The organism is Paraburkholderia sp. BL6669N2 (assembly GCF_003387275.1).
Classification (GTDB): Bacteria; Pseudomonadota; Gammaproteobacteria; order Burkholderiales; family Burkholderiaceae; genus Paraburkholderia.
This window is the reverse complement of the sequence record NZ_QUNA01000001.1, coordinates 1,778,987-1,836,251: the sequence shown is the minus strand read 5'-3', so window position 1 is coordinate 1,836,251 and position 57,265 is coordinate 1,778,987. Positions and strand designations below refer to the sequence as shown.

55 protein-coding genes (2 of these 55 cut by a window edge) are annotated in these 57,265 nt (G+C 62.2%); 39 read left to right on the top strand and 16 right to left on the bottom strand.

Annotated features, from left to right (window positions below; translation table 11 throughout):
• Nucleotides 1-596 carry the 5' portion of a Bax inhibitor-1/YccA family protein gene (locus B0G80_RS08460; protein ID WP_106279488.1) on the bottom strand. 103 nt of this gene lie to the left of the window's left edge, so the window shows 596 of its 699 coding nt (coding positions 1-596); the start codon lies at nt 594-596; its stop codon lies off the left edge, out of view.
• Nucleotides 597-888: 292 nt separating this feature from the next.
• On the opposite strand from B0G80_RS08460, the gene ndk reads away from it, so the two are divergent.
• From ndk to B0G80_RS08375, 17 genes are all read left to right on the top strand, one after another.
• Entirely contained in the window at nt 889-1,314 is a 426-nt protein-coding gene (gene ndk, locus B0G80_RS08455; protein WP_012433533.1) for a nucleoside-diphosphate kinase, read from the top strand.
• Between the two features lie 160 nt (nt 1,315-1,474).
• Complete coding sequence (rlmN, locus tag B0G80_RS08450) at nt 1,475-2,626, top strand: 23S rRNA (adenine(2503)-C(2))-methyltransferase RlmN (RefSeq protein WP_116117694.1); 1,152 nt, start codon at nt 1,475-1,477, stop codon at nt 2,624-2,626.
• A 216-nt stretch (nt 2,627-2,842) separates the two neighbouring features.
• Nucleotides 2,843-3,934 (top strand): helix-turn-helix domain-containing protein, encoded by a 1,092-nt coding sequence (locus B0G80_RS08445; protein WP_116117693.1) that lies wholly within the window; start codon nt 2,843-2,845, stop codon nt 3,932-3,934.
• 86 nt (nt 3,935-4,020) lie between these two features.
• Complete coding sequence (gene ispG, locus B0G80_RS08440) at nt 4,021-5,337, top strand: flavodoxin-dependent (E)-4-hydroxy-3-methylbut-2-enyl-diphosphate synthase (protein ID WP_116117692.1); 1,317 nt, start codon at nt 4,021-4,023, stop codon at nt 5,335-5,337.
• Between the two features lie 20 nt (nt 5,338-5,357).
• On the top strand, nt 5,358-6,698 hold the full coding sequence (gene hisS, locus B0G80_RS08435; RefSeq protein ID WP_116117691.1) for a histidine--tRNA ligase: 1,341 nt from the start codon (nt 5,358-5,360) through the stop codon (nt 6,696-6,698).
• A 78-nt stretch (nt 6,699-6,776) separates the two neighbouring features.
• Nucleotides 6,777-7,406: a tetratricopeptide repeat protein gene (locus B0G80_RS08430; protein ID WP_106279496.1), complete on the top strand. Its 630-nt coding sequence runs from the start codon at nt 6,777-6,779 to the stop codon at nt 7,404-7,406.
• Nucleotides 7,407-7,492: 86 nt separating this feature from the next.
• Nucleotides 7,493-8,638 carry an outer membrane protein assembly factor BamB gene (bamB, locus tag B0G80_RS08425; RefSeq protein WP_116117690.1) on the top strand — a complete coding sequence of 382 codons (1,146 nt, stop codon included), beginning with the start codon at nt 7,493-7,495 and terminating at the stop codon, nt 8,636-8,638.
• A 456-nt stretch (nt 8,639-9,094) separates the two neighbouring features.
• Nucleotides 9,095-10,432 carry a ribosome biogenesis GTPase Der gene (gene der, locus B0G80_RS08420; RefSeq protein WP_116117689.1) on the top strand — a complete coding sequence of 446 codons (1,338 nt, stop codon included), beginning with the start codon at nt 9,095-9,097 and terminating at the stop codon, nt 10,430-10,432.
• Nucleotides 10,433-10,585: 153 nt separating this feature from the next.
• Nucleotides 10,586-10,822: an RNA chaperone Hfq gene (gene hfq, locus B0G80_RS08415; RefSeq protein ID WP_006051315.1), complete on the top strand. Its 237-nt coding sequence runs from the start codon at nt 10,586-10,588 to the stop codon at nt 10,820-10,822.
• A gap of 30 nt (nt 10,823-10,852) precedes the next feature.
• The gene (hflX, locus tag B0G80_RS08410; RefSeq protein WP_181919931.1) at nt 10,853-12,067 is read left to right on the top strand and encodes a GTPase HflX; all 1,215 of its coding nucleotides are present in this window, start codon (nt 10,853-10,855) and stop codon (nt 12,065-12,067) included.
• Between the two features lie 49 nt (nt 12,068-12,116).
• Nucleotides 12,117-13,517: an FtsH protease activity modulator HflK gene (gene hflK / locus B0G80_RS08405; RefSeq protein ID WP_116117687.1), complete on the top strand. Its 1,401-nt coding sequence runs from the start codon at nt 12,117-12,119 to the stop codon at nt 13,515-13,517.
• A 12-nt stretch (nt 13,518-13,529) separates the two neighbouring features.
• On the top strand, nt 13,530-14,432 hold the full coding sequence (hflC, locus tag B0G80_RS08400) for a protease modulator HflC (protein ID WP_106279505.1): 903 nt from the start codon (nt 13,530-13,532) through the stop codon (nt 14,430-14,432).
• A 44-nt stretch (nt 14,433-14,476) separates the two neighbouring features.
• Nucleotides 14,477-14,668: a DUF2065 domain-containing protein gene (locus B0G80_RS08395; RefSeq protein ID WP_007181354.1), complete on the top strand. Its 192-nt coding sequence runs from the start codon at nt 14,477-14,479 to the stop codon at nt 14,666-14,668.
• A 210-nt stretch (nt 14,669-14,878) separates the two neighbouring features.
• The gene (locus B0G80_RS08390; RefSeq protein WP_116117686.1) at nt 14,879-16,030 is read left to right on the top strand and encodes an ATP phosphoribosyltransferase regulatory subunit; all 1,152 of its coding nucleotides are present in this window, start codon (nt 14,879-14,881) and stop codon (nt 16,028-16,030) included.
• 215 nt (nt 16,031-16,245) lie between these two features.
• Nucleotides 16,246-17,592 (top strand): adenylosuccinate synthase, encoded by a 1,347-nt coding sequence (locus B0G80_RS08385; protein ID WP_116117685.1) that lies wholly within the window; start codon nt 16,246-16,248, stop codon nt 17,590-17,592.
• 3 nt (nt 17,593-17,595) lie between these two features.
• Nucleotides 17,596-18,186 carry a phosphoribosyltransferase gene (locus B0G80_RS08380; RefSeq protein ID WP_106279509.1) on the top strand — a complete coding sequence of 197 codons (591 nt, stop codon included), beginning with the start codon at nt 17,596-17,598 and terminating at the stop codon, nt 18,184-18,186.
• Between the two features lie 292 nt (nt 18,187-18,478).
• Nucleotides 18,479-20,365 carry a potassium transporter Kup gene (locus B0G80_RS08375; RefSeq protein WP_116117684.1) on the top strand — a complete coding sequence of 629 codons (1,887 nt, stop codon included), beginning with the start codon at nt 18,479-18,481 and terminating at the stop codon, nt 20,363-20,365.
• Nucleotides 20,366-20,547: 182 nt separating this feature from the next.
• Here the strand turns inward: B0G80_RS08375 and B0G80_RS08370 are convergent, their stop codons facing one another.
• Nucleotides 20,548-22,896, bottom strand: a complete 2,349-nt coding sequence (locus tag B0G80_RS08370) for a Tex family protein (RefSeq protein WP_116119575.1) — start codon at nt 22,894-22,896, stop codon at nt 20,548-20,550.
• Between the two features lie 157 nt (nt 22,897-23,053).
• A complete protein-coding gene (locus B0G80_RS45755) occupies nt 23,054-23,341 on the bottom strand; it encodes a hypothetical protein (protein WP_181919930.1) in 288 nt (95 codons plus the stop codon).
• On the opposite strand from B0G80_RS45755, the gene B0G80_RS08365 reads away from it, so the two are divergent.
• The 3 genes from B0G80_RS08365 to B0G80_RS08355 all read left to right on the top strand — a co-directional run bounded on the left by B0G80_RS08365 (nt 23,277) and on the right by B0G80_RS08355 (nt 26,890).
• Complete coding sequence (locus B0G80_RS08365; protein ID WP_116117683.1) at nt 23,277-24,209, top strand: hypothetical protein; 933 nt, start codon at nt 23,277-23,279, stop codon at nt 24,207-24,209. The genes B0G80_RS45755 and B0G80_RS08365 overlap by 65 nt on opposite strands.
• Nucleotides 24,210-24,333: 124 nt before the next feature.
• Nucleotides 24,334-24,552: a DUF465 domain-containing protein gene (locus B0G80_RS08360; RefSeq protein WP_007181361.1), complete on the top strand. Its 219-nt coding sequence runs from the start codon at nt 24,334-24,336 to the stop codon at nt 24,550-24,552.
• 64 nt (nt 24,553-24,616) lie between these two features.
• Nucleotides 24,617-26,890 carry an ATP-dependent DNA helicase gene (locus tag B0G80_RS08355; RefSeq protein WP_116117682.1) on the top strand — a complete coding sequence of 758 codons (2,274 nt, stop codon included), beginning with the start codon at nt 24,617-24,619 and terminating at the stop codon, nt 26,888-26,890.
• A gap of 145 nt (nt 26,891-27,035) precedes the next feature.
• Here the strand turns inward: B0G80_RS08355 and B0G80_RS46370 are convergent, their stop codons facing one another.
• The gene (locus B0G80_RS46370) at nt 27,036-27,311 is read right to left on the bottom strand and encodes a hypothetical protein (protein ID WP_083772052.1); all 276 of its coding nucleotides are present in this window, start codon (nt 27,309-27,311) and stop codon (nt 27,036-27,038) included.
• A gap of 232 nt (nt 27,312-27,543) precedes the next feature.
• Nucleotides 27,544-28,794, bottom strand: coding sequence for a cupin domain-containing protein (locus B0G80_RS08340; RefSeq protein WP_116117681.1), 1,251 nt, complete (start codon nt 28,792-28,794; stop codon nt 27,544-27,546).
• A gap of 32 nt (nt 28,795-28,826) precedes the next feature.
• Here B0G80_RS08340 and B0G80_RS08335 point away from each other — a divergent pair, with 32 nt between their 5' ends.
• Complete coding sequence (locus B0G80_RS08335; protein ID WP_012433513.1) at nt 28,827-29,369, top strand: peptidylprolyl isomerase; 543 nt, start codon at nt 28,827-28,829, stop codon at nt 29,367-29,369.
• Here the strand turns inward: B0G80_RS08335 and B0G80_RS08330 are convergent.
• Nucleotides 29,349-30,707, bottom strand: a complete 1,359-nt coding sequence (locus tag B0G80_RS08330; RefSeq protein WP_116117680.1) for a hypothetical protein — start codon at nt 30,705-30,707, stop codon at nt 29,349-29,351. The two genes, B0G80_RS08335 and B0G80_RS08330, sit on opposite strands and share 21 nt — an antisense overlap.
• Nucleotides 30,694-33,390, bottom strand: a complete 2,697-nt coding sequence (gene mutS, locus B0G80_RS08325; protein WP_116117679.1) for a DNA mismatch repair protein MutS — start codon at nt 33,388-33,390, stop codon at nt 30,694-30,696. The genes B0G80_RS08330 and mutS overlap by 14 nt, the downstream gene beginning before the upstream one ends.
• Before the next feature lie 175 nt (nt 33,391-33,565).
• Here mutS and B0G80_RS08320 point away from each other — a divergent pair, with 175 nt between their 5' ends.
• Nucleotides 33,566-34,840, top strand: a complete 1,275-nt coding sequence (locus tag B0G80_RS08320) for an integrase family protein (RefSeq protein ID WP_116117678.1) — start codon at nt 33,566-33,568, stop codon at nt 34,838-34,840.
• Here B0G80_RS08320 and B0G80_RS08315 read toward each other — a convergent pair.
• The 9 genes from B0G80_RS08315 to B0G80_RS08280 form a co-directional block, all read right to left on the bottom strand.
• Complete coding sequence (locus B0G80_RS08315) at nt 34,794-35,099, bottom strand: AlpA family transcriptional regulator (protein WP_258878956.1); 306 nt, start codon at nt 35,097-35,099, stop codon at nt 34,794-34,796. The two genes, B0G80_RS08320 and B0G80_RS08315, sit on opposite strands and share 47 nt — an antisense overlap.
• Before the next feature lie 68 nt (nt 35,100-35,167).
• Complete coding sequence (locus tag B0G80_RS08310) at nt 35,168-35,581, bottom strand: hypothetical protein (protein WP_116117677.1); 414 nt, start codon at nt 35,579-35,581, stop codon at nt 35,168-35,170.
• Nucleotides 35,578-36,861, bottom strand: a complete 1,284-nt coding sequence (locus B0G80_RS08305; protein ID WP_116117676.1) for a ParB/RepB/Spo0J family partition protein — start codon at nt 36,859-36,861, stop codon at nt 35,578-35,580. The genes B0G80_RS08310 and B0G80_RS08305 overlap by 4 nt, the downstream gene beginning before the upstream one ends.
• Nucleotides 36,854-37,168, bottom strand: a complete 315-nt coding sequence (locus tag B0G80_RS08300; RefSeq protein WP_116117675.1) for a hypothetical protein — start codon at nt 37,166-37,168, stop codon at nt 36,854-36,856. The genes B0G80_RS08305 and B0G80_RS08300 overlap by 8 nt, the downstream gene beginning before the upstream one ends.
• Entirely contained in the window at nt 37,158-37,403 is a 246-nt protein-coding gene (locus B0G80_RS08295; protein WP_116117674.1) for a hypothetical protein, read from the bottom strand. The genes B0G80_RS08300 and B0G80_RS08295 overlap by 11 nt, the downstream gene beginning before the upstream one ends.
• Nucleotides 37,400-37,576 (bottom strand): hypothetical protein, encoded by a 177-nt coding sequence (locus B0G80_RS46760; RefSeq protein ID WP_258878862.1) that lies wholly within the window; start codon nt 37,574-37,576, stop codon nt 37,400-37,402. Before B0G80_RS46760 ends, B0G80_RS08295 begins: the two co-directional genes overlap by 4 nt.
• A 177-nt stretch (nt 37,577-37,753) precedes the next feature.
• A complete protein-coding gene (locus tag B0G80_RS08285; RefSeq protein ID WP_116117672.1) occupies nt 37,754-37,939 on the bottom strand; it encodes a hypothetical protein in 186 nt (61 codons plus the stop codon).
• Between the two features lie 25 nt (nt 37,940-37,964).
• The gene (locus tag B0G80_RS45200) at nt 37,965-38,171 is read right to left on the bottom strand and encodes a hypothetical protein (protein ID WP_147309844.1); all 207 of its coding nucleotides are present in this window, start codon (nt 38,169-38,171) and stop codon (nt 37,965-37,967) included.
• 595 nt (nt 38,172-38,766) lie between these two features.
• Nucleotides 38,767-39,267 carry a helix-turn-helix domain-containing protein gene (locus B0G80_RS08280; protein ID WP_116117671.1) on the bottom strand — a complete coding sequence of 167 codons (501 nt, stop codon included), beginning with the start codon at nt 39,265-39,267 and terminating at the stop codon, nt 38,767-38,769.
• A gap of 457 nt (nt 39,268-39,724) precedes the next feature.
• Between B0G80_RS08280 and B0G80_RS08270 the strand changes: the two genes are divergently transcribed.
• The 17 genes from B0G80_RS08270 to B0G80_RS08190 all read left to right on the top strand — a co-directional run.
• On the top strand, nt 39,725-40,240 hold the full coding sequence (locus B0G80_RS08270) for a phage regulatory CII family protein (protein ID WP_116117669.1): 516 nt from the start codon (nt 39,725-39,727) through the stop codon (nt 40,238-40,240).
• Nucleotides 40,241-40,254: 14 nt separating this feature from the next.
• A complete protein-coding gene (locus B0G80_RS08265) occupies nt 40,255-40,617 on the top strand; it encodes a hypothetical protein (protein ID WP_116117668.1) in 363 nt (120 codons plus the stop codon).
• Between the two features lie 161 nt (nt 40,618-40,778).
• The gene (locus tag B0G80_RS08260; RefSeq protein ID WP_116117667.1) at nt 40,779-43,469 is read left to right on the top strand and encodes a VapE domain-containing protein; all 2,691 of its coding nucleotides are present in this window, start codon (nt 40,779-40,781) and stop codon (nt 43,467-43,469) included.
• A gap of 238 nt (nt 43,470-43,707) precedes the next feature.
• The gene (locus B0G80_RS08255; RefSeq protein ID WP_116117666.1) at nt 43,708-44,490 is read left to right on the top strand and encodes a hypothetical protein; all 783 of its coding nucleotides are present in this window, start codon (nt 43,708-43,710) and stop codon (nt 44,488-44,490) included.
• Nucleotides 44,491-44,709: 219 nt separating this feature from the next.
• The gene (locus B0G80_RS08250; protein ID WP_116117665.1) at nt 44,710-45,465 is read left to right on the top strand and encodes a hypothetical protein; all 756 of its coding nucleotides are present in this window, start codon (nt 44,710-44,712) and stop codon (nt 45,463-45,465) included.
• Between the two features lie 193 nt (nt 45,466-45,658).
• The gene (locus tag B0G80_RS08245) at nt 45,659-46,306 is read left to right on the top strand and encodes a hypothetical protein (RefSeq protein WP_116117664.1); all 648 of its coding nucleotides are present in this window, start codon (nt 45,659-45,661) and stop codon (nt 46,304-46,306) included.
• Nucleotides 46,254-48,350, top strand: coding sequence for a phage terminase large subunit family protein (locus B0G80_RS08240; protein ID WP_116117663.1), 2,097 nt, complete (start codon nt 46,254-46,256; stop codon nt 48,348-48,350). The genes B0G80_RS08245 and B0G80_RS08240 overlap by 53 nt, the downstream gene beginning before the upstream one ends.
• Nucleotides 48,314-48,556, top strand: a complete 243-nt coding sequence (locus B0G80_RS08235) for a phage head-tail joining protein (protein WP_258878861.1) — start codon at nt 48,314-48,316, stop codon at nt 48,554-48,556. The genes B0G80_RS08240 and B0G80_RS08235 overlap by 37 nt, the downstream gene beginning before the upstream one ends.
• Before the next feature lies 1 nt (nt 48,557).
• Complete coding sequence (locus B0G80_RS08230; RefSeq protein ID WP_116117661.1) at nt 48,558-50,027, top strand: phage portal protein; 1,470 nt, start codon at nt 48,558-48,560, stop codon at nt 50,025-50,027.
• A gap of 94 nt (nt 50,028-50,121) precedes the next feature.
• Nucleotides 50,122-52,185: a prohead protease/major capsid protein fusion protein gene (locus B0G80_RS08225; protein ID WP_116117660.1), complete on the top strand. Its 2,064-nt coding sequence runs from the start codon at nt 50,122-50,124 to the stop codon at nt 52,183-52,185.
• A gap of 65 nt (nt 52,186-52,250) precedes the next feature.
• Nucleotides 52,251-52,580 carry a DUF2190 family protein gene (locus tag B0G80_RS08220; RefSeq protein WP_116117659.1) on the top strand — a complete coding sequence of 110 codons (330 nt, stop codon included), beginning with the start codon at nt 52,251-52,253 and terminating at the stop codon, nt 52,578-52,580.
• Nucleotides 52,577-52,888, top strand: coding sequence for a hypothetical protein (locus tag B0G80_RS08215; protein WP_116117658.1), 312 nt, complete (start codon nt 52,577-52,579; stop codon nt 52,886-52,888). Before B0G80_RS08220 ends, B0G80_RS08215 begins: the two co-directional genes overlap by 4 nt.
• The gene (locus B0G80_RS08210; protein WP_116117657.1) at nt 52,885-53,316 is read left to right on the top strand and encodes a hypothetical protein; all 432 of its coding nucleotides are present in this window, start codon (nt 52,885-52,887) and stop codon (nt 53,314-53,316) included. Before B0G80_RS08215 ends, B0G80_RS08210 begins: the two co-directional genes overlap by 4 nt.
• Nucleotides 53,317-53,371: 55 nt before the next feature.
• Complete coding sequence (locus B0G80_RS08205) at nt 53,372-54,301, top strand: hypothetical protein (RefSeq protein WP_116117656.1); 930 nt, start codon at nt 53,372-53,374, stop codon at nt 54,299-54,301.
• 80 nt (nt 54,302-54,381) lie between these two features.
• Entirely contained in the window at nt 54,382-54,711 is a 330-nt protein-coding gene (locus B0G80_RS08200) for a hypothetical protein (protein ID WP_116117655.1), read from the top strand.
• A 98-nt stretch (nt 54,712-54,809) separates the two neighbouring features.
• Nucleotides 54,810-55,100: a DUF1799 domain-containing protein gene (locus tag B0G80_RS45750; protein ID WP_181919928.1), complete on the top strand. Its 291-nt coding sequence runs from the start codon at nt 54,810-54,812 to the stop codon at nt 55,098-55,100.
• 33 nt (nt 55,101-55,133) lie between these two features.
• Nucleotides 55,134-57,265, top strand: partial view of a phage tail length tape measure family protein gene (locus tag B0G80_RS08190; RefSeq protein ID WP_116117653.1) — the 5' portion only. Its footprint extends 706 nt past the window's final position; the window shows 2,132 of its 2,838 coding nt (coding positions 1-2,132); the start codon lies at nt 55,134-55,136; its stop codon lies beyond the right edge, outside the window.

Genomic DNA, 57,265 nt, shown 5'->3' with positions numbered 1-57,265 from the left:
TCACCGCCGTTCACGACGCGCTGCACGTCGAACAGCATGTAGGCCGAGAAGATCACGATGGCCATGACCGACACCGTGAGCATCAGCGCCGGCAGATGCAGGAACACGTTCGCGACCGAGGCGAGCAGCAGCACGATCACGCCCATGAACAGCCATTTGCCGAGACCCGAGAAGTCGCGCTTGCTGACCGTGGCGATGGTTGCCATGGACGCGAAGATCACACCAGTGCCACCGAAGGCGAGCATGATCAGCGACGGGCCGTTCGAAAAACCGAGCACGAAGCTCAGGATGCGCGAGAGCATCAGGCCCATGAAGAACGTGAAGCCGAGCAGCACGAACACGCCGGCCGCGCTGTCTTTGGTCTTCTGAATGGCGAACATGAAGCCGAAGGCGATCGCGAAGAACGCCAGCATGCTCATGGCGGGACTCGTGGCGGCGAACAGCGAGAAACCGGTGGTGAGGCCCACCCACGCGCCCAGCACTGTCGGAATCATGGACAGCGCGAGCAGCCAGTAGGTGTTCCGTAGCACGCGGTTACGCGTTTCGACCGTGCTGACCGCGCCATTGCGGCCAAAGCTATACGGATGTTCGTTCATGGTCTCTCCTTACCTCAGAAGCGTGATGCGTATGGTTGTGAAGCGGGTTGTAGCAAGTGGTGCGGCGCCGGCAGGATTTCCCGCCGCCAGCAGCGCTCTCATCCCTAAGATTGGCGCGCGGGCGGGGAGTTTCAATACCGTGAAAATACCGCACCACCTACGCTACCAGTATTCGGAAACTCCTGCTTGGAGTCTTTCAATTCTGTAAGGGTTCAATCGCAATCATACACGGGAACATGCTACAATAGCGGATTCATTTGAATCTGTAACCTCTTAATTTTTTGGAGTTTTTATGGCGATCGAACGCACCCTGTCGATTATCAAGCCGGACGCAGTGGCCAAGAACGTGATCGGCCAGATCTACAGCCGTTTCGAAAACGCTGGTCTGAAGATCGTGGCTTCGCGCATGGTTCACCTGTCGCGCGCCGACGCGGAGAAGTTCTACGCTGTGCACGCTGCACGTCCGTTCTTCAAGGACCTGGTCGATTTCATGATCTCGGGCCCGGTCGTCGTGCAAGCGCTGGAAGGCGAGAACGCCATCCTGAAGCACCGTGATCTGATGGGTGCAACGGACCCGAAGAAGGCGGAAAAGGGCACGATCCGCGCCGACTTCGCCGACAGCATCGACGCGAACGCAGTGCATGGTTCGGACGCCGCTGAAACCGCTGCCGTTGAAATCGCGTTCTTCTTCCCGCAAGTGAACGTGTACTCGCGCTAAGCAGAACTCCCGTGCGCGATTCGTGCAGCCGACCGGATTTATCGCACGAATCGCCCGGCAAAGTAGTAAGGTAAAAGCAGCAGGAATGGGCGCGAACGGCATTGCGTTCATGCAGCTTGTTGCATGAACGCAGTCTCGCACTGAAATGGCAGGATTCGATATGACGAGCAGTCCCACCGTCAACCTTCTCGACCTCGACGCCCAAGGGCTTGTCGCTTACTGCGACAGCCTGGGCGAGAAGCCGTTTCGCGCCAAACAATTGCAGCGCTGGATTCACCAATACAACGCTGCCGACTTCGACGGCATGACCGATCTCGCGAAGTCCTTGCGCGAAAAGCTCAAGGGGCGCGCCACGATCTCGATGCCGGGCATCGTCAGCGACAATATTTCGACCGACGGCACACGCAAGTGGCTGATCGACGTCGGCAACAGCAACGCGGTTGAAACCGTCTACATTCCCGAAGAAACGCGCGGCACGCTGTGTGTGTCGTCGCAGGCCGGGTGCGCGGTCAACTGCCGTTTCTGTTCGACCGGCAAGCAGGGTTTCTCCCGCAATCTCACCACCGCTGAAATCATCGGCCAGTTGCGCATGGCCGAGTTCGCGCTGCGCGCGTCGCGCGGCGTGGACGGCGGGCGCGCCACGGGTGGCGACGGCAAGGGCGAGCGGGTCGTCACGAACGTCGTGATGATGGGCATGGGCGAGCCGCTGCTCAACTACGACGCGGTCGTGCCGGCCATGCGCCTGATGCTCGACGACAACGCCTACGGCCTGTCGCGCCGCCGTGTCACGCTGTCCACCTCGGGCGTCGTGCCCATGATGGACCGGCTCGGCGCCGATCTGCCGGTCGCGCTCGCGGTCTCCTTGCATGCGCCTAGCGATCCGCTGCGCGACATGCTCGTGCCGCTGAACAAGAAGTACCCGCTGCGCGAACTGATGGCGGCTTGCCAGCGCTATCTGAAGGTCGCGCCGCGCGATTTCATTACGTTTGAATATTGCATGCTCGACGGCGTGAACGACAGCGAAGCGCAAGCGCGCGAATTGCTCGCGGTCACGCGCGACGTGCCGTGCAAATTCAATCTGATTCCGTTCAATCCGTTCCCCGAATCGGGCCTCATCCGCTCGAAACCGGAGCAGATCAAGCGGTTTGCACAAGTATTGATGGACGCGGGCGTCGTCACTACGGTGCGCAAGACACGCGGCGATGATATCGACGCTGCCTGCGGTCAGTTGGCCGGCGCGGTGAAAGACCGCACCCGCCTCGCTGAGCGCACCGGGAAGGCAGCCAGGGTGATCGAGGTTCGCGCCGTGTAATCGCGCGGGAACGGCAGGGCGCCCGCGTTCGGAGAAGCTCCGCGAATGCGCGACAACCTGCTGTGCCGGCGTCGATTGAAAAGAAAGTTTGCAGAAGCGATCGGAAGCGGCGCACAAGGCCGCACATTTTGTTATAAACGGTCTGCGATTCGGACGTGAGGCTTTAGCCCGTCCGGCTCGCACGAGTGAAAAAGAATCGACGCGAAAGGATTTGGGATGAGTGAGCCGCAGCACCCGCAGCCGCAGGACACAGACACGAACGAAAGCCATCCGGCACCGGTCGCACGGGCGGCGGTGCAGCCTGTTGTGCAGCCGGGCATGGATTCGTTGGCGGCGGTTGGCGCGCGCTTGACCCAATTGCGTGAATCGAAAGGCTGGACGATCGACGACGTGTCGGCGCGTTTGAAAGTGTCCGTCACCAAGCTGCGCGCGCTCGAATCGGGCGACATCAGCCACTTGCCGGATACGACCTTCGCGCTGGGCGTGGTGCGCAGCTACGCGAAAATGCTCGGTGCGGATCCCACGCCGTTCACGGCGGCACTGCGCCGCGAAAAGGGAGTGCCCGCGCCGGATCTGTCGATGCCGGCGTCGTCGGGTAGGGATTTGCCGCGCGGCAAGGTATCGCTCTCGTTGGGTGGCAGTGGGCAAAAGAGCCGCTCGTGGCTGTGGGGCGTGGCGGCGGTGATCGTCGCGGTGATCGCGCTCGGCATGTGGCACACCAATGGCGGCGATTCGTCGGCCTGGCTGGCGCGCTTGAAAGCGAGCGCGAACGGTGCTACTGGCGGCGCAACCGGCGCATCGGGCGCGGTGGCGCAGGGCCAATCGGCAGGTTCGGAAGCGACTGCGGAAGAGGCTGCTTCAGCGCCGGATACGCAGGCGGCAGCGGAGAATGCAGCGTCGGCTACGCCGATGCCCGCGCCGCTCGCCACGGGTACGGCACCTTCGTCGGCCCCGGCAGTCACGGCAATGGTGGCCGCGCCTAAGACGGGTTCGCAGGCACCGGTTGGGGCAACGGCGCCGGGCGCGAGCGCACCGGCGGCTACGGTGACGCCGGCTGCGGGTCAGTCGACCGTCGCGTTGAGCGTGAAGCAGGATAGCTGGTTCAGCGTGCGTGGCAAAGATGGCAAGGAAGTGTTCTCCGGCCTCGTGCACGCAGGCGATACCAAGGCAGTAACGGGCGAAGCGCCTTTCAAGGTCACGCTCGGCAACAGGGCCGGCCTCGACTCGCTGACGCTCGACGGCCAGCCGGTCGATCCCGCGAAATATGCGGCGGCCAAGGGCAACGTGGCGCGTTTCGCGCTGCCTTGACAGATACGGTATGCGCCGCGGCCAACCGGTCCGCGGCGCTTTTTCAATTCAGGCGCGACGTCTTTTGTGTGGCGCATGCGGCGTAAATGGGTTTTTCGATGCAATCCGAAGCTCAATCCCAATCCAGTAGCAAGATCGTTTCCAACGAGCCGGTGTTCGGCGGCCAGGCACCGCGGCGCAAGTCGCACGCGGTGGACGTCCGTTGGGGCGGCCAGCTCGTTACCATCGGCGGCGACGCGCCAGTGCGCATCCAGTCGATGACCAACACGGACACCGCGGACGCGATCGGCACCGCGATCCAGATCAAGGAACTGGCACAAGCCGGCTCGGAGCTGGTGCGTATCACGGTGAACACACCGGAAGCGGCTGCGGCCGTGCCGGCCGTGCGCGAGCAGCTCGACCGCATGGGCGTGTCGGTGCCGCTGGTCGGCGACTTCCATTACAACGGCCATTTGCTGTTGCGCGATTACCCGGCGTGCGCGGAGTCGTTGTCCAAGTACCGGATCAATCCGGGCAACGTAGGTCACGGCGCGAAACGCGACACGCAGTTCGCGCAGATGATCGAAGCCGCGGCGAAGTACGATAAGCCGGTGCGTATCGGCGTCAACTGGGGCAGCCTCGATCAGGATCTGCTCGCGAAGATGATGGACGAGAACGCCGCGCGTTCCACGCCGTGGGAAGCGCAAAGCGTGATGTACGAAGCGCTCATCCAGTCGGCGATCGGCTCGGCGGAGCGGGCGGTCGAACTCGGTCTGTCGCGCAATCAGATCATTCTGTCGTGCAAGGTCAGCGGCGTGCAGGATCTGATCGCCGTGTACCGCGAACTCGCGCGCCGTTGCGACTTCGCGCTGCATCTGGGCTTGACAGAGGCCGGCATGGGTTCGAAGGGCATCGTTGCCTCGACGGCGGCGTTGTCTGTATTGCTGCAGCAGGGCATCGGCGACACGATCCGCATTTCGCTCACGCCAGAACCGGGCGCCTCGCGCACCGGCGAAGTGATCGTCGGCCAGGAAATTTTGCAGACCATGGGTCTGCGCTCGTTCACGCCGATGGTGATCGCGTGCCCGGGTTGCGGTCGCACCACCAGCACGCTGTTCCAGGAACTGGCATCGCAAATCCAGACCTATTTGCGTACGCAGATGCCGGTTTGGCGCGATCAGTATCCTGGCGTCGAGAAGATGCACGTCGCGGTGATGGGCTGCATCGTCAACGGTCCGGGCGAGTCGAAGCAGGCGAATATCGGCATCAGCCTGCCGGGCTCGGGCGAGAACCCGGCCGCGCCGGTGTTCATCGACGGCGAGAAGGTCAAGACGCTGCGCGGCGACAACATCGCGCAAGAATTCCAGCAAATCGTGAGTGACTACGTCGAGCGCAGCTATGGCCGCGCCACGGTAGCCAACTAAACATCGGCTCTCGAATACAGATGACAGAACAGAAGAAAAAGCTCGAAAAGCTCTCCGGCGTGAAGGGCATGAACGACATCCTTCCGCAGGAAGCCGGGCTGTGGGAATTTTTCGAAACGACCGTCAAGTCGATGCTGCGTTCGTACGGATACCAGAATATTCGTACGCCGATCATCGAGCATACGCAGCTGTTCAAGCGCGGTATCGGTGAAGTGACCGACATCGTCGAGAAAGAGATGTACAGCTTTACCGACGCACTGAACGGTGAAAATCTGACCATGCGCCCGGAAAACACGGCAGCGGTGGTGCGCGCGGCGATCGAACACAACATGCTGTACGACGGCCCGAAGCGTCTGTGGTACATCGGCCCGATGTTCCGTCACGAGCGTCCGCAGCGCGGCCGTTATCGCCAGTTCCATCAGGTCGGCGTGGAAGCGCTCGGCTTTGCCGGCCCGGATGCCGACGCTGAAATCATCATGATGTGCCAGCGTTTGTGGGACGACCTCGGGCTAATGGGCATCAAGCTCGAAATCAACTCGCTGGGCCTCGCGGATGAACGCGCGGCGCATCGTGTGGAATTGATCGCGTACCTCGAAAAGCACATGGACGTGCTCGACGAAGAAGCGAAGCGCCGTCTCTACACGAACCCGCTGCGCGTGCTGGACACGAAGAATCCGGCCATGCAGGAAGTCGCGCAGAACGCGCCCAAGCTGATCGATTTTCTCGGCGAAGAATCGCGCGCGCACTTCGAAGGTTTGCAGCGCATTCTGAAGGCGAACAATATCCCGTTCAAGATCAATCCGCGTCTCGTGCGCGGTCTCGATTACTACAATCTGACCGTGTTCGAATGGGTGACCGACAAGCTCGGCGCGCAAGGTACCGTCGCGGCGGGCGGCCGTTACGATCCGCTGATCGAGCAGCTTGGCGGCAAGCCGACGGCGGCATGCGGTTGGGCAATGGGCATTGAGCGCATCCTCGAGCTGCTGAAGGAAGAGCAACTCGTGCCGGAAGACGAAGGTTGCGACGTGTACGTGGTCCATCAAGGCGACGCGGCACGCGAGCAAGCCTTTATCATCGCCGAGCGTTTGCGCGACACCGGTCTCGACGTGATCCTGCATTGCAGCGCCGACGGTCAACCGGCCAGCTTCAAATCGCAGATGAAGCGTGCCGACGCAAGCGGCGCGGCCTTCGCCGTGGTGCTCGGCGAAGACGAGATCACCAACGGCACGGTCGGTGTCAAACCGCTGCGCGATACAAATGCTAACGGCGGTAAAAACGAGCAACAAAACGTGCCGGCCGAAGACTTGACCGAATTTCTAATCAATGCGATGGTTGCAACCGCCGAAGACGGCGACGACTGATCGCGATGTCGTCGAGCTGGTTGGTTTTCAATCGGATTCGACACGCACACGTAGCAAGAAAGAGGAAATCGCCGGGCAATGAGTTACCACGACGAACAAGAATCGATTGAAAGTCTGAAGGCATGGTGGACGCAGTGGGGCAATGCAACCACATGGATCGTGCTGGTGGCACTGGTGGCCGCCGCCGGCTGGAACGGCTGGAATTTCTGGCAACGGCGTCAGGCGGCTGAAGCCGCCGTGCTGTATGACCAGGTGCAGCAAGCCGTGGCATCGGGTGACAAGGCGAAGATCACGCGCGTCGCCACCGACATGGAAGACAAGTTCAGCCGCACCGCGTATGCGCAAATGACCGCGCTGGGCGCCGCCAAGGCGCTGTACGCCGCGGGCGACGAATCCGCCGCGAAGGCGCAACTGCAATGGACCATCGATCACGCGAAAGATGACGAGTTCAAGCAGATCGCCAAGCTGCGTCTCGCTTCGTTGCTGCTCGACGACAAGGCTTACGATCAGGGCCTCGCCTTGCTCGCCGAACCGCAATCCGACGCGTTCAAGGGCATCGTGGCGAACGGCCGCGGCGATCTGCTCGCCGCCCAAGGCAAGCGTGACGATGCACGCGCGGCCTATAAGCTCGCGCTCGACTCGCTGTCGAAAAACGATAGCTCGGCACGCCAGTTGATTCAGTTCAAGCTGGACGCGCTGGGCGGCTGATCGCCGCACATGAGCGCCCCAATCAGCGCCGCGTGCAACGACCAACCGGTCTCTTTTAACTAATTTCCTGAATGCTTCGTCCACCGATGAATCTGCTGAAACGTTACGCTGTGCCCGTTGCCTGTGCGATGACCGTGCTCACCATGGCGGCTTGCTCATCCACGAAAGACGAGCGCCGCGTGCCCACGCCGCTCACCGAGTTCAAACCCGTGCTCGACGTGCAGCAGGCCTGGAAGGCGAGCGTCGGTAAGGCAGGCCGTTACCTGTTCTCGCCGGTTGCGGTGGGCAACGCGGTGTACGCGGCCGGCGCGAACGGTTCGGTGGCGAAGATCGACGCGCAGACCGGTCAGGACGTCTGGCGCGTCAAACTGCACGACGACCTGTCGGCAGGTGTCGGCAGCGACGGCACACTCACCGCGGTCGGCGGCCTGAAGGGCGACGTCTACGTGCTCGGCGCGGACGGCAAGCAACTCTGGACCGCCAAGGCGCCGGGCGAAATCATTTCGCCGCCGCTCGTCGGCAACGGCCTCGTGGTGGTGCGTACGGTCGACGGTCAGATCACCGCGTTCAACGCGCAAACCGGCGAGCAGAAGTGGAACTACCGCAACCGCGCGGTGCCGCTCAATCTGCGCGTGTCGTCGGGCATGACGTTCGCGGGCGACGCGGCCGTGCTGGCCGGTTTCCCCGGCGGCGCGTTCGCGGCGATCAACCTGCAAACGGGCGACAACTACTGGCAAACGCCGGTGTCGTATCCGAAGGGCGTGACGGAAGTCGAGCGCATCAACGACGTGACAGGTCCGCCCACGCTGGTCGGTTCGGAAACCTGCGCCGTGACGTTCCAGGGCCAGATTGGCTGTTTCGACGCGAACTCGGGCCGCGCCGTGTGGGAAAAGGCGTTTTCGAGCACGAGCGGTCTGGCGCAGGATGAGCGCGCCGTGGTCGCGGCGGACGACTGGTCGGTGGTGTCGGCGTTCGATACCAACAGCGGCGCGCCGCTGTGGAAGAACGACAAGCTGAAGAACCGCGACCTGAGCGTGCCGTTCATTCTGGGTCACGCCGCGGTACTCGGCGACTATCAGGGCTACGTGCACTTCCTGTCCCGCGACGACGGCACGCTGGTCGCGCGCGTGAAGACCGACGGTAGCCCGATCACCGCAGCGCCGGTGCTCGCCGGCGAAACGCTGGTGGTGCTGACGCACGACGGCGATTTGTACGGCTACCGCCCGCGCTGATCGCGCGCAGCAATCGCTGTCTGGCGCGCAGGCCGGCTTCGCCGGCCGCGCGCGTTTTACTGAGATGCAGTTCGAGTTGTAGTAGCAGGGCAGAGTAAGTAAAAGAATTCCGCCGGACTGGCTGGTCCGGCAAGTCGGATCAGATATGGCGCACGGGCCCACGTGGCCATCGGTGAGTGCTTGCGGCATCACCTTCGACGGCAGGTTCGCCAATACCGCACAGAATCGGTTTCGAACCGGCGTGCGAGCCGTCGAGCAATCAAGACTGAATCTGGCGGCCCGCTGGCGTCGCCCATACAGCCAAACCCCCGTCCGCCCGGGCGTGCATATTGACAGCACATCCGGGGCTGGCCGAATTCGTGATAATTTTCGTCAAACGCTGCCGTGTAGCGGCCGCATGGCGTCGCTACGCGGCCGGTCGATTTCGATCCCGCGTTTCACCGTGAACAACATCTGATGAAACCCGTTATTGCCCTCGTCGGGCGCCCCAATGTGGGGAAATCCACGCTGTTCAACCGGCTCACGCGCACGCGTGATGCGCTGGTTGCCGACCTGCCCGGTCTCACCCGCGATCGCCATTACGGCGAGGGGCGCGCCGGCGACCGGCCGTATCTGGTCGTCGACACCGGCGGCTTCGAGCCGGTCGCGAAAGAAGGCATCCTGCACGAAATGGCGCGTCAAACCCGCCAGGCGGTCGAGGAATCGGACATCGTCGTGTTCATCGTCGACGGTCGCAATGGCCTCGCGCCGCAGGACAAGTCGATCGCCGACTATCTGCGCAAGGTCGGCCGGCCGATTTTCCTGGTCGTCAACAAGGCGGAGGGCATGAAGTACAGCAACGTCGCCGCCGACTTCTACGAACTCGGCCTCGGCGACCCGCGCGCGATTTCCGCGGCGCATGGCGACGGCGTCACCGAAATGATCAACGAGGCGCTCGAAGTCGCCTACGCCGGCCAGCCGGAAGAAAGCGACGAAGAGAAGCAGACGCGCGGCGTGAAGATTGCGATCGTCGGCCGTCCGAATGTCGGCAAGTCGACGTTGATCAATGCACTGGTGGGCGAAGAGCGCGTGATCGCGTTCGACATGCCAGGCACCACGCGCGATTCGATCTATGTCGATTTCGAACGCGGCGGCAAGCCGTATACGCTGATCGACACCGCCGGTTTGCGCCGCCGCGGCAAAGTGTTCGAAGCGATCGAGAAATTCTCGGTGGTGAAGACGCTGCAGTCGATCTCCGACGCCAACGTCGTGATCCTGCTGCTCGACGCGCGCCAGGACATTTCGGAGCAGGACGCGCACATTGCCGGCTTCGTGGTGGAGCAGGGCCGTGCGCTGGTGGTGGGCGTGAACAAGTGGGACGGTCTCGATCCGCATGTGCGCGACCGCACCAAAGCGGACCTCGAGCGCAAACTAAAATTTCTCGACTTCGCCAAATTCCATTTCATTTCCGCCGCGGAAAAAACCGGGATCGGCCCGTTGATGCGCTCGGTCGACGACGCCTACGCAGCCGCCATGGCCAAGCTGCCGACGCCGAAGCTCACACGCGCGTTGATCGATGCCGTCGAATTCCAGCAGCCGCGCCGACGCGGTCCGGTGCGCCCGAAACTGCGTTACGCGCACCAGGGCGGACAGAATCCGCCGATCATCGTGATTCACGGCAATGCGCTCGATGCGATCACCGAAACGTACAAACGCTATCTGGAAAACCGCTTCAGGGAAACTTTCAAGCTGACTGGGACTCCATTGCGCATAGAGTTCAGATCGTCGACGAACCCTTACGCGGATAAAGGCTAGACCTAGGCTGAAACCCGCGTGTGTGCTGGCTTTGGCCGCCTGGCCAGGCCTCCCGCGCAAAAATGAAAATCGGCTATAGTGTAGCGGTTGACGCTGGATCTCTTTTTCTTCCGCGTCAATTCAGTCAACCTGCAAAAAAACACGGAGTTTGCTATGAGCAACAAAGGGCAATTGTTACAAGACCCGTTTTTGAACGCACTGCGTAAAGAGCATGTGCCGGTGTCGATCTATCTGGTCAACGGCATCAAGCTTCAAGGGAACATCGAATCGTTCGACCAGTACGTCGTGTTGCTCCGGAATACGGTCACCCAGATGGTCTACAAGCACGCAATCTCGACAGTCGTGCCAGCCCGTCCGGTGAATTTCCACCCGGATTCTGAACAGTCCTAACCCCCGTCGCGGCCGGCGTAGCGTCGCCCGTTGGCGATTACTCCCGGCCGCCTCATCTTGATACCCTCCAATTTGATTAATGCAGCGCTTGTCGGCATCGACTTCGGTAAGATCGATTTCGAAGCCAGCCTGGAAGAACTCAGCCTGCTCGCGCAAAGCGCGGGCGCGAATCCCATAGTCACCCTCACCGGGCGCCGGTCCAGTCCCGATGCCAAGATGTTCGTCGGCAGCGGCAAGGCCGAAGAACTGCGTCTTGCGTGTGAGGCGAACGACATCGAACTCGTCATTTTCAATCACGCGCTGGCGCCTGCGCAGCAGCGCAATCTGGAGCAGGCGCTTAATCGGCGCGTGATCGATCGCACCAGTCTGATCCTCGACATTTTTGCGCAACGCGCCCGCAGCCATGAAGGCAAGCTGCAGGTGGAGCTCGCGCAACTGCAGTATCTGTCGACGCGGCTAATCCGCGCATGGACTCACCTGGAGCGGCAAAAAGGCGGTATCGGTTTGCGCGGCCCTGGCGAAACGCAGCTCGAAACCGACCGTCGTTTGATCGGCGAGCGCATCAAGGCGCTCAAGACGCGACTCGAAAAGCTGCGTCGTCAGCACGGCACGCAGCGCCGCGCGCGCAGCCGCAATCAGACCATGTCGGTGTCGCTCGTCGGCTACACGAACGCGGGCAAGTCCACGCTCTTCAACGCGCTCACCAAGGCTCAGGCGTACGCCGCCGACCAGTTGTTCGCGACCCTGGATACCACCTCGCGGCGCGTCTATCTCGGCGACGAAGCGGGGCAGGTGGTGGTGTCGGATACGGTCGGTTTCATCCGCGAACTGCCTCACCAACTGGTGGCGGCGTTTCGCGCCACGCTCGAGGAAACCATTCACGCCGACCTGCTGCTGCACGTGGTCGATGCGTCGAGCGCGGTGCGGCTCGACCAGATCGATCAGGTGAACGAGGTATTGCACGCAATCGGTGCAGACACGATCCGGCAGGTGCTGGTCTTCAACAAGATCGACGCGGTGCCGGAGTTGGCGGCCCGTGGGGACGCGGTTGAAAGGGACGAGTATGGTAATATTTCGCGCGTCTTTTTGAGCGCGCGCACGGGGCAAGGGTTGGACACATTGCGCGCAGCCATCGCTGAAATCGCAACTGCCGAACCTCTTCCCGAAACGCTGGTCGATCTCTCGGAAGAGGACCGGTCGGCAGCACCACGCGACGACCGCAAGGTCCCAGAACTCGGGCACTGACCCGTTCCAATTGCACTGACCCGCTGTCTACTCTGGTGAACGAACACAGGTGAACGATTACAACGAGCGGAGTATCTGGGTGCGCATGCGCGCCATGCTGTCACTGAACGATCCGCGCTGGGGCCGGGGAGACGCCAATGGCGACCGGCAACGTCCCAACGAGCCGAAGCGTCCGCCGAGCAAAGACGGCGAGGGACCGCCCGATCTCGACGAGATGTGGCGCGATTTCAACCGTCGTTTGAGCCGGGTGTTCGGCCGCAAGGGCGGCGGTTCGGGTGGCGGGCGTCCCGACAACGGTCGTAGCGCGCGGATCGGCGTGGGCATCGTGATCGGCGTGCTGCTGGCCATTTATCTCGGCAGTGGCGTGTTCGTCGTGCAGGACGGCCAGGCCGGTGTGGTCATGCAGTTCGGCAAGTATCGCTACACGGCGGGACAGGGCGTGCACTGGCGTCTGCCGTATCCGTTCGAAGCACACGAGCTCGTCAACATCGGCCAGATCCGCCAGGTGGAAGTGGGCCGCAACAACGTGGTGCGTCTCGCGAATGTGAAAGACGCGTCGATGCTCACGCACGACGCGGATATCGTCGACGTACGCTTCGCCGTGCAATACCAGGTGAAGAAGCCGACCGATTACCTGTTTCGCAGCGTCGATCCCGATCAGGGCGTGATGCAGGCTGCCCAGGCGGCGGTGCGCAACATCGTCGGCGCGCGCAGCACCAATGACATCCTCTATCAGGATCGCGAAACAATTCGCCAGCAACTCATGACGGCGATCCAGCAATCCCTGGATGAATATCAGTCCGGCCTCGCCGTGACCGGTGTGACGATCCAGGGCGTGCAGGTGCCCGACCGCGTGCAGGCCGCCTTCGACGACGCCGCGAAAGTCCGTCAGGAAAACGACCGCGCGAAACGCGATGCCGAAGCCTATGCCGCGGATCTTCTGCCGCGCGCGCAAGCCGACGTGGCGCGCCAGATCGACGCAGCGAAAACCTACAGCGAGAAGACCGTGGCCCAGGCACAAGGCGACGCCGAACGCTTCAAGCAGGTCTACGCGCAGTACTCGAAAGCGCCCGCGGTGATTCGCGAGCGCATGTACCTGGACACCATGCAGCAGATCTATTCGAATACGACCAAGGTGTACGTGGACAGCAAGAGCGGCAACAACGTGCTGTATCTGCCGCTCGACAAGCTGGTCGAGCAGACTCGCCAGCGGGTCGCCGACGCTGCCGCCGCCTCGGGTGCGGCAGCGGGCGCGACGGCCGCTGCCGCGCCGCAAGCGGCGAGCAATGCCGCGTCGCCTTTGGCTGCACCGTCCGCCTCCGCAACCGGCTCCGCGGCTTCGGCGCCTGCGGCATCCGCCGCGCCGGCCAGCCAGGCCGCAGCCGGCAGCGACGCGCTGCGTTCACGCGACTCCTTCCGCAGCCGTATGCGCGAAGACGACGTTCAATAAGGAGCGCACATCATGAACAAGATCATTGCGCTCGTCGTGGCTGTCGTCATCGTGCTGTTTGCCGCTTCGTCGATGGTGTTCGTCGTCGATCAGCGCCACATGGCCGTGCTGTCCTCGCATGGCGACGAAGCGCCGAGCCTGCTCGGCCCCGGTCTGCATGTGAAATTGCCGCCGCCGTTGCAAACGGTCACGCTGGTCGATAACCGCATACAGTCGCTCGATGCGCCGGACGAAGACCGTTACGTGACGTCCGACAAAATCGATCTGCTGGCGAACCCGGTTCTCAAATATCGCGTGACCGATCCGCTCAAGCTGCTCGCCGAAACCCGCGGCGATGCGCAGAGCCTGCCGGACCGGCTCGCGTTGCTGTCGCGCGGCGCGCTCGGCGACGCGTTCGCGAAGGTCACGCTGTCCGACGCGCTCGCGCGGCAACAGGCCGTCGCCGACGAAGCGCGCGCCGCGATGGACAAGGCGGCGGCATCGCTGGGCGTGTCGGTGGTCGACGTGCAATTGACGCGCGTCGATTTCCCGGCGTCGATGGCGGACTCGGTCTACAAGCGCATGATCGCCGCGCGCCAGCAGGTCGCGGCCGACGAACGCGCGAAGGGCACGGCCGAAGCCGACAAGATCAGGCAGGACGCGATCGGCCAGCAACAGGCGATTCTCGCGGACGGTTATCGTCAGGCGCAGACCATCAAGGGCGAAGGCGATGCCAAGGCAGCGCAGATCGCCGCCGACGCTTACGGCAGCGACCCGCAGTTCTACCAGTTCTATCAAAGCATGCAGGCGTACAAGAACACCTTCAAGCCGGGCGACGTGATCGTGGTCGATCCGAGCAACGAGTTCTTCCGCTTCATGCGTAGCCCGACCGGCGGCGCCGCCCCGGACGCTCCCGCGGTCCCGCGCAAACCCTGATAACCGGAACGCCGCGGCACCCGCATCGCGGCCCTTTGAATCGCATGGATATAGCCGGCTCGTTACTGCTCGCGATCGCGTTGATGCTGATTATCGAGGGAATGTTTCCCTTCGTTTTTCCGAGCGCCTGGCGCGACACGTTCCGTAAAATAGCGGAACGGCCGCCGCATCAGATTCGGGTGGGTGGCCTGATCGTGATGGTGCTCGGGCTGATCCTGCTGTTTATCGTGACCTGAAGGCGCTTGGCGGCCAGATGCGACGGGCCGCCATGGCCCGCGGTGCTCTGAACGCCGCATCGTGCAACGCCCTGCGGCCAAAAGCCGGATAGGGTCGCTGCAGCCAATCCAGACGCCCGCGATGGCCGCCAAAATCGAGCCGCCGCCCGCCATTCACTCTCACTTACCGGCGCACCCAGCCGCCGTGTTCAACGTCGTAGGACTGTATCGATGTCGACCTGGTTACTTCCCGAAAATATTGCCGACGTGCTGCCGTCGGAAGCCCGCAAGATCGAAGAATTGCGGCGCCATTTGCTGGACCGTTTCCGTTCGTACGGCTACGAGATGGTTATGCCGCCGTTGCTCGAATACATCGAGTCGCTGCTGACCGGCGGCGGGCACGATCTGAACCTGCGGACCTTCAAGCTGGTCGATCAGCTGTCCGGGCGCACGCTCGGCCTGCGCGCGGACATCACGCCGCAAGTCGCGCGCATCGACGCGCATCTGCTGAATCGCCAGGGCGTGACGCGTCTTTGTTATGCGGGCAATGTCGCGCACACGCGTCCGCGCGGCCTGCATGCCACGCGCGAGCAAATCCAGATCGGCGCGGAAATCTATGGACACGCCGGCCTCGAAGCGGACCTGGAAATCCAGCAGTTGATGCTCGACGCGCTGCGTCTGGCCGGCCTCGCGAAAGTGCGCCTCGATCTGTGCCACGCGGGTGTGCTCGCGGCGCTGATCGAAGCCGAGCCGGCCGCGGCCGAGCTCGGGCAGTCGCTTTACGACGCCTTGGCGGGCAAGGACGTGCCGCGCCTCGTCGAACTGACAGCCAACCTGACGCCGGTGATCCGCGACGCCTTGCGCGCGTTGCCCACGCTGTACGGCGACGCGTCGGTGCTCGACGAAGCCCGCGCGCGCTTGCCGAACGCGCCGGCCATCGCCCGCGCGCTCGACGACCTCGCGTTCCTCGCAAGCCAGGTGGACGGCGCCGAAGTGATGATCGATCTCGCCGATCTGCGCGGCTATGCTTACCACAGCGGCGTGATGTTCTCGGCGTATGTGGACGGCGTGCCCAATGCGGTAGCGCGCGGCGGCCGTTACGACCATGTGGGCCAGGCGTATGGCCGCGCGCGGGCGGCCACCGGCTTTTCGCTCGATCTGCGCGAAGTGGCGCGGATTTCGCCGGTCGAAGCGCGCAGCAGCGCGATTCTCGCGCCGTGGCAGCACGACGAAGCATTGCGCGTGAGCGTCGCCGCGTTGCGCGATGCCGGTGAAGTGGTGATTCAGGCGCTGCCCGGCCATGAACACGATCTGGACGAATTCGCTTTCGACCGCGTGTTGGTCGAGCGCAACGGCAACTGGGTCGTCGAACCGCGCGCCTGAGCGCGTTGCCTGAGCGTTCCGTCAGACCCGGCCGAGGGTGATCCTCAGCGCTTCTCAGACGGCATCGAGCGTGCCCTTAAAACGCGGCGCGGCCATCGGCCGCGCTACTTTCGCAATACCCAACATAACGTGCATACCGTTGAGCGGAAACGGAAAAATTCGGAAGGTTCCGCGAACATAGGTAGAATACGTTTTTAACCAGCTTACGAAACAACATGTCTGCCAGCGCAGTGAATGTGAACCCCGGGCGTAACGTCGTCGTCGTGGGAACCCAGTGGGGTGATGAAGGCAAGGGCAAGATCGTCGACTGGCTGACGGACCACGCTCAAGGCGTCGTTCGCTTCCAGGGCGGTCACAATGCCGGTCACACGCTTATCATCGGCGGCAAGAAAACCATCTTGCGTCTGATTCCGTCGGGCATCATGCATCCCGGCGTCGCGTGCTACATCGGCAATGGCGTCGTGTTGTCGCCGGAAGCGCTGTTCAAGGAAATCGGCGAGCTCGAAGCCGCCGGGGTCGATGTTCAGAATCGCCTCTTCATTTCCGAAGCCACCACCCTGATCCTGCCGTATCACATCGCCATCGACCAGGGCCGCGAAAAGCGCCGTGGCGCGGCCAAGATCGGCACCACCGGCCGCGGCATCGGCCCGGCTTACGAAGACAAGGTGGCGCGCCGCGGTTTGCGCGTGCAGGACCTGTTCGAGCCGGAAACCTTCGCCGAACGTCTGCGTGAAAATCTCGATTACCACAACTTCGTGTTGACGCAATACCTGGGCGTTGACGCTGTCGACTTCCAGCAAACGCTCGACACGATGCTCAGCTATGCCGATCGTCTGAAGCCCATGGTCACCGACGTATCGCGCCGTCTCTACGACGCGAACGCGGCCGGCAGCAACCTGCTGTTCGAAGGCGCGCAAGGCACGCTGCTCGACATCGACCACGGCACGTATCCGTACGTCACGTCGAGCAACTGCGTGGCGGGTGCGGCCACGGCCGGCGCGGGCGTCGGTCCGCAAAAGCTGAACTACATTCTCGGCATCACCAAGGCATATTGCACGCGCGTCGGTTCGGGCCCGTTCCCGAGCGAACTGTACGACGCGGATAACGCCGCCCGTCAGGAAGCGATCGGCCTGGAACTGGCTACCGTCGGCAAGGAATTCGGCTCGGTCACCGGCCGTCCGCGCCGCACCGGCTGGCTCGACGTCGCCGCGCTGCGCCGCTCGATCCAGATCAATGGTGTATCAGGTTTGTGCATGACCAAGCTCGACGTGCTCGACGGTCTCGACGAAGTGAAGCTGTGCGTCGGCTACACGGTCGACGGCAAGCATGTCGACCTGCTGCCGCGCGGTTCGTCGGAAGTCGCGCGTTGCGAGCCGGTGTATGAAACCTTCGTGGGCTGGAAGGAAAGCACCGTCGGCATCAAGGAATGGGACAAGCTGCCCACGAATGCGCGCGCTTATCTGTCGCGTGTGCAGGAAGTCGCGGGCATTCCGATCGACATGGTGTCGACCGGTCCGGACCGCGACGAAACCATTCTGCTTCGTCATCCGTTCAAGGTTTAAGCCATGGTTCAAGGTGTACCCATGATTGCGATGAAAGATCCGCGCAACGACGACAAGAACCTGTGGGTCGGCTGGGACGAGTATCACCGGCTGATCGAATTGCTCGCGTTGCAGGTGCATGAGTCGGGCTGGAAGTTCGACAAGATCCTGTGCCTCGCGCGCGGTGGTCTGCGTGTCGGCGATCAGCTCTCGCGCATTTACGATCTGCCGCTGGCGATTCTCGCCACGAGTTCGTATCGTGAAGCGGCCGGCACGGAGCAGGGCGAACTCGACATCGCGCAATACATCACCATGACGCGCGGCGAGCTGCATGGCAACGTGTTGCTGGTCGACGATCTGGTCGATTCGGGCGTCACCCTCGCGCGTGTTCAGCAGCATCTGAAAGAGCGTTATCCGGCGATCACTGCCGTGCGTTCGGCGGTGCTCTGGTACAAGGGCTGCTCGAAGGTGAAGCCCGACTATCACGTCCAGTATTTGCCTACCAATCCGTGGATCCATCAGCCTTTCGAGGAATGGGACACGGTGCGTCCGCATAATCTCGGCGCCTGGATCAAACGCGGCATGCAGCAAGCGCAGGAGTCGTCGGAGAAGTGATGCGCACTTCGGCGCCGAACGTGTTGTATCTTCGTCGCGCCGTACCCTGCGTAGTCTCGCAAAACGGAGCCCAGTGGGCTCCGTTTTTTTATGTGCGGGCCGTGCGTGTACGCTTCGCACACCGCGCAACGCCGATGCCGGCAATGCGGCTCGCGCAGCAGACGCGCCCATATCGCAGTGCTACACTGCGCGGACCATCACGTGGCGTATCCACAACAAGCCGGGCGGCGCCATGCCGGCAGTTTAGAATGGCGGTCGTTTTTCCGCTCAGGGAACGGATTTCCTCGCGTTTATGACAGATAACAATCACGTGCACAAACAGCCTCTGCCTTCCCTCGCTCTCGCTGCGATCGGAGTGGTGTTCGGCGATATCGGCACGAGCCCGTTGTACTCGCTGAAAGAAGCCTTCAGCCCCTCTCACGGCATTCCGCTGACCGATCAATCAATCCTGGGTGTGATCTCGCTGCTGTTCTGGGCGATCGTGATCGTGGTCGGCGTCAAGTACGTGTTGTTCGTGATGCGCGCGGACAATAACGGCGAGGGCGGTGTGCTCGCATTAATGGCGCTGGCACTGCGCTCGCTCGACGAGAAGTCGAAAATGGCCGGCGTGCTGGTGATGCTCGGCATTTTCGGCGCCTGCATGTTCTATGGCGACGCGGTGATCACGCCGGCCATCTCGGTGATCTCGGCAGTCGAGGGTCTGGAGATCGCCGCGCCGCATCTGTCGCATCTGGTGCTGCCGCTCACCATGGTGATCCTCGTGCTGCTGTTCTGGATTCAGCGGCACGGCACGGCGATGGTCGGCCGTCTGTTCGGTCCGATCATGGTGGTGTGGTTTGCGGTGCTCGCGGTGCTCGGCCTGTGGCATATCCTGCAGTCGCCGAATGTGATCCGCGCGCTGAACCCGTATTACGCGTACACCTTCATGGCCGCGCACGTGCTACAGGCCTACGTGGTGCTCGGCTCGGTCGTGCTGGTGCTGACCGGCGCCGAAGCGCTGTACGCCGACATGGGCCATTTCGGTGCGAAGCCGATCCGCATGGCGTGGTATTTCCTCGTGATGCCTTCGCTGGTGCTGAACTACTTCGGCCAGGGCGCACTGCTGATGCACGATCCGAAGGCCATCGAGAATCCGTTCTTCCTGCTCGCGCCGGACTGGGCTTTGCTGCCGCTCGTCGTGCTCTCGACCGTCGCAACCGTGATCGCCTCGCAGGCCGTGATTTCCGGCGCTTATTCGCTGACTAGCCAGGCAATCCAGCTCGGCTACGTGCCGCGCATGAAGATCCTGCACACGTCGGAACTGGCGATCGGCCAGATCTATGTGCCGGTGGTGAACTGGATGCTGCTGTTCATCATCCTGTGCATCGTGATTGCCTTCAAGAGCTCGGACAATCTCGCGGCCGCGTACGGTATCGCGGTGACGGCGACCATGGTGATCACCACGATCCTCGCCTGCGTCGTGATGGTGAACGTGTGGAACTGGAACAAGCTGCTGGTGGCGCTGATCATCGGCGTGTTCATGACGGTCGATCTAGGATTTTTCGGCGCGAATCTGCTGAAGGTGGAAGAAGGCGGGTGGTTGCCGCTCGGTATCGGCGCATTGCTGTTCTTCCTGCTGATGACCTGGTTCAAGGGCCGCATGATCGTCAAGGAACGCACGGCCGCGGACGGTATTCCGCTCATGCCGTTCCTGCAGGGCTTGCTTGCGCATCCGCCGCATCGCGTGTCGGGCACGGCGATCTATCTGACCGGCAGCGATTCGCTCGTGCCGGTGAGCCTGTTGCACAATCTGAAGCACAACAAAGTGCTGCATGAGCGCACCATTTTCCTGACCTTCGTGACGCGCGATATTCCGTACGTGAACGACTCGGAGCGCGTGACGGTCAAGGACATCGACGGTGGCCTGTATCTCGTCAAGGCCGCCTACGGTTTCAACGAAACGCCGGACGTGAAGGCGGTGCTGCTCGAAGTCGGCCGCACCCGTGACATGACGTTCGAGATGATGGACACGTCGTTCTTCCTTGCGCGCGAAACGGTGGTGCCGACGCAACTGCCGGGCATGTCGGTGTGGCGCGAACGTGTGTTCGCGTGGATGCATCAGAATGCCGCGAAGCCGACGGACTTCTTTAGTATTCCGGCTAATCGGGTGGTGGAGTTGGGGACCAAGATCGAGATCTGAAGGCCGCCGCTGATTTTCAGGCGCCTCGTGTATCGAGGCGCGAAAAAAAAGCCCACGTGTGTGGGCTTTTTGCTTGCAGCTTGATCGAGCGAGTGACTGATCGGGCACCGCGCGGTGCTCAACAAGCTCATCAAGCTCATCAAGCGCGTGAGCGAATCACGCGCCTCTGACGCGGCAAAAAATTACTTCTGCTTGAGCTTGGCGAACGCAGCCGCCATCGCGCCACCCGCTTCCGGCTCACGCGAGCGCTGTTGCTGCGCGCCGCGTCCACCGCCGCCCGAACGACCCGCGCCGCCGCGATCCTGCTGGGCGCCGCCACCGCTGCGTGCCGCCGCCACACCGACTTCATCGTCCATGCGCATCGTCAAAGCGATACGCTGGCGCTTCACGTCGACTTCAAGAACCTTCACCTTGACGATCTGGCCAGCCTTGACCACTTCATGCGGATCCTTGATGAACTTGGTCGACATGGCCGACACGTGCACGAGACCATCCTGATGCACGCCGATGTCGATAAACGCGCCGAACGCCGCCACGTTTGTCACGACACCTTCGAGCACCATGCCCGGCGTCAGATCGCTGACCTTTTCGACGCCTTCGCGGAAGGTCGCGGTCTTGAACTCGGGACGCGGATCGCGCCCCGGCTTTTCGAGTTCGAGCAGAATGTCGCGTACGGTCGGCAGACCGAAACGATCGTCGACGAATTCCGCGGGCGAGAGGCCACGCAATGCGTCGCGATTGCCCAGCACTTCACCGACGTGCTTGCTGATTTTCGCGAGCATGCGTTCAACGACCGGATACGCTTCCGGGTGAACCGACGAGCGGTCGAGCGGATTCTCTCCGTTGTTGATACGCAGAAACCCGGCGGCCTGCTCGAACGTCTTGTCGCCCAGACGCGGCACCTTGCGCAGATGCTCGCGCGATGGGAACGGACCGTTTGCATCGCGATAGTCGACGATATTGCGCGCCAGCGTGGCATTCAAACCCGACACGCGGGCGAGCAGGGCGACCGACGCCGTATTCGCGTCCACGCCGACGGCGTTCACGCAGTCTTCGACCACCGCGTCGAGCGAACGGGCCAGTTCACGCTGATTCACATCGTGCTGATACTGGCCGACGCCGATCGCCTTCGGCTCGATCTTCACCAACTCGGCGAGCGGGTCTTGCAGACGGCGCGCAATCGACACCGCGCCGCGCAGCGACACGTCCATGTCGGGGAATTCCTTCGCCGCGAGTTCCGAGGCCGAGTACACCGACGCGCCCGCTTCGGACACGACGATCTTCTGCAGCTTGAATTCCGGATGACGCGCGATCAGTTCGCTCGCGAGCTTGTCCGTTTCACGCGACGCGGTGCCGTTGCCGATGCTGATCAGTTCAGCCTGCGTCTGCGCGCAGATGCGCGCGAGTTTCGCGATCGAGCCGTCCCAGTCGCGGCGCGGCTCGTGTGGATAGATCACGTCGGTGGCGAGCACCTTGCCGGTCCGATCGACCACCGCCACCTTCACGCCGGTGCGCATACCCGGATCGAGGCCGATCACAGCCTTCGGGCCGGCGGGCGCAGCCAGCAGCAAGTCCTTCAGATTGCGCGCGAACACGCGAATCGCTTCGTGCTCGGCTTCGTCGCGCAGATTGGTCAGCAGCTCGTTTTCGATATGCGGCTGCACCTTTACGCGCCAGCACCAGCGGCACACGTCGGAGAGCCACTTGTCGGCCGGACGGTTCTGGTTGGCGATGCCGAAGTGGCGCGCGATCAGCGCTTCGCCCGGATGCGGCAGCTGCGCGTCGAGTTCTTCGCCCAGACCCAGCTTGACCATCAGCACGCCCGCATTGCGGCCGCGGAACAGCGCCAGCGCGCGATGCGACGGCACCGTGCGGATGGTTTCCGCGTAGTCGTAGTAGTCGCGGAATTTTTCTTCTTCCGCGTGTTCCTTGCCTTCCACCACTTTGGACGACACCACGCCCTGGTTGAACATGTAGTCGCGCAGCTTGCCGAGCAGATCGGCCGTTTCGCCGAACTGTTCCGAGAGGATGTCGCGCGCGCCGTCGAGCGCGGCCTTGACGTCGGCGACGCCTTTCTCCGCGTCCACGTAGGCTGCGGCTTCGGTTTGCGGGTCGAGCAGGGGATTTGCCAGCAGCGCGTCGGCGAGCGGCTGCAGGCCGGCTTCGCGGGCAATCTGCGCGCGCGTGCGGCGCTTCGGCTTATATGGGAGATACAGGTCTTCCAGCACCTGCTTGCTGTCGGCGCCTTCGATCGCGGTGCGCAGCTCGTCGGTGAGCTTGCCCTGTTCGTCGATGCTGGCAATGATCGCGGCGCGCCGGTCTTCCAGTTCGCGCAGATACAGCAGGCGTTCCTCGAGGTTGCGCAGTTGCGTGTCGTCGAGATTGTCGGTCACTTCCTTACGGTAGCGGGCGATGAACGGAACAGTCGCTCCTTCGTCGAGAAGTTGCACCGCGGCCGCGACCTGGCGCGGCTGGACGGACAGTTCGGCGGCGATGCGCTGTACGATCTTGAGTGCTACGGTTTCCGTCATAAGGTCTTGGTGTTCCTGCGGACTCAGTTCGGAGGCCGCGCGCTGACCGAACGTGGGCGGCACGCGAGGGCCGCATGAGGCACGTCGGGGCACGACGGGCGTGCGCGCTGCGACCAGGTTGCTGGAGCGGGGCATTTTGCCATAAATGCAAAAGGGCTCAACCGCAGGGTGATAGAATTTCGGGCATGTTCCGTTGACCCTCTACGACGTTGCCGATCTCCTTGTCACTCAACTGCCTGGGCTCCCGCTTGGTCTCTCGCTTGTCACAACTGCCGCCGTTTTTTCCGCCGGGTCTGGCACCGGGTTTGCCACGGTCTTCGCTCTCTTCGCTCGTATTGGCGCCGCGCTCCGCGTTCAGGTCCGCGTTTGCCTCGCGTGGGGTGTTTTTCGCGTCATGCGCGTCGTGTGTGCTGGCCGTTGCATTGGGCGCGTCTACGCCGGCCATGGCTCAGTCGGCGACGCCGGCGAGCAGCAGCGCCGCGCGGCCCGCAGGCGCCTTGACGCCGGCCGCCGCGTCGGGCGCGCAAGCCACGACGGTCAAGGGCGCCACGAACGCCGACGGCACGGACAGCGCCGGCAACGCGGTAGCGTCGGATAGTGATTTCAACGCGCGCCAGAAAGCCCTCGATCAGCGCACCGAGGAGAACAACTACCGCTACGGCGTCGCGGAACACGACTGCTACAGCAAGTTCTTCGTCAACTATTGCCTGAACAAGGCGCGCGACAGCATGCGCTCGGTGCAGGCCGACATTCGCAAGGAACAGCTCGCGCTCGACGGCGAACAGCGCACGCAGCGCGCTCGCGTGCGTGACGAACAGGCCGCCATCAAGCGTGCGCAGGACGAAGCGAGCGCGCCGCAGCGTGCCGCCGACGACGCACGCAACGCGCAGGCGTATGAAGACAAGCAGAAACAGCATCAGATCGATCAGGCGCAGCGCGCCGCCGAGGCGCCGCAGCGCAGCGCGAATGCGCAGGCGTATCAGGACAAACTGCGTCAGCACGCGCTGGATCAAGCGCAGCGCGGCATCAGCCCGTCGCAGGCGGCGGCCAACCAGCAGGCGTACGATCAGAAGCAGGGCGACTTCCGGCGCAAGCTCGACGAGGCGCGTGCGCAAGGTGCGCAGAAGGCGCAGGAGCGCGTGCAGAAGCAGCAGAGCTTCGAGAAGAAGCAGGCGGACGCCGCGCAGCACAAGGCCGAGGTGGAGACGCGTCAGAAGCAGGCGGCCGAGAAAGCCGAGCAGAAGCGTCAGGACGCGTTGAAACAGCAGCAACAGGAAGAGCGGCAAAAGCAGCAGCAGGAGCAGCAGCAGTAAGCGGGCTGAAGGGCCCTGAGCTGAGTGGCAGGGCCGTAGCCGCCGTTATGCGTTTTAAGCCGGACAGCAACCTCAGGCATCGGGCCGCACACGCGGCCCCCGCCGTAGACGAGAGGAGGCGAGCATGCGCGATCAACATCACGTCATCAACGCGGACACACTTCGCGACCGTATTCTGCAACTGGAATCGGAGCATAGTGGGCTCGATCGCTTGATCGACCGAATGTCGGATGAGCCCGGCATCGACGACTTCGAGTTGCAGCGCCTGAAAAAGCGCAAACTCAAAGTCAAGGACACCATCATCTTGCTGCAATTGCAGCTCGAACCGGACGCGCGCGCCTGAGTTCGCGGCCTGGCAGGCGCCGGGCGCGCGCCGCGCGAGCCGGACTTTGCAGGAAACGCTTGCCTTGAATTCACCGCTTGAAACTTCATCCCGTGCCACGCCGGGCGACGACGCATCAGGAGCCGTTACACCGGAGCCGCGTCCCGCCGCGTCCGCACTGAGCGCGTCGCTGAATCCACGCCGCGTCGCCGAACTGGACGAGATCTTCGCCGCCAACGGCTTGCTGGCCCGTCAGATCGACGGCTACCGCTCGCGCGCGTCGCAGATCGAAATGTCGCGTGCCGTGGCCGCCGCCATGGAAGCATCGGGCCGCGCAATGCCCGAGCCGGCCATGTTCGAGGCGCAGAAGCGTCCGGCGCGGCGTCTGCAGGGGGCAGGTGCCGATGCCGCCGCCGAGGCCGCTGAGAGCGCCGGATCGGACGGCCTCGACGGCAGCGAAAACACGCTGATCGTCGAAGCCGGGACCGGCACCGGCAAGACCTATGCGTACCTGGTGCCGGCCATGCTGTGGGGCGGCAAGGTGATCGTCTCCACCGGCACGAAGCATTTGCAGGATCAGCTCTTTCAGCGCGACATTCCGACCGTGCGCGATGCGCTCGCGGTGCCGGTATCGGTCGCCATGCTCAAGGGGCGCGCGAATTACCTGTGCCACTACTATCTGCAGCGCACCGCGGATAACGGCCGTCTGCCCTCGCGTCAGGAAACCTCGTATCTGCAGGATATCGTTCGCTTCGCGAAGATCACGCGCACCGGCGACAAGGCGGAACTGGCGAGCGTGCCGGAAACGGCTGCGGTGTGGTCGATGGTCACGTCCACGCGCGAAAACTGTCTCGGCCAGGAATGTCCGCATTACAAGGACTGCTTTGTAATGCAGGCGCGCCGCGAGGCGCAGCAGGCGGATATCGTGGTGGTGAATCACCATCTGTTTTTCGCCGACATCATGTTGCGCGATACGGGCATGGCGGAATTGCTGCCCACCGCCAACACGATCATCTTCGACGAAGCGCATCAACTGCCCGAGACGGCGACGCTGTTCTTCGGCGAGACGCTGTCGACCACGCAGTTTCTCGAGCTCGCACGCGATTCCGTGGCCGAAGGTTTGGGCCATGCGCGTGAAACGGTCGACTGGGTTAAGCTCGGCGCCACGCTCGAGCGCGCCGCGCGCGATGTGCGGCTTGCCTTCAAGGAAGATTCGGTGCGCTTGTCGATCGGCCAGTTGCCGGACGATCATCCGTTGTTCCCCGCACTCGAAACGCTCGAAACCGAGCTCGATGCATTGGCGTCCGCGCTGGCGGGTCAGGCCGAGCGCGCGGAATCGATCGGCGCGTGTCTGCGCCGCGCACGCGAGCTGCAGGGCGTGCTTGCCGGCTGGACCACGCCACCCACGCAAACCGAGCGCGAAGCCGCTGACGGCGCCTCTGCCGACGGCAAAACCGAGCGCGCCGATCCCAACGAAAAGGTGCGCTGGATCGAAGTCTTCTCGCATACCGTGCAGTTGCACGAAACGCCGTTGTCGGTCGCGCCGATCTTCGCGAAGCAGCGCGCCGGTGTGCCGCGCGCGTGGATCTTCACGTCGGCCACGCTGTCGGTGCGCGGCGATTTCACGCACTACGCGGCGCAAATGGGTCTGAACGCGAAGCGTTCGATGACGCTGCCCAGTCCGTTCGACTATCCGACGCAGGGCCTGCTGTACGTGCCGCGCAATTTGCCGCAGCCATCTTCGCCAATGTTCACCGACGCCGTATTCGACGCCGCGCTGCCGGCGATCGAAGCATCGGGCGGCGGCGTCTTCATGTTGTGCACGACGCTGCGCGCGGTGGACCGCATCTCGGCGAAGCTGCGCGACACGATCGAAGCGCGCGGCTGGGACTATCCGCTGCTCGTGCAGGGCGATGCGAGCCGCACCGAACTGCTGGACCGATTCCGGTCGTACGGCAACGCGATCCTGGTGGGCAGCCAGAGCTTCTGGGAAGGCGTGGATGTGCGCGGCGACGCATTGTCGCTGGTGGTAATCGACAAGCTGCCGTTTGCTCCGCCCGACGATCCGGTGTTGTCTGCACGGCTCGACGCACTGACCAAGAAAGGCTTGAGTCCATTCGCCGTGCATCAGTTGCCGCAGGCGGTCATCACGCTGAAGCAGGGTGCGGGCCGTCTGATTCGCGCTGAGACCGATCGTGGCGTGCTGATGATCTGCGACACACGACTCGTCGACAAACCGTATGGGCGCCGTATCTGGCAGAGTCTGCCGCCATTTAAACGCACACGCGAGATCGAGGTGGTGCGCGAGTTTTTTGAAGAGAGCGCGACGCCGGCGCAACAGGCTGATCAGCCTGATTAAAATCAATGAACGCCGCTATAAAAAAGTGGCGCTTGAATGACAAAACGCCACGGATGTGAATCCGTGGCGTTTTGCTTTACTGCCCGGGAAATCGCGATGATTTCCCGATGCAGTTTTCGCCCAGAGGCGAACCCTATGCGACAGCTTACTGGCTTGCGCCCGAAGCCGGAGCAGCAGCCGAAGCAGCAGCGTCCGAAGCAGCAGCGCCTGCGTCCGAAGCAGCGGTCGTAGCCGAAGCAGCAGCGTCGCTCGCAGCAGCAGCAGCACCCGAAGCAGCAGCAGCCGAATCCGAAGCTGCGGCAGCCGGTGCCGAAGCAGCAGCTGCGTCGCTAGCCGGGGCAGCGGCTTGGTCGTTGCTCTTGTTGCATGCAGCCAGTGCCACAGCTGCCAACAGGGATGCTACGAGGAGGGATTTCTTCATGATCACGTCCTTTTATGGTTTAAAGGTAAGCAACAGCGCAAAATAAAACCGGTAATGTGCTCCAACACCGACCTGGGCCGCTGGTGGAGAAGCTCTTTTGACGAGCTCGAATCTTCCCTACGGCTTGGGCGGAAATTATATGCACTTTCGTACTGACAATCCATAAATCCGGGGTCAATACGTTGTCTTTCTCATACAAAATTTCACTGTACGGTATAGCAGGCAGGCAGAGTTACGCAAGCTCGCCCACTTGTATCCAGCCCGCACAATACCACTCGTGTAGCCGTGCTGTCACCGACGAATCGTGCGAGAGTGTTACAAAGCGTTTCGCACTCATACAGCGGTGATTTGCGAGGTCAAACAACCACTTTTTTGCGCCATCAAATGAGGTTTCCTCTCCGTTTACGAAGAAAAAACGGCGGTTGTACAACAAATTAGTCTTGCGGTCCAGCCGAATGCCTGACTTCGATGCCAGACTGATGAAACGGGCTTCATTAAGCGGGCTTTGCGGCGGATCAAAGACGACACTCGGCTTGGGTTCGCTGAGATACGTGCCAAGGAACGACGCAATATCCCGCTCATTCCATTTGATGCCAGCAAGGATTGCGCCAACCCTCTCGACCAGCGCTGCGGGGAGCTCGGCCGGACGCTCCACGGCAGGTTGCTGCGGATCGCGATAAAGCGCGCCCGGCTGACCCGCCGACTCGCCGCGCTCGGCCAGATGGTAGAGGAATTGCGCGGTCAGTTCGCTCGCCGAAGGGGCGCGAAAACCGATCGAACAGGTCATGCATTCGCCCTCGGCAATGCCGTCGTGCGCGATGTGCGGCGGCAGATACAACATGTCGCCCGGTTCGAGCAGCCACTCCTCTTCGGGCTGGAAGTTCTGTAAAACTTTCAAAGGCAAACCGGCTTGCAGCGTCAGATCTTTCTGCGCGCTAATGCGCCAACGGCGCTTGCCTTTTACTTGCAAAAGAAACACATCGTAGGAATCGAAGTGCGGCCCTACGCCGCCGCCGTCACTTGCGTAGGAAATCATCAGGTCGTCGAGACGCGCGTCCGGCACGAAGCGGAAACGGTCGAGGAGGGCGCGTGCGCGATCGTCGTGGAGATCGACACCTTGCACAAGCAGTGTCCAGGCGCGCTGCTTCACCGAAGGCAGTTCGTCAGGCGCGAACGGCCCGTGCTCGAGCTGCCATTTATTGCGGAAATGGGTGATCAGGCGTGCTTCGACTTCGTCCTGATCGGCCAGCTCGAAAAATTCGTCGCGCGACAATGGCGCCGCGACGTTCGGGATCGCCTGGCGAATCAGCAGCGGCTTTTTCTGCCAGTAGCGGCGCATGAATTGCGACGGCGTCAGATTACCGAGCAGCGGTGTTGGCGTGTCTGGCGAAGGCGGGAGAACCGGAACAGCCGGCTTTGAAGCCGGCGACGAATTCCGTGCCGAAGCTGCGTCGGCCGGGTGGTCAGTGGGCCGCTTGGGCATCGTATAATGTGAGTTGTATTCTGGAGAATCGAATGAAAATCGCAAAGAACACCGTCGTGTCGGTCGCTTACAAGCTGTCGGATGCGCAGGGCAATCTGATTGAAGAAAGCGACGAGCCGATGGTCTATCTGCACGGCGGCTATGATGGCACGTTCCCCAAGATCGAGGAAGAGCTCGACGGCCACGAGGCCGGTTTCGAGACCCAGATCCAGCTCGAGCCGCAAGACGCGTTCGGTGAGTACGACCCTGATCTCGTGAAGATCGAGCCGCGCAATCGCTTCCCGGAACCGCTCGAAGTCGGCATGCAATTCGAAGGCACGCCGGAAGAAGGCGACGAGGACCTCGACTCGCTCGTCTACGTGGTGACCGACGTCGCGGAAGACAAAGTCGTGCTCGACGGCAACCATCCGCTCGCCGGCATGGCACTGCGTTTCGCGCTGACCGTGAAAGACGTGCGTCCTGCTACCGAAGACGAAATCCAGCACGAACACGCGCATGGCGCCGACGGCCTCGAAGTCCTCGACGAAGACGAGGACGACGAAGAAGAAGGCAAGTCAGGGCCCACGCTGCACTGAGCTTGCAGGCATGCCGGGCACGCTTGAAGAAGCGCCCGGCGTATGCGGTTGAGCGGCGGAGGCGGGCGGCGTCGACATGGCCGGCCCGTAACCGCCGCCACCCTGATCCGCCGGTATGCGCGGTTGCTGATCCGGTTGCGAGTCTCCGGGCGTCGGCAGCAGTGGCGGCAATTCCGAGGCGGGTCCGAGCGCCGGTACAGCCGGCATCGAAGCAGCCGGTTCATCGCGCGGCAGCACGGGTTGCGCGGTGGGCATCGGCATTTGCCTGGGCACATCGCGCACACTTACGCGGAACGGCGGTTTCCTGCCGAGATCCGCTTCCACCTGAATCCACTGGTTGAGTCGATCATGCGGCGCGAGCGCGACACGCGTGAGATTCGTCACCAGCATTCCCTTGTCATTGCGTAGCGGCTGATCGATCACGAAGCCGGTGCTTGCTCGTTCGTCGTCGCAATGAATCACTAGCACCGGTCCCCGGAAAATCTGCGCGAGTTTCACGAGGCTGCGTTTCAATTCCAGAAAACCGTCGCGGCGGGTGTTGCGTGCAAAGCGCAGCCACGCGAAACGGTCGGGCCGTTCGTAACGCTCAGGGTCCGGATCGCCTTGAATGAACACGACGAGCGCCCGCGCGTCGCGGCGTTTCGCATATTCGCCGGCATGTTCCAGCCAGAATGCATTGGCGATCACGCGGTCTTCGAATTCGCCATTGCGGCCGCCCGCGGTCAGATAATGATTGTTCGGACTCGGCGCATTCAGGCCGACGAACACCGTATCGCCCACTTGCCAGCGCACGTTCTCGCGATAGGGGCGAAAGCGCGAGACTTCGCTTTCACGCGTCAATGCGATCGGGTTCTGACCCATTGAGGTGGCGTCGGCAAAAAGCGTTTGGCGCAACTGGTCGAGCCGTTCGGTCGGATCAAAACCGCCGGCTTCGCCGATGCCGCAATCGGCCCAGTCGTGCTGGCCGGGAATGAAGAAAAGGGCGGGCCGTGACGTTTCGAGCAGCGCGTGGCGGCGCTCATAAAGCGCATCGCGGCATGCTTCTTTCGCACCCTTGAGATTGCCGTCGTACACGATGAACGACACATCGCGCTCGCGGCTGATCGCTTCGATCAACCGCTGCGTGGGCGCTTCGTCGGCGACGCTTTGCATCGTGTTGGCGATGACCGCGAACGTATAGCGCGGCGTGTCGGCGTAGGCCGCCGGCGTGAAACCCGACAACCCCGCGAACAATCCCGCAAGCGGCACGCCGCCACCCGTGAGTGTGAGGGCGAGGGTCAGCGCCGCGCGAAGTTTGCGCGGACGCCGCGGGGGCCTGTGTGAGTCAATGATCCGCATCCGGCGCGGCGGCCAGTTCGTGCAATTCGTACAGCAGATCGAGTGCTTCGCGGGGCCGCAGATCGTTCGGATCGATGCCGCGCAGACGTTCGACGAGTTCCTGCATGGCGGGCGACGCCGCCGGTCCCGTCTTCGCATCGCGCTCGTCGTCCGCGTCTTCGAGCAGCATCGGCATGGGCGCGGCGAACAGGTCGAGTTGCGGCGCGGGCTGCGCGGCCGACTGCTGTTCCAGATGCGCGAGATGCTTGCGCGCCGCGCGAATCACCGCATTCGGCACGCCGGCAAGTTGCGCGACCTGCAGGCCGTAGCTCTGATTCGCAGGACCTTCGCTGACCGCATGCAGGAACACGATGCCGTGCCCATGCTCGACCGCCGACAAATGCACGTTGGCCGCCTGCGGAAACTCCGCCGGCAACTGCGTCAATTCGAAGTAGTGCGTGGCGAACAGCGTATGGCAACCGTTGTGCGCGAGCAGATGTCGCGCAATGGCCCACGCCAGCGCGAGGCCGTCGAACGTGGACGTGCCGCGGCCGATCTCGTCCATCAGCACGAGACTTTGCGGCGTGGCGTCGTTCAGGATCGCGGCGGCTTCGGTCATCTCGACCATGAAGGTCGAGCGCCCGCCGGCGAGATCGTCCGCTGCGCCGATGCGCGTGAAGATGCGGTCGATCGGCCCGAAGGCGGCCCGCCGAGCGGGCACATAACTGCCCACATAAGCGAGCAGCGCGATCAGCGCGGTCTGCCGCATGAAGGTCGATTTACCGCCCATGTTCGGGCCGGTGATCAGCAGCAATTTGCGCTCGGGCGTGAGCGAGCAGTCGTTGGCGATGAACTGCTCGACCTGCGCCTCGACCACCGGATGCCGCCCCTGTTCGATTTCGATGCCGGTGTTTGCCGAGAACGTGGGCGCGACCCAATCGAGCGCGCGGGCGCGCTCGCCGAAGGCCGCCAGCAGATCGAGTTCGGCAAGCGCCGAAGCGACCCGCTGGCAATCCGGGATGAAGGGCAGCAGCGCCTGCAGCAGCGCGTCGTAGAGCGAGCGTTCGCGAGCGAGCGCCCGTTCCTGCGCGGAGAGCGCCTTGTCCTCGAACGTTTTCAGTTCCGGCGTGATGTAGCGTTCGGCGTTCTTCAACGTCTGACGGCGGCGATAGTCGTCCGGCACCTTGTCGGTCTGGCCGCGCGTCACTTCGATGTAGAAGCCGTGCACCTTGTTGTATTCGACGCGCAGATTGCCGATGCCCGTGCGTGCGCGCTCGCGGGTCTCGAGGTCGATCAGGAACTGCCCGCAGTTCTCCGAAATATCGCGCAGTTCGTCGAGTTCCGCATCGTAGCCGCGTGCGATCACGCCGCCGTCGCGCACCATCGCCGACGGTTCCTGCGCGACCGCGCGCCTGAGCAGTTCGACGCAGGCTTGCGGCGGTTCCAGCGACGCGTCGATGCGCGCCAGCGAATCCGCATTCGGCGCAACGGCCGCGAGCTGCGTGCGCAACTCCGGCAACGCAATGAAGGTATCGCGCAGGCTCGACAGATCGCGAGGCCGCGCGGACAGCAGCGCGAGACGCCCGGTGATGCGCTCGATGTCCGAGATCTGCCGCAATGCGCCGCGCAACGAATCGACGCTTGCGCCCGGCGGCGCATCGAGCAAGGCGCCGATCGCCTGCTGACGCGCCTGCGCCACCGCCGATTCGCGCGGCGGGTGATGCAGCCAGTGACGCAGCAGGCGGCTGCCCATGGTCGTGCAGCAGGTGTCGAGCAGCGAACACAGCGTAGGTGATTCCGTGCCGCGCAGTGTTTCCGTGAGTTCGAGGTTGCGCCGCGTGGCGGGGTCGAGGCCGATATATTCGGATTCGTATTCGACCTTCAGGCTGCGCACGTGGCGCAACTGCTGACCTTGCGTGGCCGCGGCATACAACAGCAGCGCGCCGGCCGCACCGCATGCGCAGGTGAGCGAATGCGCGCCGAAGCCGTCGAGGCCCGCCACTTCCAGCTGATCGCACAAGCGCTGCGTGCCCGAGGTAACGTCGAAGTGCCAGACCGGCACGCGGGTGAGGGCGCCCGCATTGACCGGCGGCGTCCAGCTTGCCGAGTCGGTTGGTGTGTCGGCAACCAGAATTTCCGCGGGGCGAATGCGTTCAAGCGCCGCCGCCACCTGGTCCGGTGTGACTTCGGCGAGGCGCAACGCGCCGCTCGCCAGATTCAGCCATGCAAGGCCGACGCTGGTCGCGACGCCGCGTCGGTTATGCGCGACGCACATGGCCAGCAGATAGACGTCGCTCTTATCGGACAGCAGCGCTGCATCCGTGAGCGTGCCCGGCGTGACCACGCGCACCACTTTGCGCTCGACTGGACCCTTCGATGTAGCCGGGTCGCCGATCTGCTCGCAAATCGCGACGGATTCGCCGAGTTTCACGAGCTTGGCGAGATATTGTTCGACCGCGTGATGCGGCACGCCGGCCATTTTGATCGGATTGCCCGCCGACGCGCCACGCTGCGTGAGTGTCAGATCGAGCAGACGTGCGGCTTTTTCCGCGTCTTCGAAAAAGAGTTCGTAGAAGTCGCCCATCCGGTAGAACACCAGTGTGCCGGGATGATCCGCTTTAATGCGGAGATACTGCTGCATCATCGGCGTGTGGCTGCTGATGTCTATCCCCTGTACGTCAGGTTTTGCGCTTGTTTCTTCCATCTATCCTATACCTAGCAAGGCGTGGTGCCTTTTTGCAAGTTTCTGTCCAAGCATGTCTACGTGCTGCAGCACATTGCAAAACTTGCGGTCTTAGCGTAGGTTTCTGGCCATATACGCCTCTTAACCTACGCCGGTGTCGCTTTGCGAATTTCCGGCAAAACCTACGCTGACTCTCATGCATTTTGATGCCCGCGCGGCAAAGCAACTTGGGCCTGATCAACACCTAACTGTTACCGATTGCCCCGGCTTGCGCTTGGTGGCGACAAAGACGACAAAGAGCTGGACCTACCGCTATAAATCGCCCGTCGACGGGCGCATGAAGCAAACCAAAATCGGGGAGTGGCCGGCGATGTCGCCAGCTGCCGCAACCGCCGCTTGGGAAAAGCTTCGTGAGGCGCGCAATGAGGGGCAAGAGCCGGTCGCCAAGAAGCGACAACCGAGTACAGCCTCGATCGGCGATATGGTACCGCAGACGTTGAAATACACGATGGGAAACCTTTGCCGCGACTACCTCGAGGGGCACGTCGAGCGCAATCGCAAGACTAAAGGTGCGAATGAGATTGCGCGCATGTTCCGAACCATGCTCGGCCCGCTCGCCGACGTCCCTGCAGAAACGATGACGCGCGCACAAGCATTCGATCTTATCGAGTCGCACGCCCACATTCCCGTTCAGGCGGCGAAGTTGCGCGCTGAGCTAGGAGCGGCGTGGGAATACGCACACGACGCCGGCCGCCTGTCGCAAGACGCACCGAATTGGTGGCGTCTGATCATGCGGGGCAAGCTGAAGAGCAAGGGAAAGACGATCGGCGGCAAGCGGGTAGGGAAAAAGCGGACGTTGTCGGATGCTGAACTGGCGGTCCTGATTCCGTGGCTTCCGAACTTCAGTCGAAGCGTATGTGACGCATTAACACTCTATCTATGGACGGCCACGCGTGGGTCCGAGATCGTGGCGATGGAGGGTCGCGAGATCACTGAGGAAAGTGACGGATGGTGGTGGACGATACCCAAAGAGAAGACCAAGAACGAGCGGCATGAGGATGCTACCGATCTACGCGTCCCATTGATTGGTCGTGCGGAAACGGTTGTCCGCCGCCGGCTGAGCGTATACGGCAAGGGACATCTATTTCCGCCGACGAACGGTTCGGCGGCTCACATCGAGCAAAAGGTTGTCCAGACGGCGGTCCACTACCGTCAGCCTTACTCGAAAACTAACCCCGACATGGTGCGCCCGCGTCTACCTGTAACCGTATGGGCGCCGCACGATCTACGCCGCACCATACGAACGATGCTGGCGTCGATGGGGTGCCCTGACGAAGTGGGTGAGGCTGTGATCGGCCACATGCAGGAGGGCATCAAGGGCGTGTATAACCGGCACGCATATGATGCGGAACGCCGCGTATGGCTCACGCGGGTGTCGGAGCGGTTAGAGCAGTTGTCGGGTGGCCGTTGATCGTCGCGGTAACCGACTTTTTGCGACGAGCGCCGGTGTTCGGCGGCGGAAGCAGATCGGAAATCGGTCGCTGCTCTGCCCACTCTTCGATCTCCCGAAGCAGCCACCCAACGCGTCGGCCGGACAAAAGTCTTGGCTTTGGGAACTGGTCCTGACGAACCAGCAGTTGAACGGTTGCCGGCGCGAGCGACACGATCGTGCAAACAGTTTCCAGGTCAAGATATAGCGGCTTGATTAGCGCGGTTTTCGTGTTAGCCATCTTCAGGGGCCTCGCGTCGACGTCGACTTTGCGTGCGGTGATCTGGTCCGGTTTCGTCACGACAATTCTCATACCAACGGATGCAGCGCGCGGTCGAGCTGCATTAAACCGGTTTCGATGGACAGACGAGCCTGTTCGGCCCATGTGCGGGCTTCCTGTGCTGCTTTGTGCCGGCTATAGCTGCCGACCTCGTCGCATATGACGTCGAGCAGGCCGATGTCGGCACCGTGTGCGATGTGCTGAACCAATTGGCGGAGATCGAGACGAAGGGCTGTGATCCGCGCGAGCGTGGCCAGTCGGGAATCCGACTGGCCTTCGTCCGTCTGGATCGTTTTGGCGGGCGTGAGCCCGCTGCCGTTGACGTCGCCGCTCGATGCAAGCGCCGGGACGGCGCCAGCGCGCGAAAGCCGATGGCGTTTGTCCGCTGTTTCCCGCTTACGCGGCAGCGGGCGTGGGGTAGAAGTGGCCGGGCGGACCATCATTGAACCTTCCCTCGCGCCAATTCTTCGGTCCAATCGGGGTCCGGCGCGATCCACAGTTTCTCCAGCCATGCGCGGATCGCTGGCATCTCTTTGGCGTTGCGAGTATTCCGCTGATCGAGTTGCTTCCGGAGCGACTGCACGGCACCGCGAATCGCCAGGCCGCGCGTTTTAAAGATTGCTGTGATTTCGCTCATCTTGAGCGGCCCTGAGGCGTGGCATGTGCCAACCGTGTAGGACGTGGCAAAAATCCAGCTTCCGTTTTCGGGCTGTGCTAGCCGGATCTCGACCGGAGAGTTGCCGAGGCGTTTCAGCGGAGGGCAACTGAGAGTCTCATGCGTAGCAAAAACGCCATGCTCGTTTGGCTGGTGGATCGGGTGCGCGGAGCGCTTCGTCGACACGGCGTCGAGGAGGTCGGCGTGAGGCGTCAGAGCGGCGTGCACGCCTGCAATCGTGCCGGGCGATAGCTTGCCGAACATCGGATCATGAAGGACGGACTGCAGCGCCTGCAAAAGTTGCTTTGCCTGCATTTCGGTGATCTGCCCATCTGCAATGGGCCTCGGTGCGGTCGCGGCCAGCACCTTTGCAGTAACCTTGCTCTTTCCCGATTCCTTTGCCTTCGACGCAGCGGTTTGGAGGCGCTCTAGAGCTTTCTCTCCGCCGTGTGCGCGCACTTCCTCGATAGCCAGTGTCGATGCGACAACCTTATCGCGAATCAGCTTGTGCAGAGCGACGGGCGCGTTTGCGAGCAGCAATACATCCCGGATGGTCTGGTCCGTAACGTTGAGGCGTTTGCAGATCGTGGCGTTTGGCTCACCGAGCTCCTGCAATTCGATGACCTTCTCGGCGAGTTGCAGCGGCGTCAGCTTCTCGCCGTCGTTGGTGTTAATACCGGCGTAGATCAAGTTCACGCGACTGACCGATTTGGCTTCGTCGATGACGACGGGGAGTCGGTCGATTGGCGCACCTTCCTTGATCGCGAGCAACGCGCCATGGAAGCGGTGCTGGCCGGCATAGACGAAGATTCGATCTTGGCCGCCGACCTTGCGGACGAAACAGCCAATCGGCTGTTTGCGATCGTATCCGTTCGCCTTGATGAGCTCGGCGAGATGGCGGACGCGGTCCTGATCGAGCGGGCGTACGTTGTCACGCGGGTCGTAATGAATCTCGCTCGGCGGTACGGTCCACAGATCCGACGATCCGCCGCCGGCAGCTTTGACAGCCGCCTTCGTGTTACCGGTGACAATCATTGCGTCGAGAACGAGCGGGCTGGTCTTAGCCATGATTCGCCTCCAGCGTGGACTGGATGCCGGCTACATCGGCAAACGTGGCATCCGGGGCATAGTGAAACAACGTGCCGTCAAACGGAGCGATAGTTAGGCCGGCAAGCCAGTACACGAGGCGTTCGTCCGAGCGTCGGATGGCCTGCCGCACGACCGTACCTCGCACTAGCATGTGCAGGTCCAGGCGGAGCGCATGTCGATCGGCATGTGGCAACGCGGCCTCGATATTGTCGATCGTCAGCGGATCACGCTGGCCAGCTAAGAATGCGATCAACGCTTTGCAGATCGGAGAGAGGTCATTGCGCATGGCGCCTCCCGAACAGTTTCACCAACCACACGCGCAGAAACGGCCGTGCGAAGCAGAAAGCACAGAATCCCGCGATTGCGACAACGATGAGCCTGCCGGCCGACACACCAGCGAACAGCCACAGAATTGCGTCGACCAGGCCGAAGACAAAGCCGATGTGTCGTTGCTGACGATGGCCGGTAAGAAACCACACAGCACAGCATGTGGTGATGGCGACGAGGAGGGCAAAGGTCACGCTGCCTCCTTCACGCGCAGTGCGCGCGACTTGCGCTTTTTCGCCTTCGCAATTGTAGTTGCGGCAAGTGATTCGGCCCGCTGGCGGAGATTCTTCTTGATCGCCGTCGCGCAGTCGTCCTCGTTCGGATAAGAGATCGATGTGCCGACGACCTCGGTGCCGTCGAGAATCATGTAAAGCGTGTGTACGCTGCCCGCGAGCGGTCGACGCGCGACAACATATTTGCCGACCATGACTGGCGCCGTTACGCGCGGTGCCATCGGGTCGTAGTGGAATGTCGAACGCAGACCGATGGTGTCTCGCCGCGTTGGCTCTGGCGGTGCGTTGAGTTTTGCTCTTGGCATGTGGCGTTAGTCCGTATCGCCAGCGGCAAGACGCTTGCCGTCCAGCGTTGGTTGTTTGGGCTGCGCTTGCTTTTTCCTGAGCTCGGCACAATTGGCGAGGCAGATTCGAAGCGCGGGATTGGTGATCGAGTCGACGGCAGAGCCGGGCAGATGGCGGAGGCGGTGTTCCCGAGCGATGTCGGCATCGGTCACGGGAAATCGCCGAGTCATCGAGCGGCTACACCGTGGCGCGGGCAAGCGCGTGACTTTGCGCCGTAGGTGGCGAGACCGGGATATTGATCACGATCACGATGAATGCCGCGACGAATACGCCGCGCCAAACGGCAGATTTCTCAAAGTCACTTTGCGATCGCGTCTGGCCGTTCTGCATTTCGCAAAGCCAAGCTTGGCGAGCTTGTCTGGCTTGATCGGGTAGGGAATCCATGTGATCTCCGCAACGAGACGCGCCGGAATGGCGGGCTTCGGATCTAAGTATCCCCGTAAGGATATTCAATGTCAATCCCTAAGGGGATATCCGTGGTCGGAGTGACTGAGGATTGGGCGTTTTGTCTTTGAATTTTTGCCGAAAATACCCGCTCGGGGATTGCGCCTACCCGGTTGGGTTGCCCCGTCGGAGCAGCCAGTTGACAGACAATTGACCGGTGATCATCAGGAGGCTGTCTAGCCAGGCGAGATCGTTCAGGTAAGTTGCTGCCATAAACGCGATGGCTACAAGCGGGGCAAGTTTCGCTATGCCTCGCTGATTCCGCCGCCCACGGCTCGGCGAGCTGCCGTGGTTTCGCAGGATTGCCGATAGTCGATCTAAAGAATCCGCCAATGGGATGGCCAAGTCTCTTTCGATGCCTTGAGTGGAGAATTCGATGGTCCCGTTTGGTAGGACTATGGCGAGGGCATAGGCAACGGGGGCGGCGGGATTGTCTGTGCGCGTATGACCCGTTAGGGCGTCGCGCACAGCGCGTTGGCGAGAGGCGACGTTTTGCGCGTCAGGTGAAATTGCGGAATCGGGAAAGTGGAGAACTTTACCTGACGCGTTTGCGGCCTCGATGCCCCGGAACGGCTTGGTCGTGGTTTTCATTGATGCTCAACGAGTCTTTGGAAATTGGACGTTGAGCGGCTTGACGATTGCGATCTTCCTGGTCTTTGGATTGAGTCAGCTTTTGAGAAATCGAAAGCGTCTCGCTGCTTGTCAGGTCGGGCTGGGCCATAACGAAGTCGATGTAGCTTTGGATTTTTGCCCGCTCGGTTGCGGGTAATTTCGCGAACCGCTCTCTGTCGATCTGCAGCTCTGGGCTCGCGTCCGCATCATCCAGCAAACGGCCTGGCTCAACCCCAATCGCGATTGCCAAAGCTGCCACGATGCCTATCTGCGTATCTACATTGCCCGCTAAAACGCGTGCGACGGAACTCTGTGAAATACCGGCTCTGCTGGCCAGTTTTGTCTGCGTGTCGACGGCCGGGTTCCGGCTCATGTGAGCTCGCACGTTTCCCGCCAACACTTCCCTGATCGGTTTCCTTTTCATAGGGCCAATCATGCCGAATACGGATACCCCTCGCGGGATATTTGACGGTAGCTCAACCCTTGAGTAAATATCCCGAAGAGGATATGATCGCGTCAATCTCATTGTTTGAGGAATGAAAGATGGCTCAGGAAAAAATGCTCGACGCCGTCCTGCGACAGTTGGCCGAAACACGCGGTACCTGGCCGGAAATCTCGGAGCGCAGCGGTGTGCCGTACCAGACGCTAACGAAGATTGCTTGTCGCATCCACGCAGATCCTCGTGTTTCCACAGTACAGAGTTTGTTCGACTACTTCGCTGGTCGGCCAGAACATTCATCGACGACTGAGAGCTCTCACGCGTCCCACTGACATTTCTTGCGGGTATGGCGCGAAGGGGCTCGCAAGCCCAGATGGTACGAGAGCCTTTCATCGGTAAACAGTATGGAAAACCACATTTCTAAAGAGAAACCGGAGGGCCTATGACTTGCAGATACAGCGGCACCGATTGGCTCGACGTCTTGTACACGGCCGTACGCAGTACCCCCGGCGGAGTAGCGGACGCAGCGGCATTCCTGACCAATCGTCGCGGCAAGAGCATTGGCACCGAGTCGTTGCGCCTGCGTCTGCGTGGCGAAGGCGAGAACCGCCTGTCCATGGAGATGTTCGAGTTGCTGCTCGAATGGATGGAAGAGAAGCGCCAGCCACAATACCTTGATGCGCTTTGTGCACTCAATGAGCGATTTGGTTTAAGCGCCAGCCCGGCCACAGAGCAGGACTCAAGCGGCACCGTTGAGGCTGTTGCGATCGCCGCGTCAGAAGCCGCACAGCGATCTGGCGATGTGTCGAGTGTGGTGATCGATGCAATCTCCGATGGGCGAATCACCCCACACGAGGCCGACTCCATAGCCGTGGCCGCGAGGGAAAACCAGAGATTGCTCGATCGCCTCCTGCGGACTGTGCAGGCCGTTAGCAGGATGGGACGTCGGTCAGCATGAGGTTTTGCGCCGGAATGTCATGCTGCAACCCGCACCGCGAGCGCATCGAATTGTCCTGTACCGTCAACCAGCAGCTTGCGTGCGGCATGTCCGCCCTGCAATGGATCGCCGATCGAGATCCTCAGCAGGTGCCGCAATTCCTAGCATCACTTATCAATACCTTTCCGACAAACCTCGCGCTGATTCGCCTGGCAGCATTGCGCGCGGCGGTTGTTCCTGTGTTTGTGCAGCGGGCCGCATCCATCTGCGCGGCGCTGCCGACAAAAGCCGAGCGACATGACTTCAGGCGCCAGTTGGAGGGCGGGCTCACGCCTGCCGATCTGGAGCGCTTCGATCAGCTCATGTCGACGGAATGGCGCCGCCTTCGCGGCAAGTAATCAGGGGACACCAAAGTGACTTTGAGCGGTGCGAGTTCCTTGCTTCGCCGTTGTAACCCTTCGTTCGGGCGCCTGTCGTCCGGCCCACAGACGTACGTCGCCGGTCGTGCGGTGTGGCGTGCGTTTTCCCATCAACGTGAACGCCAAAGGAGAATCAACGAATGTCAACGTTAGAGCAGATCGTTCAGCAGCTCGCGGCGGACGGTCATCCCAGGCTGCCTGACGGGCATCCGGTCGCGGACGGAAAGCCGCATCGGTATGGGGCCGGCAAGAAGTATTGGTATTCGCTGCACCTGATCGAACGTTCCGGCAAGATTCTCGGTTACACGGGCGCATTCGGGCGCTGGTCGGGCAATGACAATGGGGCGCAACCTTTCCAGTGGCATGGTGAGGCACTTACCCAGGAAGACGTCAACGCGGCACGCCAGCGTCAGCATGCGGCGGAACGGGCGGAAGCAGAGAAGAAGGCGCAAGCGGCAAAGCTCGCCGCGAATCGAGCGCGCGATCAGTGGCACAAGGCAAACGACGACGGCGTGTCCGCCTACCTCGACAGGAAGCAGATCACGCCTGAGGGCGTGCGTTTCGACGCCGAGGGCACATTGCTTGTTCCGATGTTCCAGTACACCGACACCATCCGGCTTGTCGGCTTGCAGAAGATTACGCCGGATGGCGCGAAGCGCTTCAACAAAGGGATGGAAAAGAAAGGCGCGACTTATCTGCTCGGTGACATCGGCGGGGATGACAAGGTCGCGATGATCGCGGAGGGCTACGCTACGGCCCGATCGATCCGGATGGCTACCAATGAGGCAATTCCGCTGGTGGTCTGCTTTGACGCTGGCGGCATTCTTTCGGCTGGGCGTCATTTGCGCGAACGCCATCCCGATCTCCATGTGCTGGTGTGCGCCGACGACGACTGGAAAATTGATCAGCGCCTGCGCGACTGTCTTCTGGAAGACTTCGGCTACAGCGGAGAGCTGGTGCCTGGTGGCGACGCAGTCCGCGTCGAGACGAGAAACACCTGGTACATGCTGCGTGCCGAGCGCAAACAGATCAACGGCGGCATCGAGTTCCTCGAGCTGACTATCTGGAATGACGTCATGCCGGAGCGTCGCAGACGCTTCGAGAACGCTGGACTGAAGTATGCATATGAAGCGGCCACGGACATCGGGAACGCTACAGTGGTGTTTCCGTGCTTTGCCGACCGCGGTGATCGCAAACTGACAGACTTCAATGATCTGCATTGCGCGGAAGGGCTCGAAAGCGTGCGCCAGCAGATCCAGTCCGCGCTACTCGCCGCTCTGGCGCCGGCAAAACACGATGTTCCGCTGACTGCTCTGATGCAGGACCAGTACCTTGCTGCCGACCCTTTGTATGACCGCGCAGTAGCGGTCGTGCGGAACGCGGCTCGTGCATCTGTCTCGCTTGTGCAGCGTGCATTGAGTATTGGCTTCAATCGCGCGGCGCGGCTGATCGAGCGCATGGCGGTCGAGGGCATCGTTTCGGACGAGCATCCGAATGGAACGCGTTCTGTACTGCGCATCGCGGGAGCGGAGCCCGCGATGTCCGCTGGCGCTGCAACCGGCGACGCGCCCGATCACGATGTTGAAAACGGCGCGCACACTTGGGAGCGTGATCTCGCGCGTTCCGAAAAAGGCAATTTGCTGCCCACACTCGGCAATGTGCATCTGATCCTGTCGAATCACAAGGCATGGCAGGGCGTCATTGCGCAGGATGATTTCGCCGGCCGTGTCATGAAGCGAAAGCGGCCACCGTTCGCGCAGGGCGAGACCGGTGAGTGGTCCGACATGGATGACATTCGCTGTGTGCTCTGGTTGTCGCAGAAATACGGCATCTCCGTGCGACAGGACATCGTGATGAGCGCAGTGCTGCTGGTCGCCGATGCAACGCACTTTCACGATGTACGCGAATACCTCGAGGGCGTTGTCTGGGATGGCGTCGAACGCGTGCGCAGCTGGCCGACGCGCTATATGAAAGTGGCGGACAGCGAATACGTCCAGCTGGCTGGTATGAAGTGGCTCATTGCAGCAGTCGCGCGCGTGATGCGTCCAGGCTGCAAGGCCGACAACGTACTGATTCTCGAAGGTAGGCAGGGCTGGTTCAAGTCGACGGCGCTGGAAGTGATCGCGGGCAAACCGTGGTACACGAATTCGCCGATCCGCATTGGCGACAAGGATACGTACGCCGTCATGGCTGGCAAGTGGATCATCGAGCTGGCGGAGCTCGACTCGCTCAACAAAAGCGATTCGTCGGCCGCCAAAAGCTTCTTCGCAACCGAGACGGACCGGTTTCGCAACTTCTATGGCAAGCGTGCAACGGATGTGCACCGGCAGGGTGTGTTCGCCGGGTCGGTCAACTTCGACACGTACCTCAAGGATGAATCGGGCAATCGTCGCTATTGGCCGCTTCGTGTCGGCGGCCCAATCCTGATTGACGATCTACGCCGGGACCGCGACCAGCTGTGGGCCGAGGCGGTGCATCTATACCGGCAAGGCGTGATCTGGCACGTGACGGAAGCGGAGAAGCCGCTGTTCGAAAGCGAGCAGGCTGAACGTTACGAGGGCGATGTGTACGAGGATCGCATTGCTCGCGATCTTGAGCTTCGGGGACGCGTCACGATGGAAGAGATTCTGGCTGACATCCTGAAGCTCGACACGTCCAAGTGGACGCCGCCCGAGCAGCGGCGTGTCGGCAAGGCATTGAAGTCACTCGGCTGGGTGCGCAAGCGGGAATCGACCGGTCGTCGTGAATGGTTTTACGTGAAGGAAGAGGAAGTACCGCAGCCGGCCGTTGAACTTGTAACCGCTGGTGCCGACGATGATGTGCCGCTTTGATCCTCATCATTCCCGGCGCGCTGACAGCCCATCCTCGGCGCGCGCTCGCGCCAGCTTTGGCGCGCTGCTTTCGGGGCTTTCAGAACGTCTCGTGTCCCATCGTCCCAAGCGCCCGCCTTGCGCGTGTGTGCCCACCCGCGACATGCGCGACGTGAGGGTGCGCATGTCGCGGGCGCGCACGCACCCACAAGCCTTTCCTTTGGGACATTAGGACATTGGGACAATAAGGGGGTAGACGATGATCGACCTTAAAGAGCAAGCCGGCGTGGCGATGAATGTTCGCAGTCAATTGGGCGAACCAACGGGCGATCCAAAAGTAACTTTGGGTGCACTTGCGTTCGCCGCCGAACTTGGAAGCCTGTTGTGGCGAATGAAGTACGGTCAGGACGTGAAGCAGAAGGGATTACGGCGCGCAACGCTATTGCTTGCCAACCGCATCCGCTGGTCGGGAAAGTTCGCGCGCGGAAAATTCACCGGCCTCGATCGGAAAGAGAACCGCGCTCGCCGGTCGGGGCATGAGTTCGAGCGTTCTCATGCGGATATCGTGGAGCGCCTCGCTCAACGCGCAATCGTGGAATGGGTGGCTGACCGCTGTCCGCATTGCGAAGGTCGCGGGGTATTCGGCCGCTCAGGCAAGCCTCCGTCTGCGAAAGTCATTGAGTCAGAATGTCCAACATGCCATGGTGAGCGCTCCGTCGTCGTCAGTGAGGAGCGCATTCCATTTGCCCACAATGGCCGTGCGCCTATGGTCTTTCGCGAATATCAGCGATGCGACACTTGCAACGGACGCGGATCGATACATAACGAGCAAAAGCCCAGCCGTGACGGTCGCCAGATCTGTCCGCATTGCGGCGGCACCGCGCGGTTAGCGGTCGACAACGCCGAACGTGCCCTGGCGCTCGGCGTGTCGATCGAACTCTATCGCGCGCAATGGGAGCGATACTTTCACATGGTCTTCTCGATGCTCGACAAGGTGGATGGCAGTGCGGCGGACACAGTCCGCAGGCAGATGCGAGTATGAAAATCTTGCAAATCAAGATTCGATCGAATATATTTCGCCAATCCTTTACCGAGTCACTGGATACATGGAGCGCCCGCCAGCTCGTGGCGCAACCCTCTCGGCGACATAAAAATAAAAACTGGAGCCCGTTAGGTCATGTGGAGGCGTGCGCCTTCACGAAACACAGAATCGTCAAGCCCTGATCGCGAAAGCGTCGGGGCTTTTTGCATTGGGCGCCGAATGGATAAGGTCAACGCGCAGGTTAAAGCTTTGCCGCTGTTGCAAACGCTCGAAGGGAAAGCGGGCAAACAGTTCGTGTATGCCGCTCGCAGTGCGCTCAACATCGTTGCGCAGACCATTGTTCTCGCGCAGCAACGCGAGATGCGCGACGTGTTCGATCGACCGACGACGTGGACGCTGAACTCGGTGTCCATCATGCAACGTGCCACTTCGGCGCAACCGAGTGCGCAGGTCGGGTTCCGCCAGTTCGCATACAAGGGCACACCGGCCGCTACGTACCTGCAACCTCAGGTGTTTGGTGGTTCGCGTGGCTACACGCGGTTCGAACAGATGCTCGCGCTGTCGGCCGCGTTGCCTAACGGCGACTACGTGATGCCGACGAACGCTAACGTTCGTGACGCGTTCGGCAATGTGCCGCGTGGCATCTACTCGTCGGTGGCCTCGCAGATCCGCGCGTCACGTGACAGCGCGCAGAACGAAACGGCACGCTCGAAAAGGCGCAAGCCGCGTGATCCTATCAAGGGCGTACGCTACTTCGTGGGCAAGCCCGCCGGCGGGCGGTTCGCTCTCGGCATCTGGGCGCGGTACACGTTCGGACATGGCAGCGCCATTCGTCCCGTGTTCGCATTCAGTGCGACGCCGCATTACGAAGAGCGTTACCCGTTCTATGATGTAGCGGAGCAGACCGTCGACGCGACGCTTGAACCTGCAATGCAGCAGGCGTTGATGATGGCACTGGCCACCGCGCGATGGTGAGGCGCGTGCCCGTGTCACGAGTTGTCCGTGGGGTCGTGGGTCCTTTCTGAAAGGGCGGGTATGCGGGTAATTCGAGCCCCATTACACGCGCGGTCAAAGCAACTTTTCAGGGTAGTCACTCTGGTAGTCAGGTAGTCATTATGGGGGTAGTCGGGTAGTCACCGACTGCCCCTTTTCCGTTTCTGGAGGCCGCATGGCCAAGCTTGGGCAAAGGGCGTTTGCCCGGCACATCGGCGTGACGCTGCGCGCGGTGCAGAAGGCCATCCAGTCCGGACGCATTGCTGTCGATGCAGACGGCAAGATCGATGCCGATGCAGCTGTTGCGGCATGGCGCCGCAATACCGACGAGTCGCGGCGGTCGATCACCGACCAATCCCGCCCGTCACTCGCGAATGCCGCGTTTTCAATGCCGTCTCCTCCGGCTAATCCTGACGACGATGAGGAAGACGACGACGTTCCTGCTGTCGCGAGCAAGGAAGACCCTTCGATGGTCGCCTATCGCGCTGCGCGGGCGGCGAGAGAACAGACGCGGCTCGAGCGCGAGCGCATGGACCTCGAGCGTGAGCGCGGCACGACTCTGCCGCTTGCTGACGCACAGCGCCTCGCCTTCACCGCGTTTCGCACCGTGCGCGACAACGTGATGAACATTCCTGTTCGTCTGAAAGACGCGCTTGCTGCAGAGACTGATCCGGTCAGGGTCGAGTCGATGCTCGAGGCGGAGCTCGTTCGCGCGCTTGCGTCTGTGGACGCGACGGCGCTCCTGAGCGAAAACGATATGGATGACGCCGATGGGAGCGACCGAAGCATTTCTGAAGACGATCACGGAGGCGATACGGCCTGACAGGCGCATCGGCATCGCCGAGTGGTCGGAGAAGCATCGCGTGCTGCCGGAGAGCAGCCCTGAACCCGGCAAGTGGCGGAATGAGCGCACACCGTACCTCGTCGGCATCATGGATGCGCTCTCGGGTCAGGCGAGCGCTGTAACGCGCTACGCGCATGACGATGACCGGCCGTTCGATAACAGCCGCGTGATCACTGTCGGGCTCATGAAGGGGCACCAGCTCGGCGGCTCGGCGCTGGGCGAAAACTTCATTGGTCGCTGTATCACGACGGCGGCCGGCAACATCCTCGCGGTGTTCGCGACCTACGACGACGCCGAGAAGTGGGAAATGGACCGCTTCGAGCCGATGCGCTCGTCGACGCCGGATTTGCGCCGCCGCGTGCGCGACGCGATGAAGAAGGGCAGCGAAAATACCAAGCTGCGCAAGAAATTCCCTGGCGGGCTGATGAACCTCGTCAGTGCGACGAGAGCAGGTCGCCTGAAGTCGACGACGGTGCGCTACGTGCTGCTCGAGGAAATCGACGAGTACGTGCTCAACGTCGACGGTCAGGGCAATCCGATCGAGCTCGCGAAAAACCGCACAAGTAACTTTGGTCGCCGCGCGAAAATCTTCGCCAATAGCACGCCGACCATCAAGCGCCGCTCGCAGATCGAGAAGCTATACGAGACTGGCGACCAGCGGAGGTATTTCGTCCGGTGTCCGGACTGCGGCTCGCCGCAGTTCTTCGACTGGCGCAAGGGCATGCGCCGCTCGCCGGACGATCCGGGTGTCGTGCTGTATTACTGCCAGACAGGCTGCGGTGCCGGCAATCCTGAAAGCGTCTGGAAAACGCGGGGCTATGAAGGTGCCTACTGGATGCCGACGGCGGTGGGTGATAGCAAGACGGCCAGCTTCCACCTGAGTGCGCTGTACGCGCCGCTCGGATGGCGCCCGTGGTCCGATCTTATGGACGACTGGGAGGCCGCGCAAACCGACACCGACAAGATGATCGCGTTCGTCAACAACGCGCTCGCCGAGTGCTGGGAAGACAAGAGCGCGGAGATGAAGTGGGAGACGATCAAGCGTCGTGCCGAGCCATACAAGCTGCGCACGATCCCGCTCGGCTGCCTGCTGCTGACCTGTGCGGTTGACACGCAGAACGACCGCCTGGAAGCGGAGATTTCCGGCTGGGGGCGCGGCATGCGCAACTGGACAGTCGACCACGTTGTGTTTCGAGGTGACCCGGCGTTGCCTGACGTGTGGAACCAGCTCGACAGGTATCTCGACACGCCGATCACCAATCAGTTTGGCGTGCCGATGCGCATCGAGCTGTGTGCTGTCGACTCGGGCGGCAGTCGTACGCAGGACGTGTATGACTATTGCCGGCTGCGACGCCACCGTGGTGTGTTCGCCATCAAGGGTGCGAAAGAGAAACACAAGCCGATCATCGGCCGCCCGACTGATCAGGATGTGACGGTCAAGGGCAAGACCTATCCGAACGGCGTGAAGCTCTGGCCGGTCGGCACCGACACCGCGAAGAGCCGCATCTTCGGTGCGCTGCTCGGCGACGAGGATCGCGAAGTCGTCGACCGGCGCATGCACTTCTCGGTCGATCTCGACGACGAGTACTTCGAGCAGCTCACGGCAGAGGCGTACAACCCGTCGAAAGACCGCTGGGACAAGCTCCGGAAGCGTAACGAAGCGCTCGATCTGAAGGTCTACAACTTCGCATGCGCGTATCACCCACGGTTGCGCCTGAATGCCTATCAGGACGCCGACTGGGCGGCGCTCGAAGCGGTGATCGAGCCGCGTGTGCAGGATCTTTTCGCGTCTGTTCCGGCTCATGACGTGCCGGTGCAGGTGCCGGTGCCAGTGCCGGCTCCGGAACCTGCTGGCGCGGCGGAACCGGCTGACGCGGACATTGCCGTGCTCGACATTGTTCCGGACACGGAGCTGGCGGTGGCGACGGTCGACACGGCAAGCGAACCGGCGGCGCCAGCGACCAACGCGGGTGCGACGCAGAACTCATGGATTCCACGCCGGGACAACTGGCTAAGGCGATAGATATGGCATTTAACCAGCAGAACCTCGACGCGATCGAGAAAGCCATTGCGACCGGGACGCTGTCGGTCGAATACAACGGCAAGCGCATTACCTATCGGTCCATGGGCGATCTGTTGCGTGCCCGCGATGTGATCAAAACGGACCTTGCGAAGCAACAATCGCCCGGCGTGCCGCGATCCAGCATCGCCATTTACCAACGGTTCTGACATGAAAACAAACTTTATCGACAGGGCGATTGAGTACGTGGCGCCGGGGATCGCTGCGAGACGGATGCGAGCGCGCGTCTCGATCCATGCGGCGCGCGGTTTCGACGGCGCGAAGCGTGGGCCGCGCTCGGCGGGCTGGCGTGCGTCCGGTGCAAGCTCGACGGCGGAGGTGCTGCCGGCGCTCGGCATTCTGCGCAACCGCGCGCGGGACCTGGTGCGCAACAACCCGCACATCCGGCGAGCGCTGAAGATTCTCGTGGCGAATGCGATCGGGACCGGTGTGCAGGCCAAATTCACCGACAAGGATCTTCAGAAGGTATGGAAACGGTGGATCAAGGTTTGTGATGCCGGCGGGCTGCTGGACTTTTATGGCTTGCAGGCGCAGGCATACAAGGCCCTGAAGGAGTCGGGCGAAGTGCTACTCAGGTTTCGTACGCGTCTGCCGCAGGACGGCATGGAAGTGCCGCTTCAGTTGCAGATTCTTGAGATCGATTTTCTGGATACGTTGAAAATCGGTCCCGTCGACGGCGGGTTCATTGTGGCGGGCGTGCAGTTCAACATGATCGGCCAGCGCACAGGTTACTGGCTGTTCGATCAGCATCCCGGAGAAGTGGCGCAGGTGCCGCGCAACATGATGAGCCGATTTGTGCCGGCCTCGGAAGTCATCCACCTGTTTGATGCAATCGATCGGCCTAATGCGGTGCGCGGGTTCCCCTGGCTTGCGTCTGCGATCTGGAAAGCCCGCGACCTCGACGAGTATCAGGACGCCGAGCTGGTGCGTAAAAAGATCGAGGCCTGCTTCGCGGCGTTCGTCACGTCAAGCGATGAGGGCTTTCAGGTGGGGCGCCCGAGCGCATCCACGCCGGGAGATTCCCGCCGTGTCGAGTCGCTCTCGCCCGGCATGGTCGAGTATCTGCGGCCCGGTGAAACAGTTGGTTTCTCTGCGCCTGCAACCAGCAATGACTATGAGGGGAACGTACGCGTCGACCTGCGTGCGATTGCAGCTGGCACGGACACCACGTATGAGCAGTTGACCGGCGACTATTCGCAGGTCAATTTCACCAGCGGTCGCATGGGGAAAATGGAATTCAAGCGTTTCCTCGAGCAGGACCTGTGGCTCATCTTCATTCCAATGTTCTGCGAAGCGGTCGCGAGCCGCTTCGTTTCGACGGCCTATCTTGCTGGCAGGACGAGACAGCCGGTGGCGGACGTGTCGTGGTCGCCGCAGCGCATCGAATTTATCGATCCTTTGCGCGAAGCGAACGGCATCATCGCGCTGATCGACGCCCGTCTGAAGAGCCGGCATCAGAGCATTCGAGATCTCGGCGAAGACCCGGACGAGGTCGATGCCGAGGTCAATGCAGACCCGCTCGCGATCGAGGTGCCCATCTCGGGCCGCGCACTCGACGCGAAATCGGCGCACGACGTTCTCGACCGGCTGGAGCAGATCCTCTCGGCGGTGTCGCAGTAGTTGCCGCAGTAGTTGCCGCAGTAGTCGTCGCAAAGCAACTTTGAAAACTCTGAAACGCCCGCTCTCATGCGGGCGTTTCCCATTGGAGTGAACCATGCCCGAACCCGTTAATGGTCGTCGCGGCGGTGCCGGTGCACCGTCGGCGATGCCGCTTCAAACGCGCCTGCAGCCGGTTGGAACTGTCGATGCGCAAAACCGCACGGTGGATGTCACATGGACGGCCGGTGCACAGGTGCAACGCTACGACTGGATGCGCGATCGCACCTATATGGAAGAGCTGAGCACGGAGCCGGGCGCTGTCCGGATGGACCGCCTGCGCTCTGGCAATGCGCCGGTTCTGAACGATCACGACCGCTGGGGCGGCCTCGATTCGGTGCTCGGTGTCGTGTCCAGTGCGTCGCTCGACAGCGCGAGCAGTACCGGCCAGGCGCAGCTGCGCTTCTCGTCGCGCGATGCCGTGCAGCCGTATTTTCAGGACGTGCAGGACGGCATTCTCCGCAACATCTCTTTCGGCTACCGGACGTACCGGTACGACATGATCGCGCCCGGCCAGGAGGGCAACGATCAGTGGATTTACCGCGCGACCGACTGGGAGCCGTACGAGATCTCGCTGGTGTCGATTCCGGCCGATCCGAACGCCACCGTGCGCAATGCAGGCGGCTCGCCTGACCAACGCTTTTTCCCCTGCGAATTCGTCGAGCGAAGCGCAGGGGCTTCTTCAGTCGGGGCGCGCGCCTCGCAACATAACCAAGGAGCTGTGATGCCCGGTGAAAACGAACCTCAAACCCCCGCCAACCCGTCCGGTCCGGATACCTCGGAGGCGGCACGAAACGCTGCAGCTGCGGCCCAAAGCGAAGCCGCCCGCAACGAAGGTGCAGCGGCGGAACGCCAGCGCATGATCGATCTGCGTACGGCAGTTCGCGCGAGCGTGCTCGACAATCAGGACGAGCTGCTGAACGGTTTCATCGAACGCGGTGTGACGGTGGACGCGGCACGCGCTGAAATCCTGCGCCTGCAGGCAGAGCGTTCGAACGCGAATCCGCAGCGGGGTGCGTCGAACATTGTGACGGTGACCGACGAGACCGATGTTCGCCGTGCGGCAATGACGGATGCGGTGATGCATCGCGTGAACCCGCGTCAGGAACTCAACGACGCGGCCCGCCAGTATCGTGGCATGACGCTGCGCGAGATGTGCCGTGAAGGGCTCGAAGCGGTGGGGATCGACACGCGCGGCATGGAGCTTCGCCAGCTCGCGGGTATGGCCCTCGGGCTGACCCGTGCCGGCTACAACACGACCTCCGACCTGCCGATCGTGTTCGGCAACGTGATCAACCGCACGCTGCGTGATGCCTACAGCGCTGCGCCGCGTTCGTTCACGAGCTGGGCGCGTCAGGGCACGCTGACCGATTTCCGCCCGGCCACGCGCGTGATGGTCGACGGTGCGCTGAAGCTCGAAAAAGTCAACGAATCCGGCGAGTACAAGTACGGCAAGCTGATCGACGGCGGCGAAGTGATCCAGCTCGGCTCGTACGGGAAAATCATCAGCTTCACGCGCCAGATGATCATCAACGACGATCTCTCAGCGCTGCAGCGCGTGCCGACATACTTCGGCCGCTCTGCTGCAAACCTGGAATCGGACGTGGTGTATGGCGCCCTGACGGGCAACGCCGTGATGTCGGACGGCAAGCCTATATTCCACGCGCAGCACGGCAATCTCGGTGCAGGCGGCGCAATCGCGATCGATACGCTTTCGGCAGGGCGTACCGCGATGCGCCTGCAGAAATCGCCGGGTGACGGCACGCCGTTGAACGGTGCGCCGAAATTCCTGCTGGTGCCGGCCACGCTGGAAACGACCGCCGGCCAGTTGACGAGCAACCAGTACGTGCCGAATCAGGCAAACCAGCAGAACCCGTTCTACAGCACGCTCACGCCAGTCGTCGAGCCGCGTCTCGATGCGATCAGTACGACGGCGTGGTATCTCGCGGCAGACCCGGCTGCAATCGACACGATCGAGTACTGCTACCTCGAAGGCGAGCAGGGGCTGTACACCGAGCAGGATCTCGATTTCGACGTCGACGGCCTGAAGGTCAAGGCACGGCTCGATTTTGCAGCGAAGGCCATCGACTGGCGCGGTCTTTTCCGCAATCCCGGCCAGTGAGCCGCCAGTGTGCCGGCGCCGAGCCGGTGCAGTCCTGTCTTTCTCACTTCATCAGGAACTGATCCATGAACAACTTTATCCAGAAGGGTCGCACGGTCACCGCGACGCTGGCCGCCGCGGTCACGTCGGGCCAGCTCGTGCTGCTGGGCAACGGCAAGCTGCCGGCAGTCGCCTCCGGTACATACGCTGCCAACGCCCAGGGCGAATACAACACCGGTGGCGTCTATGCGCTGCCCAGCGCGACGACCGGCGCGGCGGTGGTGGGCGACAAGGCATATTGGGACTCGACGAACAATGTCGTGACGGTCATCGCGGAAGACAACGACCCGATCGGCCACTTTGCCGCACCGAAGGCGGCGGCCGACTCCACGGCCAACGTGCGGCTCTGGCTGTGAGCGACTTCGATCTCGGTGCGCTGTTCGATGCGGCCGTCGATGCCGGCATGCTGGCCGATGTCACGGTCATCAGCGGCGCCGACGTGCCACAACCGTTCTGGGCAGACTTCCTGCAGCCTGGCTCCGACATTCTGGAGAACATGGCGCAAGCGGTCGACTACGGGATCGAATACCGCACGTCCGATGTCCCGGCCCTGCCGAAGTTGGCGGTGATCCAGATCGCTGGCCGGCGTTACGAGGTGACGCGAGCTGGGCGCCCGAAGGATGAAGCAGGGATTTTCAGCTTTGCTCCTCTCAAACGCCTATGACGACACTTCGCGAGCAGTACGTCGGCGCGTTACTCGATCTGATGGCGGCCGACCCCGGCATGCAGCAGCTCAACGTGCAGGTCGGCCGTTCCGTCGTGGATGCGCTCGATGCGCAGCACACGCTCGCGCTGATCCTGCATCTGGGCGCCGATGCACCGCCTGACCGGTCTGCGATCGGGTTCGCAACGCGACAGACCGAAATCCTCTGTACGGTCATCACGCGCGACACGACGCCGGATCAGGCGGCCGACAGCGTACTCGAGCTGGCCCATCCGATCATCATGGATTTCGACGCACCGGCGCTGATCGGCAGCGACGAAGGGCAGACGGACCCGCCCATCTTCGCGAACGTGGACGGCGAGTCCTGTCTTCGAACGGTCCATTACCTCTACACGTATCGAACGCGGTCGAACAGCCTGACTGGATAGGTCGGGCGAGCCGGAGCGCGTGTCGCCTTTTCACATTCACACAGGAATCAGGCTCATGACCAAGCGTACCCGCAAGACAGTGGTTCTCGCCGTGCTGCAGACGGCAATCGGCATTCCCGGTGTTCCGACCGGCGCCGACGATGCAATGCTCGTCAGCGACGTCAGCTCGACGCCGATTGCTGCGCAATATGCGCAGCGTAACAACGTGAAGGGCTATCTCGGCAACGACCAGCAGCTTGTGTCGGAAAAGCATGCCGAATTGTCGTTCAGCGTCGAAATCGCAGGCGGCGGCACGGTTGGCGAAGCACCCGCATGGGAGCCGCTGTTGCTTGCCTGCTCGTTTGCATCGACAGTGGTTGCCGACACCGGTGTCACCTATCACCCGGTCAGCGACGATCCCTTGCCGGCGACGATTTACTACTACCTCGATGGGTTGCTGCACAAGCTCACGAATGCATTCGGCACGGTGTCGCTCGACCTCACGTCGAACGCGGTGCCGAAGTTCAAGTTCAAATTCACCGGCGACTATGTGCCGGTGATCGACCAGGCGCTGCCGACGCCGGACTTCTCGAAGTTCAAGGATCCGCTGGTGGTCAACAACGAGAATACGCCCGCTTTCACGATGGCTGGCTATTCCGCCGTTCTCAATGCCTTCACCGCCGATGTGGCCAACACGGTCACTTATCGCAGCCTGCCGGGTGCGGCCGGCGCGTTGATCACCGATCGCAAGCCGACCGGCAACGTCGTGTTTGAGCTCGCGCGGGTGAGCGACAAGGATTACTGGAGTTCGATCGCGGGAGCGCAGAACCTCCCCCTGTCGCTGCAGCACGGTAAGGCGCCCGGCAACATCGTGACCATCGCGGCGCCCGCCGTGCAACTCACGTCGCCGTCCTATACGGACAACAACGGCATCGCCAGCCTTTCGGCGACGCTCACATTCAACACGCTGCTCGGTAACGACGAAATCTCGATCGCACTCACCTGAGCAAAGTAACTTTCCGCAGTTTTTGTCCCAGTACCTCGGGCCGCATAAGTGCGGCCCGTTTCATTTCAAAGGAGTGTTTCATGCCGATCGTTCTCGCCCGCAGCAATACCTTCAAGTGGAAATTCAAGCTGCGCGAAATCGCCGAAAGCGGCGAGGTCGTCGAGTCCGCGATAACGCTGATTGTGCGTCGTGTCGACGAGCCGGAGTTTCAGGAGCTGATCAAGGAGTCCCAGGCCGATCTGCTGAAGAAAGTTATTGTCGGCTGGCCGAGTGGTGAGGTGCTGGGCAGCGACGGCCCGATCGAATATTCCCCGGAGAATTTCGACGCGTTGATCGCCGATCCGCATCGTGTGCGGCAACTGTCGCAGGAGTATGTGCGGGCCAATGTGGCGCTGCCGGAAAAAAACTGACGGACGCCGCCCGCTATTGGGCGGGAGAGCGGCGAAACGACTTTGCTGTCGACGCCGACGTCGCTGATGCGCTCGCGGCGTTCGGCGCACCTGCTGACGTGGTCGATGTGGCACGCTCGCGTCCCGGTGAGGATGACTTCGAAGTCCTGCCCGAAAACTGGGACGCGGTGGAGGTGTTCACCTCACTCGGCACGCAGTGGAAGAAATCGGTCGTCTCATCGTTGAGTGGTGGCGGCGTCTTTTATGAGGGACTCGACTACACCGCAGTCGAGTCAGTTCTTCGCATCTTTGGCTTCAAGAGAAAGCGGCACCGCGAACTGTTTGACGCGGTCCGCGTGATGGAGCGTGCGGCGCTCGATGTTTTTTCGGCCCGCGCGTCACGAACGTAATTGCGCCGGCGGGCGCTTCTGGGGAAATGCACTATGGGAGCTTCGGCCGGAGCCATTAACGTCACCCTGACGCTCGATTCGACGCAGTATCTGGCCGAGCTGACCGAAAGCCAGAACCGGACGGTCACGACAGCCGCGCAGATTGGCGCGGCACTGTCGGCGGGTTCGTTTGGCGCGAAGGATCTGGCCGCTGCGATGCAGGCGGCGGGTGCATCCGGCGCAGGACTCGCCGGCAGCACGACGCTGCTGGCTGATGCCGAGGCGCAGGCCGCCGCTCGCATCAAAGATATGGTCGCGCGCTCGCTCGAAGCGCAGCAGGCGATGGTGCAGTTGTCGTCGGCTTCGCAGAGTGCCACGAGTAGTATCAGTACGGTGGGCGTATCGGCAGACCAGGTACGCGCCAATGTTGCGGCACAAACGCAGTCGATGATCGACGCGCAGCATGCGACTGTCGCGATGAATGATGAAATGCAGGCGTTGAGGTCGACGCTTGCACAAGGCGGCTCAGGCTTCGCAACCATTGGCGATCAGTATGCGCGCCTCGACCGTGCAATGGCGACCGGCAGGCTGTCGATGCAGGAATACGATGCGGCGCTTGCTGCCATTGGCAAGGATGAGGATGCGCGCTCGAAGTCACTCGCAGCACTCGCGGCGAAGTATGACCCGCTCGGTGCTGCCACGCGAAAGCTTGAGGCCGATCAGGCGCTGCTCGAAGATGCTTTTAGATCTGGCGCAATCTCTGCGGCCGATTACGAGCGCGCGCTGAACGGCATCAAGGCGGATCAGGCGGGCATTGGTCTTCGCCAACTCGCCCAGCAGGAGGCGCAGCTCGAAGCGTCGTTCCGCTCGGGCGCACTGGCCTCGGCGGATTTCAGGCGGGCGATGGCGGACATTGCGACCAGTCGCCAGGCGCTGACGTCGGTCGCGACCGGCGCGCAGGCTGCGGGCGCTGCCGTCGAGGGTTTCGGGCTCAAGACAGCGGGCGCGCGCAGGGAAGTGATTGTCCTCGCTCATGAGGCCGCGACCGGCAGCTGGAGCAACTTCGGCGGATCGCTGATGGTGCTCGCCGAGCGCATGGACCTGATGGAGGTCGCGACATCGGGCGCCGGGCTCGCAGTCGCCGCGATCGCCGCGCCGATCCTGCTGGCCGGTGCTGCGATGTACAAGGTGTCCGAGCAGAACGCCGCGATGAACGAGGCGCTCGTCGTGACCGGCGATTATGCGGGCGTCACGACGGAGGAACTGCGCGGCATGGCACAGGCCGCGACGGCCGGCGGAGCAACCTTCGACACCGCTGCTCAGGCAGTGACGGCTCTGGCGGCAACCGGGCGGCTGACCGGGCAAGAAATCGCCGATCTCGGGCGCACGACGGCTGACGCTGCGACGTATACGTCGATCTCGGTCAAACAGATGGTGGACGATTTCACCAGGCTCGCGGAAGACCCGGTCAAGGCATCTGTTGCGCTGAACGACCAGTATCACTATCTCACTGCGTCGACGTACGAGCAGATCGCCGCGCTCGAAAAGCAGGGCGATGCGACCGGTGCTGCGCAGATTGCCGTCGAGGCGTTCTCGAAGGCGATGGACGAACGCACGGGCGAGATCGCACGGAACGAAGGCATCATTCTCGCCGGCTGGCGTGATATCAAAAGCATGATCAACGGCGCGATCGAGGCCGTCGGTTCGTTCGGTGCGACCGCCGGGCCGGCTGAAGTCGTCGCGCGCATGCTGGCCAATAAACAGGCGCGTAATCCGCTCGGCACGTGGGACGCCAACGACGAAGCCGACCTGCAGAAGGCGATCGCCGCGCGCGATGCGGCAGTGAAAGCTGCCCGTGACAAGGCGTCGCAAAGTGAGCAACAGCAGCAGCTGATCGACGCGAAGCGGTGGTATGCAACGTGGAACGAGCAGTTTGCGACGCCCGCCGAAAAGCGCGTCAAGGCGGTCAACGAGTATCTGGACAAGACGGCTGCGCTCAATCTGAGCCCGGAGCAGCAGCTCGCCGACGAACAGAAGATCAACGATAAGGACAAGGATAAGACCGGCCGCAAGGGCGGCACGGGACTCGTCGATCGTGCCGAACTCACGGGCGAAGTGCAGGCCGTGAAAGATGAGCTTGCACAGGAACTGTCGGCGGTGGACAGTGCACGCAAGGTGCTCGACGC

Coding starts and splice junctions, on each gene's coding strand:
- B0G80_RS08205 (WP_116117656.1), top strand. CDS start 53,372: ATGACCAAGCGTACCCGCAAGACAGTGGTTCTCGCCGTGCTGCAGACG.
- hfq (WP_006051315.1), top strand. CDS start 10,586: ATGAGCAACAAAGGGCAATTGTTACAAGACCCGTTTTTGAACGCACTG.
- B0G80_RS08210 (WP_116117657.1), top strand. CDS start 52,885: ATGACGACACTTCGCGAGCAGTACGTCGGCGCGTTACTCGATCTGATG.
- B0G80_RS08300 (WP_116117675.1), bottom strand. CDS start 37,168: ATGCGCAATGACCTCTCTCCGATCTGCAAAGCGTTGATCGCATTCTTA.
- B0G80_RS08330 (WP_116117680.1), bottom strand. CDS start 30,707: ATGCGGATCATTGACTCACACAGGCCCCCGCGGCGTCCGCGCAAACTT.
- B0G80_RS08445 (WP_116117693.1), top strand. CDS start 2,843: ATGAGTGAGCCGCAGCACCCGCAGCCGCAGGACACAGACACGAACGAA.
- B0G80_RS08335 (WP_012433513.1), top strand. CDS start 28,827: ATGAAAATCGCAAAGAACACCGTCGTGTCGGTCGCTTACAAGCTGTCG.
- B0G80_RS08305 (WP_116117676.1), bottom strand. CDS start 36,861: ATGGCTAAGACCAGCCCGCTCGTTCTCGACGCAATGATTGTCACCGGT.
- der (WP_116117689.1), top strand. CDS start 9,095: ATGAAACCCGTTATTGCCCTCGTCGGGCGCCCCAATGTGGGGAAATCC.
- rlmN (WP_116117694.1), top strand. CDS start 1,475: ATGACGAGCAGTCCCACCGTCAACCTTCTCGACCTCGACGCCCAAGGG.
- B0G80_RS08250 (WP_116117665.1), top strand. CDS start 44,710: ATGGATAAGGTCAACGCGCAGGTTAAAGCTTTGCCGCTGTTGCAAACG.
- B0G80_RS08375 (WP_116117684.1), top strand. CDS start 18,479: ATGACAGATAACAATCACGTGCACAAACAGCCTCTGCCTTCCCTCGCT.
- B0G80_RS08255 (WP_116117666.1), top strand. CDS start 43,708: ATGATCGACCTTAAAGAGCAAGCCGGCGTGGCGATGAATGTTCGCAGT.
- B0G80_RS08240 (WP_116117663.1), top strand. CDS start 46,254: ATGGGAGCGACCGAAGCATTTCTGAAGACGATCACGGAGGCGATACGG.
- B0G80_RS08380 (WP_106279509.1), top strand. CDS start 17,596: ATGGTTCAAGGTGTACCCATGATTGCGATGAAAGATCCGCGCAACGAC.
- ispG (WP_116117692.1), top strand. CDS start 4,021: ATGGGTTTTTCGATGCAATCCGAAGCTCAATCCCAATCCAGTAGCAAG.
- B0G80_RS08315 (WP_258878956.1), bottom strand. CDS start 35,099: ATGGCTAACACGAAAACCGCGCTAATCAAGCCGCTATATCTTGACCTG.
- mutS (WP_116117679.1), bottom strand. CDS start 33,390: ATGGAAGAAACAAGCGCAAAACCTGACGTACAGGGGATAGACATCAGC.
- B0G80_RS46760 (WP_258878862.1), bottom strand. CDS start 37,576: ATGATTCTCGACGGCACCGAGGTCGTCGGCACATCGATCTCTTATCCG.
- B0G80_RS08200 (WP_116117655.1), top strand. CDS start 54,382: ATGCCGATCGTTCTCGCCCGCAGCAATACCTTCAAGTGGAAATTCAAG.
- B0G80_RS08235 (WP_258878861.1), top strand. CDS start 48,314: ATGGATTCCACGCCGGGACAACTGGCTAAGGCGATAGATATGGCATTT.
- B0G80_RS08265 (WP_116117668.1), top strand. CDS start 40,255: ATGTCATGCTGCAACCCGCACCGCGAGCGCATCGAATTGTCCTGTACC.
- B0G80_RS08245 (WP_116117664.1), top strand. CDS start 45,659: ATGGCCAAGCTTGGGCAAAGGGCGTTTGCCCGGCACATCGGCGTGACG.
- B0G80_RS08320 (WP_116117678.1), top strand. CDS start 33,566: ATGCATTTTGATGCCCGCGCGGCAAAGCAACTTGGGCCTGATCAACAC.
- B0G80_RS08270 (WP_116117669.1), top strand. CDS start 39,725: ATGACTTGCAGATACAGCGGCACCGATTGGCTCGACGTCTTGTACACG.
- B0G80_RS08340 (WP_116117681.1), bottom strand. CDS start 28,794: ATGCCCAAGCGGCCCACTGACCACCCGGCCGACGCAGCTTCGGCACGG.
- B0G80_RS08225 (WP_116117660.1), top strand. CDS start 50,122: ATGCCCGAACCCGTTAATGGTCGTCGCGGCGGTGCCGGTGCACCGTCG.
- B0G80_RS08360 (WP_007181361.1), top strand. CDS start 24,334: ATGCGCGATCAACATCACGTCATCAACGCGGACACACTTCGCGACCGT.
- B0G80_RS08385 (WP_116117685.1), top strand. CDS start 16,246: ATGTCTGCCAGCGCAGTGAATGTGAACCCCGGGCGTAACGTCGTCGTC.
- B0G80_RS08395 (WP_007181354.1), top strand. CDS start 14,477: ATGGATATAGCCGGCTCGTTACTGCTCGCGATCGCGTTGATGCTGATT.
- B0G80_RS08220 (WP_116117659.1), top strand. CDS start 52,251: ATGAACAACTTTATCCAGAAGGGTCGCACGGTCACCGCGACGCTGGCC.
- B0G80_RS08260 (WP_116117667.1), top strand. CDS start 40,779: ATGTCAACGTTAGAGCAGATCGTTCAGCAGCTCGCGGCGGACGGTCAT.
- B0G80_RS08230 (WP_116117661.1), top strand. CDS start 48,558: ATGAAAACAAACTTTATCGACAGGGCGATTGAGTACGTGGCGCCGGGG.
- B0G80_RS46370 (WP_083772052.1), bottom strand. CDS start 27,311: ATGAAGAAATCCCTCCTCGTAGCATCCCTGTTGGCAGCTGTGGCACTG.
- hflC (WP_106279505.1), top strand. CDS start 13,530: ATGAACAAGATCATTGCGCTCGTCGTGGCTGTCGTCATCGTGCTGTTT.
- B0G80_RS08280 (WP_116117671.1), bottom strand. CDS start 39,267: ATGAAAAGGAAACCGATCAGGGAAGTGTTGGCGGGAAACGTGCGAGCT.
- B0G80_RS45755 (WP_181919930.1), bottom strand. CDS start 23,341: ATGGCCGGCGTAGACGCGCCCAATGCAACGGCCAGCACACACGACGCG.
- ndk (WP_012433533.1), top strand. CDS start 889: ATGGCGATCGAACGCACCCTGTCGATTATCAAGCCGGACGCAGTGGCC.
- B0G80_RS08430 (WP_106279496.1), top strand. CDS start 6,777: ATGAGTTACCACGACGAACAAGAATCGATTGAAAGTCTGAAGGCATGG.
- B0G80_RS45200 (WP_147309844.1), bottom strand. CDS start 38,171: ATGGATTCCCTACCCGATCAAGCCAGACAAGCTCGCCAAGCTTGGCTT.
- bamB (WP_116117690.1), top strand. CDS start 7,493: ATGAATCTGCTGAAACGTTACGCTGTGCCCGTTGCCTGTGCGATGACC.
- B0G80_RS08310 (WP_116117677.1), bottom strand. CDS start 35,581: ATGATGGTCCGCCCGGCCACTTCTACCCCACGCCCGCTGCCGCGTAAG.
- B0G80_RS08390 (WP_116117686.1), top strand. CDS start 14,879: ATGTCGACCTGGTTACTTCCCGAAAATATTGCCGACGTGCTGCCGTCG.
- B0G80_RS08370 (WP_116119575.1), bottom strand. CDS start 22,896: ATGACGGAAACCGTAGCACTCAAGATCGTACAGCGCATCGCCGCCGAA.
- hisS (WP_116117691.1), top strand. CDS start 5,358: ATGACAGAACAGAAGAAAAAGCTCGAAAAGCTCTCCGGCGTGAAGGGC.